The sequence below is a fragment of the Sporosarcina sp. SAFN-015 genome (genome assembly GCF_051966875.1).
In the GTDB taxonomy this organism is placed as follows: Bacteria; Bacillota; Bacilli; order Bacillales_A; family Planococcaceae; genus Sporosarcina.
Genome location: NZ_JBQCKP010000001.1, coordinates 1 through 57671, shown reverse-complemented (window position 1 = coordinate 57671; position 57671 = coordinate 1). Strand labels below are relative to the sequence as shown.

Sequence of the window (57671 nt, the reverse complement as noted above, 5' to 3'; positions counted from 1 at the left end):
AGAATCCAAATAAGAACGCATACGAGGGGGATAACAATGGACTTCCCTAAAGAAGTACGGATCAATGAAATGGTTTTACGTGATGGTTTACAGCTCGAGAAAAAAATATTGACGGTTGAAGAAAAGAAGCTCCTCTTCTCATCCTTAAAGGACGCAGGAGTGAAGTCATTCGAGTTCGGCTCATTCGTTCACCCGAAGTTGGTGCCGCAAATGGCTACGAGTGGTGAATTGTTCGAAGAGATTGCAGGTGAGGCTGTAAACTTAGTAGCCCTTGTCCCAAATTTGAAGGGAGCAGAAAGAGCGAAGGAATTCGGAGTGGAACAGATCAACTTCGTTTTTTCGGCAAGTGACACGCACAATATGCAGAACGTCCATAAAACTACAGAACAATCGATCGCGGAACTGAAAGAAATAAATGACTTTTGTAATCAAAATCATATAGTTCTCAATACAACAATTGCTACTACATTCGGCTGTCCATTCGAGGGAGAGATCCCTGAAGAGCGTATTCTAGCTATTATTAATCAATTGCTAGATTTTACAATTCATCAGCTCTCTTTGGCTGATACGACAGGTATGGCGAATCCGAAGCAAGTCTATGAATTATTAACAGAAGTGAAGGCAGCATTTCCGGAGCAAAATCTCAATTTACATTTCCATAATACGAGAGGAATGGGGTTAGCAAACATACTCGCAGGGTTACAAGCTGGGGTGACAAGCTTCGATGCTGCTTTGGGCGGCTTAGGGGGATGTCCTTTTGCTCCGGGGGCGACAGGAAACGTTTGTACAGAGGATGTTGTTCATATGTTGCAATGTATGGGAATCCGGACGGATATCCGACTGGATGGACTGCTAGAAGCATCAGCTTTGCTGGAGACAATTATCGGACATCCGAATAACAGCTATCTCCTTAAAGCGGGACCGTATGATCGGAAATACGCTGTACCCATTTCACAATAGACGAGACCAATAATCAGGAGGGTGACTATGCAGTTGACAACGAGCAAATGGGAAACACTCAAACTGGATGAATCGTATGCAGAAGGCAATGTATACGTCCTGCAGCTTAATCGTCCCGAAGCTATGAATTCCTTAAATACATTGATGGCGGTTGAGCTTATTGAATGCTTATCAATCTTGAAAGATAAAAAGGATTTGAGAGTACTAGTTCTAACCGGCGCCGGAGAAAAAAGCTTTTGTGCAGGGGCGGATTTGAGAGAACGAAAAACAATGGATAATGAGCAGTGGAAAAAACAACATGATATTTTTGAAGATGCGTATCATGCCTTGCGAAATTTTCCGTTCCCGGTTATTGCGGCTATTAATGGATATGCCCTTGGGGGTGGCATGGAGATGGCCTTAAGTTGCGACCTCCGCTATATGGCCGAACATGCAAAAATGGGCTTGCCGGAAGTGACATTGGGAATCATCCCGGGGGTCGGGGGGACTCAGCTTCTTCCTAGAGCCATCCCTGTCGCGTTAGCAAAAGAATTTTTATTCAAAGGAAATCACATTACAGCAAAAAGAGCAGCCGAAACCGGTCTTGTGAACGATGTGTATTCCGGTGATGAATTATTCGAGAGGACAATCGAGTCGGCTCGTGAAATAGCTAAAAATGCTCCTTTGTCCCTTCAGTCGATTAAAAAGTCAATTGACAGGGGCCTTCAAACCGATTTACATACGGCCCTGTCAATCGAGTTGGACCAATATTACAAATGCGCTAACTCAGAAGATCGAAAAGAGGGCGTATTGGCCTTCAATGAAAAACGAAAACCAAACTGGCGAGGAATTTAACAAATAGGAATAGGAGAGTGTGTCACATGGTCACTACGAAAAGTTCTGCAGACGAAATTGAATTAATCCGAAAAAGCATACGTGCGTTATGCAGCAAGTTCCCGGAGGATTACTGGGCGAAACTAGATAAAAATAAAGAATACCCAGAGGAATTCATTAAAGCGTTAACGGATGAAGGATGGCTCTCCGTGTTGATTCCCGAAGAATATGGCGGAGCCGGGCTCGGCATGCTGGAAGCGAGCGTGATTTTGGAGGAGATTAACCGATCAGGCGGAAATGCTGGAGCGGGCCATGCGCAAATGTATACGATGGGTGCGCTGCTGAATCATGGTAGCGAAGAGCAAAAGAACCGGTTCCTGCCTAAGATTGCGACTGGTGAATTACGTTTGCAGGCATTCGGAATTACGGAGCCTACGGCGGGCAGTGATACGACGAGCATCAGTACGACAGCAGTCCGTAAAGGTGACAAATATATTGTAAATGGTCAAAAGATCTGGATTTCCCGGACGATGTATTCGGACTTGATGTTGCTGCTCGCAAGAACAACGCCAAAAGAGGATGTAGAGAAAAAGACAGATGGACTGAGCCTATTCATCTTGGATATGAACGATCAAAAAGATAATATTACAATCCGTGAAATCGATACGATGATCAACCATGCGACGACTGAAGTGTTCTTGGAAAACGTAGAAATCCCGGTTGAGAATTTAATTGGCGAAGAAGGAAAAGGTTTCCGATACGTATTAAGCGGCATGAATGCTGAGCGCATTTTGATCGCATCAGAAAGTATTGGCGATGGATATTATTTCGTGGATAAAGCCGTTCAATATTCCAACGAACGTGTTGTCTTCGATCGTCCTATCGGCCAAAACCAAGGGGTGCAGTTCCCGATCGCGAAAGCATATATGGATATTGAAGCTGCGAAATTGATGAGGGATAAAGCCGCGGCCATGTTCGATGCAAATGAGAAAGGCGGCGCAGAAGCGAATATGTCTAAATACTTGGCATCCGAAGCCGCTTGGAAGGCCGCCAATGCCGCAATGGATGCTTATGGCGGATACGGTTTTGCAACAGAGTACCATATTGAGAGGAAATTCAGGGAAGCGCGCTTATTCATGATAGCACCAATTTCTAATAACTTGGTTGTCAGTTTTGTAGGACAGCATGTTTTAGGAATGCCAAGATCATTTTAACGGAATGAGGGAGGGCAAATGAATTTGAGTGAAGAGTTGGCAAAGTATTATGCAGAACTAACATATGAAGATTTGCCGGAAGACGTAATTTCATTTACAAAGCTCTGTATATTGGACTACTTCGGTTCCGCGCTTGCAGGTATATCAAAAGCTCCAATCCAAATGATCAGCGAAGCAGTCGGGGAATTTGGAGGCAACCCTCAAGCTACTCTCTTAACAGGCGGCAAATCATCTGTCTTGAACGCTGCCCTCGTGAACGGTGCTTCCAGTCATATCGTTGAATTGGATGATATTCACAAGTCCTCCATCATCCATGCTGCAACAGTCGTCATACCGGCAGCGTTAGCTGTGGCGGAATGGAAAAAGCTGAGTGGCAAAGATCTTATTTTGGCTGTCGTTCTAGGTTACGAAATTTGCTTTAGAATCGGTGAAGCCGTTTCGCCTTCGCATTATCATTATTGGCATAATACAGCGACATGCGGAACGTTTGGCTCGGCGGTTGCTGCAGCGAAATTACTTCATTTAAATGAAGAAGCATTCATCAATTCCCTTGGAAATGCAGGATCCCAGGCGGCTGGACTATGGGAATTCATTGAAGATGGAGCTATGACGAAGCAGCTTCATACCGGGAAAGCCGCAATGAATGGCTTATTGGCAAGTTTATTGGCACAAAAAGGGTTTACCGGCGCCAAGAAGATTCTAGAGGGCGACAGAGGCTTTTTCAACGCTATGAGCGATGTTCATGATGGGAGCAAAATCACTAGGAATCTTGGAAATGAATATAAAATTTTGGAGAACTCATTCAAAGTGCACGCCTCATGCCGACATACGCATGCAGTCATCGATCTGGCAATAGAAATTGCAAACGAGAACAATTTTGAACTAGAAGATATCGATCATATCGACATCGGAGCATACAAAGCAACCTTGGAAATAACGGATAACAATGATCCAAGAACTGAATATGCATCCAAGTTCAGCGTTCAATATTGCACTGCTTTGGCATTGGTCAAGAAAAGCGCAGGATTGGATGACTTTGGCGGGGGAAATCTTTGGGATGCGACCATCCGCGGAGTAATGGACAAGGTGAATGTAGCATTGGATCCAAATATAAATGCTAACTATCCGAAAGAATGGGGAGCTAAAGTAACCGTCGTTCTGAAGAGCGGGGAAGCGTTTCGTAAACAGACTGATTTCCCTAAAGGCGACCCGGAAAATCCGGTTTCGACAGAGGATTTACGTAATAAATTCGTCAAGCTTGCAACAAGTTTGCCAGAAGAGAGCCGTCACCTTTTTGCGGACCGCGTGCTAGCGATTGAATCAATGGATAATATCGCTGATCTGATGGCCGAGCTGAATACGAATGTCCAATATATATAGAAAGAGAGTTTTCCATGATAACTCCTGATCATAACGACAAAGAGCTGCTAGAAACAATCGCAAGTAAACTGGATGGATTGTCAATCAAGCAATTAGAGGAAGTGGACTACTTACTATCCGCATATATGGATTTGTCCGAGCCGCAAGAAGGAAATAAAGCCTCTATGCATTTATACGGAAGGTTGACAGGTCTCAAGCAATTGGAAGAGGATCAAGTCGAAATGAGCTTGGGACCGCATAATGTCAATACGTATGGCGTAGCCCAAGGAGGCTCCCTATACACATTAGCCGATGTGGCAATCGGTTTTATGATATTGAGAAGACTTTCAGAAAATCAAAAAGTATTCACATTGGAAATGAAAATGAATTTTATTAAAAAAGGGTCAGGATCACAGTTACTAGCGCTCCCATCGATAGTAAGATGGGGGAAAACGACAATTGTCGCCGAATGTACAATTGAGGATTCCGAAGGGGATATCGTCGCTAAAGCTTTAGGTACGTTTTACGTCGTCAATTGATGGAAGGCGTGGGACAGAGGGGGGAAACGAATGAAGGAAATAACGTATGAAGATATCGTCCATCATGTCAAATTGATGTGTCAAAAGGTCAATTATGATTTAGGCGAAGATGTATACTCGGCATTCAAAAGAGCTTTACAGACGGAGAAATCCGATACAGGCAAAGAAATTCTCTCCCAATTGGTTGAAAACGCCGATATCGCAAAACGCGACCAAGTGCCAATGTGCCAAGATACAGGAACGGCAGTCTTCATCGTCGAACTGGGCCAAGATTGTAGAATAGCAGGCGGAAGTCTAATCGATGCAATTAATGAAGGGGTTGCAAAAGGCTACAGCGAGGGATACCTACGAAATTCAATGATTTACGATCCTCTTAACCGCAAGAATACAGGCAATAACACCCCAGCGATCATCCATATTGAGTTAGTGGAAGGGAGTCAATTGACTCTTCATATGACAGCAAAAGGTGGCGGAGCTGAAAATATGAGCAGCTTGAAAATGCTAAAACCTTCGGATGGCTTACAAGGAATTAAAGATTATGTATTGGACGTTGTGAAAGTAGCCGGACCAAATGCATGCCCACCACTAGTTGTCGGTGTTGGCATAGGTGGGAATTTTGAGAGGTGTGCCTATTTAGCAAAGAAGTCTTTATTCAGACCGATTGGCGTCCGCCATTCAAGTAAAGAGATTGCTGAGCTGGAAGAGGAACTCATTCAACAGATTAACCGCTTAGGGATCGGACCACAAGGAATGGGCGGAAGTACGACGGCGTTGGATGTGAAAATAGAATCGGAGGCATGTCATATCGCTGCGCTTCCGGTAGCAGTGAACTTAAATTGCCATGCTAGCCGGCATGAAACGGTTCAATTGGGGTAGGAGGCGTCATGATGCCGATAAAAATACAGCTTCCATTAACGGAAGAGAGTGTAAAGACATTAAAGGCCGGCGACCGCGTATTGTTATCCGGTACTGTATATACCGCGAGAGATGCGGCGCATAAACGGATGGTGGAGTTCATCGGGGAAGGGAAGCCATTGCCCATACAGTTGAGCGGCCAAGTCATCTATTATGTGGGCCCGACTCCTGCCAAGCCTGGAGAAGTAATCGGTTCGGCAGGTCCGACAACGAGTGAACGAATGGACTTGTATACGCCGGTTTTATTGGAAAAAGGTTTAAAAGGAATGATCGGAAAAGGGCATCGAAGTGAAGCGGTTAAGCAAGCAATGATAAATCATAGGGCAGTCTATTTTGGTGCTGTTGGAGGGGCGGCAGCTCTCATTTCCCGCTCCATCAAGTCATCGGAAATGATTGCTTATGAAGATTTAGGAACTGAAGCGATCCGTAAATTGGAAATCGAAAACTTTCCTGTCGTCGTCATTAACGATATATACGGTGGAGATGTATATAGGGATAGCGTATTAGAATTTAGACAAGACGGCTAGCGATTCCAAGCAAGGGGTGATGTAGATGAGAGTAGGAATTATTGGGCTAGGAAATATGGGGAGCAGGATCACGCAAAGACTTCTCGAAGTTGGAGTTTCTGTTGGAGTATACGACATCAATCAAGCCGCAGTAGATGAAATGGTTGCATTAGGAGCTGTTGCTGAACGCTCGCCTGCACATTTAGCAAGTAATTATCCATATGTTATTACCCTTTTACCGAATGCATTGATCGTTAAGGAGATCGTCCTCGGGGCGGAAGGTCTAGTACATGGGATGGGACCGGAAAGTCTGTTGATTGAGATGACGACTTCTGATCCTTCTTCAACAAAGGAATTGAATGAAACTTTAAAAAGCAAAGGTTTGAGGATGATCGATGCTCCTGTCAGCGGAGGTGTAGCGAAAGCGAGGAATGGCACTCTTTCCGTAATGGCAGGCGGTGAAGAAAGAGATTTTAAAGAGGTTGAATCACTTTTATGTAAGATCGGCAAAAATGTTATTCATGTAGGAGCAATCGGTGCGGGACATACAATTAAAGCGTTGAACAATATGGTATCTGCAACGACCCTTGCTGTTACAGGAGAAGCAATCGCGCTTGGCGTAAAGTTAGGCTTAGATCCCGATAAAATGCTCGCTGTCATTAATACGAGTACGGGAAGAAGTGTTTCAAGTGAGTTGAAGTTTCCTAGTCAAATAGTCAATCGGAAATTTGATTCGGGATTCACTCTCGATTTAATGGTAAAAGATTTAACGATTGCCAATCTCATAGCTGAAACTGAAAACGTCTCGTTGGATGTTGCTACTACGAATCTTCAATTATGGAAACAAGCTTCGGATCAGTTGGGAAAAGGTGCGGATCATACAATGATCGTTAAGCATATTGAAGAAAAATACAAAGTTGAAATCAAAAGCGTTCATGATTCGATGAACGTTATATCTTCATGAAAACGACGTCAGATTCTTATGAATTACTTTTGACTATTGGATAACAGCATATAAAATGGAAGGGAGCGTCTTTCGTATTACATAAGTAGTTTGTAAATGGAAGGCGCCTTTTATCTAGAAGTCAAATAGAAGCGAGGAAGAACATGAATAACTACAAACTGCCTGATTATGATCGAATGACGCTGCAATTCAAAGTAACAACTAGATTACGCGAACTCATTTTAAAAGGTGAATTTAAAATGGGGGAACGACTGATGCAAGAGGAATGGGCCAAAAAACTAGGTGTAAGCAGGATGCCTCTCAGGGAAGCGTTGCGCCAACTGGAAACGGAAGGCCTCGTTCATATTGAGCCGAGGAGAGGCGCAATCGTAACACCAATTTCAATTGAGGATATTGAGGAAATATATCGGTTGCGAGCATTATTAGAAGGAGAAGCTGTAGCGCAATCTTATAAATTTTTAACAGATGAAGACTTTGAAGAGTTAGAAGAATTATATATGAAAATGTCTAGCTTACTTGGAGATGACGAAGACATTGAAGAATATATGGTTCTCAATGAAAAATTCCATACAGTATTAATGGGAGGCTGTTCGTGGAGAAGGATTAAAGGATTTATCGATACGCTTTGGAAAGGAATTCCGTCTTATACGCCGAGTCTGCTCGCAAATACGATAGATGAAGGACGTAAAGAACATCTTCAAATGTTGGAATATGCTAGGCAAGGAAATGGCGAGGAACTAAGAAAAGTTACTGAAAAACATATATTAAGAACGAGAGATAACTTAATTAATATGATGAAAAACAACCAAAATTAAAGAGTCATACGATAGTAGATGGGGGGTGCTATAGTGCCTGAAAAGATGGAGTTCGATTCAAAGATTGCAGTTGAATATGACAGAGGGGTACGGCGGACACTTCCGACGTACGATCCTATGATGCGACTGTCCCAAACATTTTTACGTGCGAATCTTAAAAAAGACTCTTCTCTCCTTATTGTTGGGGGAGGAGGGGGCAATGAACTGAAAGCGTTTGGAACGACAAATCCAGGCTGGACCTTTACAGCTGTCGATCCGGCAAAATCGATGCTTGAGTTGGCGAAATTCAAGTCGCATGAACTAGGAATCGATAGTCGTGTGGAATTTATCAACGGAACGGTTGCGGATGTGCCGGAAGGATATTCTTTCGATGCCGCAACATGTATTTTAGTTCTTCATTTCATTGCAGACGTAGATGAAAAACTAGCGTTATTGAAAAAGGTAAAATCACATTTGAAGCCTGGTGCTCCGTTCGTACTTGTGAGCAAATGCGGCGATCCGGATGACCCTGAGTTTCAAATGCTCGTTTCCCTTTGGAAAGATTATTGGCTGGATACGACAAGCATGCCGGAAGAAAAAGTTGAAGAGCTCATGAAAGGTACGTTGACCGAATCTTCTATCCCCGAGCGAGACATTCGTAGATTGCTCGGCGAAGCTGGTTTCCACAAAATAGCAAATTTTTTTAGAACGAATCATTTTGCGGGCTGGGTCTGTTTCGCCGAATAAAGAAGTCTTTTGTCATAAAAACACAACCAGAGAATACATCTTTTTCGTTTATGACAAGAGTCAAGGGGTGTTGAACAGGAAAGGTTGTGGGCTTTATAAATGCGTAAGACGCAGGAAGCAACTCCGATGTTGTATATTGCTTTAGCGATTTTATGTTTCCTTGGCATGTTCTTCTTATTGCCTGATACATTTTCTACTACGGGGAAACTGATGATGAGCATTATCATCTTTGGCATTATTTTATGGTCATTGGAACCGATACCTATTGGTCTTACTGCGTTGATTTTGCTGTTGTTCATGCTAATCTTTAATGTGGCCGATTCATCGATCATCTTTAGCGGCTTTGCCTCCCCTGCCACATTTCTAATTGTTGCAGGGATGATGTTGGCGGCAGCCGTAAATGAAACGACTCTCATTAAGAGAATGACATATGAAGTATTAAAAAGATGGGGCAACAGTTCAAAAGGATTGGTAGGAAGCATAATTATTGTCCAACAGATCCAAGCTTTTTTCATTCCGTCGACAGCGGTCCGTTCAGCATTGATGTTACCGGTTTCGTCGATGATCATCGACACGATTGACGCTAAACCTGGCAGCAATCTGCGGAAGATGATCATGTTAGGCGTTGCTTTTGGCGGCGTTATTAGCGGTACGGCAGTTATGACCGCGGCGATTGGGAACATTTTGACTGTAGAGCTTTTAAATCGTTTTGCCGGCATTAACATAACGTATTTACAATGGTTCTACTATACATTTCCATTATGGCTCATCTTGATTCCTTCAATATGGTACTTATTGCTGAAAATATTTCCGTTACCTAAGGAACAACAATACTACCCTTTAATTCGAAAAGAGATGGAAGCAAGATTGAATGAAATAGGGCCGGTAAATAAACGAGAGATCCGCTGTTTGCTCATATTGTTTTTCATTGTCGGGCTTTGGTTGACAGAACCATTACATGGAATGCATCCGAGCATCCCAGCTCTAATAGGAGTTGTTCTGATGACGCTGCCTAAAATTGGCATTGCTGCATGGGAACCAATCGTGAAAATTGATTATAATACGGTCCTGTTGTTAAGTGTTACGTTGTCAATCGGCTATACATTTGTCGATTCTGGCGCAACGCATACAATCAGTCATTATTTAAGTGTGGACTGGTTTGTGACACTGCTGCAAAATCCTTTCATAACGATAATTGTTGTTATTCTTACAGCGCAGTTGTTCCATAAATTGATATCGAATGTTTCAACAGCCGTCGTCACGTTGGTGCCGATCATGATAAGTGTGGCGACAAATGCAGGGCTAGATCCGTTAATTGTCGGGTTTACGACTGGACTCACATGTCTCTTTGGATTCATTTTAATTGTGGAGTCAATGCCAAATGTATTGGCGCACAGCACGGGAATGATATCGCAAAATGACTTCTTGAAACCAGGTTTATATGCGACACTCATAACGATTATAGCTACCGTTTTTATTGCCTCCACATGGTGGAGATGGATAGGATTGATTTGAATTTGTTGTTCTATCATTATCTCGTAAATTGTTTGAATAGTTAGTAATATAATTGATTTATATAAAAAGGGAGGATTTTTGATGAAGAAATACAAAATCGCTTCGATACCAGGAGATGGAATTGGACGGGAAGTCGTACCAGCGGCAATTGATGTACTTCATACAATCGCGGATGTACATGGCGGATTAAAATTTCAATTTGAAGAGTTTCCTTATAGCTGCAACTATTACTTAGAGCATGGAAAGATGATGGATGACGATGGTCTTGAAAAATTGAAGAACTTCGATTCCATCTTTTTAGGGGCAGTGGGAGACGCCACACTTGTGTCCGATCATATTTCCCTTTGGGGACTTCTAATAAAAATCAGGCGTGAATTTGAGCAAGTCATTAATCTCCGCCCTGCAAAACTAGTTAAAGGCGTCCGTTCTCCATTAGTTAATCCGAAAGACTTCGACATTATGGTAGTCCGTGAAAATAGTGAAGGGGAATATAGCTCTGTTGGCGGGAGAATCTATCAAGGCGAAGACGAAATTGCAATCCAAAATGCTATCTTCTCAAGAAAAGGTACTGAGAGGGCAATGCGATTTGCATTTGAGCTGGCGGCCAAACGGAAAAAGCATGTAACGAGTGCTACAAAATCGAATGGAATCTTCCATTCCATGCCGTTTTGGGATGAGATATTTAAAGAAGTTGCCGCAGAGTATCCTGATATTAAAAGTGATTCGCAACATATCGATGCGCTCTCGGCATTTTTCATTACTCATCCGGATAAATTCGATGTCGTTGTTGCGAGCAACCTGTTTGGAGATATTTTAACAGACTTGGGCGCTGCCATTATGGGAAGCATCGGCATAGCACCAGCGGCAAACATCAATGTGAACGGAAAATATCCTTCTATGTTCGAACCTGTGCATGGTTCTGCTCCTGACATCGTTGGAAAAGGGATTTCGAATCCGATTGGACAAATTTGGACTGCTAAAATGATGTTGGATCATTTCGGAGAAGAGGAGCTCGGTCAGGAATTGTTGAATACGATTGAAGCTGTCACGAACGATGGATTCTTAACACCAGACATTGGTGGCAAGCATACTACAGCTGAAGTTACAGAACAAATTATCGGTAGATTGAAATCGGGTAAAGTGGCGATTGGAAATTAATCGTTAAGTGTGGTGAATGTAAATACGCAATAGGAGTGATTGTAATTGAGCGAAAAAGTGTTGATCTACAGTCCGCTTCCTGAAGATAGAATAAGAGAACTGGAAGAACAGTTTGCAGTTGTCATTGCCAAACCGGGGACTTCGGAATTCGAGGATGAGCTTCCTACAATAACAGGATTGATTGGTAGAGGATTAGAAGTGGACTCTCGACTTCTTGACCAAGCACCTTTATTGAAAGTTGTTTCAAATATTTCGGTAGGATATGACAATCTGGACATTGAGGAACTGACGAGACGGGGAATTTTAGCGACGAACACACCAGACGTTTTAACCGAAACAACTGCCGATGCCATTTTTGGCCTGTTAATCGCTACAGCGAGAAGAATTCCCGAACTCGACAAGTATGTGAAAGAAGGACAATGGCATGCAAGGTTAAGTCCGTCTCTCTTCGGTGTAGATGTACATGGGAAAACGCTTGGCATCATAGGGATGGGGAAGATAGGACAAGCGATAGCAAGGCGGGCGCACTTCGGGTTTCAAATGGACATCCTCTATCACAATCGGTCAAGGAATCTTGAGGCTGAAAAACAGTATGGTGCAACGTACTTGGAAATGGACGATCTACTGCGACAAGCGGACTTCGTTTGCCTGATGGCGCCACAAACGCCGGAAACTATTAACCTGATGAGCCGTCGTGAGTTTGAACTTATGAAAAATAGCGCAATTTTCATTAACGGATCAAGAGGTGGCTTAGTAAATGAGGATGATTTGGCGGCTGCTTTGAAGGAAGGCGAAATCCTTGCTGCAGGATTGGATGTCTATGTACAGGAGCCCATTGCAAAGGATCATCCATTCCTAGACTTACCCAATTTAGTGACCCTCCCACATATCGGATCGGCGACCGCTGAAACCCGTGCGAATATGGAGAAGATGGCTTGTCGGGACTTCATTGCCGCGCTGACTGGTAAGAGGCCGGGAGCGTTAATCAATAAAAATGTTATAGCAGATAGGGTTTAAGGAAAGGGAGATATAAGAAGGTGTAAAATATCAAAAGATTATTTATTGATATCAATGGAATAACATTAATTTTTCAAGAGGACAGCCTACTTATGGTTGTCCTCTAGTGATGCTGACCTTCAAAAAAAACAAAAAACTATCTTGACATGATTAAGACTACTCTCTATAATTCTCATTATACTAATGTTCAGAAATCAATTCTGGCATTTTTTATTTAGAGTAACTTGTACCAACAACCTAATGACGTGTTGTAGTGAATGACCAAATGATGTTGCATACATCCAATGAATTTTTTACGATGAGTTGAAAACGTTTCCATGATTTTATTTTATAAAAGGAAAGGATGGGGCCATTTTGAAAAAGGTGAGGATTGGGGTAATTGGTGCTGGTTTACGGGGAGGTTTGGCGCAGTACTGGCATAAGCCGGATGGCGAGTCTGAGATTGTAGCGCTTGCGGATATTTCTGAAGCGAGGCAACAGAAGTTTCAGGAAATGATTGGTTCTCCGTTGTTTTTAACGAAGGATTATCGGGATCTTTTGAACAAGGACGATATTGATGCGATTGCTGTCCTGTCACCGGATTATTTACATGAGGAGCATGTGATTGCCGCTTTGCAAGCAGGGAAGCATGTCTATTCCGAAAAGCCGCTAGCGATTACGGTCGAAGGTTGTGATCGGATTTTGGAGGCTTGGAAAGCATCGGGCAAGCATTTGATGGTCGGTTTCAATATGCGATATATGAGTATGTATCAGACGATGAAGGGTCTTATCGATTCAGGAGCGATTGGTGAGTTGAAAGCGGTTTGGGTCCGTCATTTTGTCGGTTTCGGCGGATACTTCTACTATCATGACTGGCACGGTCAATCGAAAAATACAACGTCGCTTCTCTTGCAGAAAGGGTCGCATGATCTCGATGTCATCCATTGGATTTCAGGGAGATACACGACGAGAGTGTCGGCGTTCGGCAGTTTGGATTACTATGGCGGCAATATGCCGAACAATTTGACATGTCCTGAGTGCAGTTTGAAGAAAACTTGTCCTGAGTATGTTCCACATACTTTCACGGAATGTGCATTCCGGGAAGAAATCGATGTGGAAGATAACAACATGCTTATTATGGAGCTTGAAGGCGGAGTGAAAGCATCGTATTTGCAATGCCATTTCACGCCGGACTATTCGCGCAATTACACGTTCATTGGAACGGAAGGCCGGATTGAAAACGATGATGTAAATGGAAAGGTTTATCTGAAAACACGGAAGACGAATACGTGGAAAGAATTCAGTGATGTCACGTATGACATGAAAGCTGAGAAGGGTAGCCATGGCGGGGCTGATCCGAAAATTGCACAAGACTTCGTTGAGCTCGTACTGTATGACAAAGAACCGCTAACGTCGCCTTTCGCAGGCAGGATGAGTGTTGCAGTCGGTTGCGCGGCTACTGAGTCTATTCGTTCAGGAGGCAAGGTGGTAGAGGTTTCACAAACATCTAGCATTGTACATAACTGATGATGTTTGAATGAAAGGGGTGTGTGTATGACCAATGTAAGTGAAAACGTCCAGTCGGTGAAAAAGTTGGAAGCGGATGAACGGAAAAAAGCAAAACGGAAAGCAAGGGCGAAGTGGTGGAAATCGATCTGGCAAAATTGGGAGCTCTACCTCCTTATTTCACCGGTCATCATCTATTTTATCGTGTTCCACTATTTCCCGCTTTATGGGCTGCAAATTGCGTTCAAGGATTTCATCGCATCAAAGGGAATCCTAGGTAGCCCGTGGGTAGGATTTAAGCATTTCGAACGGTTCTTCGACAGTTACTATTTTTGGAGATTAATTAAAAATACGGTAGGCATTGGAGTATTCACATTAGCCGTGTCATTCCCGATTCCAATCATTATCGCGTTGATGTTGAATGAAGTGAAAAGTTTGCGGTACAAGAAATTCGTCCAGACGGTTATTTATGCGCCGCACTTTCTATCAACCGTTGTAGTCGTCGGTATGCTCTTGCTTTTCTTGAAAACGGACGGGTTGATTAACCAAGTAATCCGCCTTTTCGGTGGATCTCCAATCGATTTCATTTCGGAGCCGGGATGGTTTAAAAGTTTGTATGTGTTTTCCGATGTATGGCAGACGATGGGATGGAGCTCAATCATTTACATTGCGGCACTAGCAGCGGTCGACCCGGCCCAGCATGAAGCGGCCATGATTGACGGGGCTTCCAGGTTCCAGCGTATTATCCATATTAATATACCCGCAATTATGCCGACCATCGTCATTCTATTCATCTTGAATGCGGGTTCTGTAATGGCGGTCGGGTTTGAAAAAGTGTACCTGATGCAAAATGAGCTAAACATGTCGGCATCCGATGTCATATCCACCTTCGTCTACCGAAGTGGAATATTGGAGGCGCAATATAGCTTCTCGGCAGCGGTCGGGCTTTTCAACTCCATTATCAATTTCATCATGCTCATCATGGTGAATCAGATTGCGAAGAAAGTGAATGAGACAAGCTTATGGTAAGGGGTGGGGCAATTGAGAGAGTCTAAGACTGATAGAACCTTTATATTTTTTAACTATTTCTTCCTTACGATAATCGCATTGCTCGTCATCTATCCGTTGATTTTTGTCGTAAGCGCCTCTTTGAGTAATCCGCAATACGTCATTTCGGGTGAGATGTGGCTTTGGCCGAAGGAATTCACGTTGGATGCATATGAGAAAGTCTTTAAAAACAAAGATATCATTACTGGGTTCATGAACACGGTGAAGTATACGGTTGCAGGTACAGTATTGAACGTCATTATGACGATTTTGGCTGCGTATCCACTATCCCGGAGAGATTTCAAAGGTAAGGGACTCATTATGGCGTTCATCGTCTTCACGATCTTTTTCAGCGGTGGATTGATTCCCACTTACTTATTAATAAAGGATTTGGGAATGCTGAACACGTTTTGGGTCATGATCATTCCGAACGCCGTAGCTGTTTGGAACATCATCATTATGAGGACTTTCTTCCAGTCGATTCCACATGAATTGCAAGAATCAGCGATGATCGACGGGTGCAGCAACTTCAGGATTTTGTGGAACATCGTATTGCCGCTGTCCTTTCCTGTCATTGCAGTTATGGTCCTTTTCTATGCAGTCGGCCATTGGAATTCATATTTCCAAGCTCTCATCTATTTGCAAGATCAAGATAAATTCCCTTTGCAGCTCATTTTGAGGCAAATTTTGATCCAAGGGCAGACAGACGACATGATCCAGACAACGAGCGAAAGTTTCCTGGCGCAGCAACTTAGTGTGGAAGGCTTGAAATATGCAGTACTCATTGTTGCAAATCTACCGATGCTTATGCTGTATCCATTCTTGCAAAGGTATTTTGTAAAAGGTGTCATGATTGGTTCACTAAAAGGATAATAGGGGGAGTTTGGTGTGAGGAGAAAATATTTTGCGGGTATGGCAGCAAGCCTATTGTTGTCAGCTGGAATTTTAGGAGCCTGTTCGAAAACGGACGGTGCTTCCGAAAAAGGGGACTTGGATAATGTAAACGAGACGGGTATGCCGATCGTGAAGGAGAAAATCCAAGTAGATGGCTTTGCAGCGAAGTTCTTCGCTTCGCAAGATTGGAACAATCTTATGCTTTGGGACGAATATGAGAAAATGACGAACGTTGAAGTCGATTGGACGACTGTCCAAACGGAAGCGTTGGCGGAAAAGAGAAACTTGTCGTTGACGAGTGGAGATTATCCAGAAATCTACTTTGCTTCGGCTTTCTCGAAAACGGATTTGTTAAAGTACGGGCAACAAGGAATTTTCCTACCACTGAATGACTATATCGACAAATATGCCCCGAATTTCAAGAAGCTTCTCGATGAAAATCCATCGGTGAAGCAAGGGGTTACGATGGCAGACGGAAATATTTATGGATTCCCGACGATTTATGACCCGCAATTCGAAGCACTTCGTGCAGGGGCACCTTGGGTCAAAAAAGAGTGGCTCGATAAATTAGGCATGAAGGAACCGGAAACGACGGAAGAGTTCTACCAAATGTTGAAAGCATTCAAGGAGAACGATTTGAATGGCAACGGGCAGGCGGACGAGCAAGGATGGGGAAGTGTTTATGGCATCAATCCTATGCTCTCCTATCTTCGTGGAAGCTTCGGATTGAACAAACAAGGCTCCATGAACATTAATCTGGACTTTAAGGAAGGGACGAATGAATTCCGATTTGTTCCTGCTACTGATGAATATAAGGAAATGCTCATGTATATGAATAAATTATATTCGGAAGGGTTAATTAACCAAGACGTATTTACAGTCGCTCCGCAAGACTTCACCGCTGAAATTTCGAAAGGGAATTATGGAGTGTTAGACGCCATCGACCCTGCAGAATTGGTGAAGCTTGATGGATATGTCGGATTGCCAGTCCTCGAAGGACCGAATGGAGAGCGTGCTTACAATACGGTTTCGAACGGTCTCGGAAATTTGGGAATGTTCGTCATAACGGATAAAGCGAAGAATCCGGAAGCGATGGTTCGTTGGATGGACTACTTCTATGGAGAAGAAGGGACGAAAATGTTCTTCATGGGCTTTGAAGGCATCACATATGAAGAAGATGACCAAGGGAATTTCAAATACCTTGAAACCATTACGAATAACCCGGACGGCTTGAATATGGACCAGGCGATCAGCGAATATTTGACATGGCCGGGCGGTTACTATCCAGGAATTGTTAGACAGAAATTTTTCCAAGGTGCCGAGTCGAAGGAAAATTCGACGTTGAATGCCGAGAAGGTGAAGCCTTACCGTATTAAAGACGAAGACATTTTACCTGGGCTGAACTATACAGTTGAAGAAAATGATAAAGTGAGCGCCATCATGACGGATATCCAAACATATGTGAATGAATCGACGGCAGCATTCATTACAGGAAAGATGGATTTCGGCAAATGGGGAGAGTACACAAAGAATCTTGAAAAAATGGGAATGCAAGATTACTTGGACGTTTCCCAGCAAGCATACGAGCGCATGGAAAAAGAAAAGTGATTGGAAGCTTATACGGAGGCCATCCTCCGTATGAGCTTTAGCATTTATGGGAGATGGTTTCAGTGGGGTTGACAGGGTGGAGAGGAAAATTATATTGGTTTGCGGAATTGGTAATGATGTTGGCGGTCGTCCAGCTGCTATGGATTGGATTGACGTTGCTCGGAGCCATCGTTTTTGGAGTCACTCCAGCTACAGTCGGGATGTTTCATGTCATGCGGAAAAGACTCCAAGGCGAGGATGATCTGAAAACGTTAGTTCGAAACTATTGGCAGACGTATAAGAAAGAATTTGTTACGTCGAATAAAATAGGCATCGTCTTAATTATTCTCGGTTATTTTCTAGTGCTGAATTTTCGGATCGTGTCAACAATCGGTGGGATGCATGGATTGGTTATGCTTGCATTGCTCAGTATGGTCCTGTTGTTATATGCGGTACTGGTAATGAATATCTTTCCTGTTTTCGCCCATTATGAGCTTCCCTTCACCCGATATTTTTCGACTTCCATTTTGCTAAGCATATCGTTTCCGCTTCAAGCGCTTATGTCGGTCATTGGTCTTTATGGACTGTATCGTCTTTTTTTATTCATTCCTGGACTGCTGCCTTTTTTCGGAATCAGTATAACCGTTCTGTTCCTGTCGTGGATGTCCTCTGGCATATTCCGTTTAAAAGGGAAGATGGACGGCACATTGCAGGCGGAAGACTAGTAGACTTGGAAAGGACGTTATGATCATGAAACCAATTTGGCTGCTGAATGCAACAATCGTATTGGAACGATCGATATTAGAAGACGGATACTTATGTTTGAAAGATGGTACAGTTTGTTCTCTCGGACATATGATAGAATGCCCGCCCATTCCTGATTGTGATCTGCAGTTTGATTGCCGATCAAGGAAACGGATCATCCCCGGTATGATTGATATTCATGTTCATGGTGCGGGCGGTTTTGATGTGATGGATGCTTCGGTTGAGGCGTTAGAAGGCATTGCAAAAAAACTTGCACAGGAAGGGACAACTTCCTTTCTTGCCACGACGATGACAAACCCGGTCAATCGGATCGATGAAGCGATGTCTGCTATAAAAACGTACCGTGAGCAAAATATGCAAGGCGTTCCTGAAATGATTGGCATCCATTTGGAAGGGCCTTTTATTCATCCGGCACAAAAAGGGGCTCAGCCGGAGCAGCATATTTTACGCCCCGATATTGAATTGTTTAACGAGTGGCAACGGTTATCGGGAGGGGCAATCAAAATTGTCACCTTTGCTCCTGAGATGGGCGATCGTTCCTTTGTTGAAAGGGTCGTTGAAGAAGGGGTCATCGCTTCGATTGGACATTCAAATGCGACATATGCAGAAACGTTGCAAAATGTGCGAAGTGGTGTAACACATGCGACCCATTTATTCAATGGAATGAGAGGGCTTCATCATCGCGAACCTGGAGTGGTAGGAGCAACACTGCTCGCTGACGACGTTTTTGTCGAAGTAATTCCGGACGGACATCATTTTCATCCTGATTTGCTGAAACTTCTATTGAGGCAGAAGGGAATCGAACGGACGCTTGTCATAACAGATGGCATCCGGGCAAAAGGAATGCCTGATGGGGTTTATGATTTAGGAGGGAACAATGTTATCGTGCAAGATGGAAAATGTACGTTAGAACAAGGGGCTTCCTTAGCAGGCAGCATCGTGACGATGAATGAAGCGAGGAAAAACATGGCGAAGTGGGGCGGCCTGTCATTGCTTGAGCAGACATACGTTACTTCATCGAATCAGGCAAAACGGTTAGGCATCGATTCCCGGAAGGGGTCCATTGCAGTAGGAAAAGATGCCGATATCGTCATTCTAGACGAAACGGACCAAATCGAAATGACAATCTGTAATGGGACGATTGCCTATGCATCCGCCAACTCCGATTTCAAGAGATTATATGATTTTATGTGAAATTTGCTGAAGTGATGATATATTGGAACTTGAAGAACAATTTAAAAGGATGAATTTGGATGAAACCATTAGATCAAGCAAGCATTATTCCATTATATTATCAAGTGAAGCAACGTTTAGAGGAGCGCATCAAATCTGGTGAATGGAATCCTGGCGATAAAATAGATTCGGAAAACCAGTTGATGGCTGCATTTAACGTTAGTCGAAATACAGTGAAAAAGGCCATTGAAGAAATGGTGCAAGAAGACATGCTTTACCGGATTCAAGGAAAAGGGACTTTCGTTGCGCACCCGAAGTTTGAACAATCGCTCGGAGGATTTTATAGTTTTAGCCAAGTGCTGCGCGATAAAGGCTTCAAACCTTCGGATATCGTTCTGGAAGTTGAAGAAGTGAGTCCTTCCTCGGCTGTGCGAAAAGGGTTGCAGCTTGAGCGCGAGGAAAAAGTGATCAAAATGAAACGTATCCGTTGTGCAGATGGGGAACCGATCATATTGGAATCCTCCTACATGCCCAAGTCAATCGTACGAAATAAGGATGATTTGTTTGATGTTGCAACGTCATCGCTGTACGACTTGCTGGCGAATCGTTATGGCGTTTCCGTCATCCGTGCGAAAGAGGCATTTGAGCCTGTTTTGATCCGGGAAGAAGAAAGCGTCCATTTGAAGACGGAAGTAGGAAAGCCTGCTTTGCTATTGGAACGTACAGCTTTTGATACGAACAATCGTCCGGTGGAATTTTGCATATCAATCGTACGTGGCGATCGCTGCCGGTTTTATACCGATTTAGTGTAAGTACATAGTTTATCTATGTGCTTCTCTCACTATTATTGTCCAGCTACAGGCGGCAGCCCCTCGAGTCGCTTCGGATTTGAAAGAAAAGGCAAAGTGCGCCTTTTTTTCAAATCCTCCAGCGCTTGTCGGGGCTAAACGCCGCCTTCCGCTTTTCGTTAGTTGTACCAACAACCCTATAATAGAGGAGGTTATGTAAATGCCATTAGTTACTACAAAAGAGATGCTAAAGGATGCTCGAGACAACCATTACGCAATTGGGGCATTTGGTGCACATAATTTGGAAATTATCAAGTCAATCATTGCAGGAGCTGAATCGGTCGGGGCTCCGGTCATTTTACAAACTACATCTAGTACATATAAATATGTCGGAATGCCTTATATGATTGCGATGGCAAAGGCGGCGGCTGAACAAGCGAAAGTGCCGGTCGCATTGCATTTGGATCATGGGGAATCTTTCAATGTCGTGATGGAATGTTTGCGGGCAGGTTATACGTCTGTCATGATAGACGGTTCGACTCTTCCGTATGAGGAAAATGTGATGCTCGTCAAACGCGTTGTGGAGGCTGCGAAGCCGATCGGGATACCGGTGGAAGCTGAACTTGGAACGATTGGCGGTGTGGAGGATGACCTCGTTATCGATGAAAGCATGGCGGTATTCACCGATCCGCAACTTGCTGGTGAGTTCGTACGGGAAACGGGTATCGACTCATTAGCCCCTGCTTTCGGAACTGCCCACGGAAACTACAAGCAAGAACCGGATTTACAATTCGATCTGCTTAGGAAGATCCAAGAAGAGACATCGATTCCATTAGTGATGCACGGTGCATCGGGCGTCAGCGAGGAAAGTGTGCGCAAGGCTTTGAATCTTGGTGTGGCGAAAGTGAATTTCTCGACAGAATTAAAGGACTTATTTGCCGATGAATTGCGTTCCTATTTCATTGAAAATCCAAATGAAAATGATCCAAGGAAATATTTCCTGCCGGCAAGAGAAGCGCTCATCGACTTAGTGAAAAAGAAAATTGAGATGCTGCAACGATGATAACAACGATCACATTGAACGCTGCAATCGATCAGGTTTACCGGATTGGTAGTTTGGATGTTGGCGGAGTCAATCGGATCTCGAATATGCACCAAGACGCTGGTGGAAAAGGCCTGAACGTCGCTAAAGTTCTTACTTCATTAGGCGCTGAGGTAGATGTCGGCGGTTTTTTAGGCGGCAGCAATGGTGAAAAAATCCGTCGCCTCGTGAAAGAAAAAGGGATTTCTGAACAGTTCATACCGATAGCTGGTGAAAGCAGAGTATGCTTGACTGTTATGGAAACTTCAACAGGGAAGGGCACAGAGCTGCTGGAAAGCGGCCCAGTCATTTCCGAGGATGAATGGAAGTCGATGCTAGACTGGTTGCGCGAGAAATCGAAGAAGACCAAATGGTTTGCATTGAGCGGCAGCTTGCCGAAAGGGTTGCCTGATGATGCTTACGCGCAAATGATCGATATCATTAATGCGAATGGCGCTAAGTCGGTGCTCGATACGAGTGGAATGGCATTGCGGTATGGCATAGAAGCGAAACCGTTTGCAATCAAGCCGAACGAGCAGGAATTTGCTGATATGGTCGGAGCAGAGTCCTTGTCCACGGAGAGGATGCGTAGAGAAGGATGCCGCCTTGTAGAACAAGGAATCGGGCATGTTTGTCTTACATTGGGAGGAAAGGGAGCGCTGTTTTGCAATCAATCAGGTTCCTTCCAGGCGGAAGCACCCATTATTGACCTCAAAAACCCTGTAGGGAGCGGAGATGCATTCATCGGCGGATTGCTGTACGGGTTTTCCTCTTCTGAAGATGATGTGGAAGCGTATAAGAGGGCGATTGCGTGCGGTTCTGTCAATGCGGCACACCCGGAGATCGGATACAGTGATTGGAATGAAGTCGTGGATGTAATGAAATCGATTGAGATTAACGAATTGAATTGAGGAGGAGATTACGATGATGCATACGTATAACGAAATTAAAAACCAGGCAGAACAGCTGCATAAGACTTATGAACTTTTGGAGAAGAAAGCTTTCAATTCGAGCGAAGTCGACCAAGTCCTCTTCACGGGATGCGGCACGTCATTTTACTTGGCTTCTTCGGCAGCGAGATACTATCAAAGCATAACGGGTGTGCTCGCCGCGGCTGTGCCGGCTTCCGAGCTGTTTCTTCATGCTTCTTCGTGGATCATACCAGGGAAGAATTATTTAGTAGTCGCTATTTCACGATCTGGGACGACATCGGAAATCATTATGGCATTGGACAACTTGAAGGAGAATGAGCAAATCCGTACATTGGCGATCACTTGCAATGGCGATACGGCAATGGCTGAGATGGCTGATGAAGTAATTGCTCTTGACCATATTTCGGAGAGAAGTGTTGTCATGACGCAATCTTTCTCAAATATGATGTATGCTTTGCAATTGTACGCAGTGAAGTGGGCTGGCTCTCAGCAAGACTTGAAGGAGCTTGCACTCATCCCGAATCTTGTGAATGGATTGATTTCGTCAGAGAACCAGACGAAGAAGATTGCGGAAGACTTGACGAAAAAACGATTCATTTATCTTGGATCTGGTCAATATAACGGATTGGCGAAAGAAGCTACATTGAAATTGAAAGAAATGACGCAAACAGAATGCGAAAGCTATTCCAGTCTTGAATTCAGGCACGGTCCCATTTCAATTGTAGACGAATCGACTGTTGTCATTCTACTTGCACAAAAGGAGACGGCCGCTTTTGATCAAAGTCTTGTGAAAGATATACAGCGTCTTGGCGGATATGTGCTTGTCATCGGACCAACAAATGAAGATTTTGAAGCGAATCAACTTATTCGACTGACTGGTGAAATTACCGACCGCAATCGTTACTCACTATACGTTCCGCTCCTTCAATTCCTGGCATATGAGCGTGCTGTCCGTCTCGGATACAATCCTGACCAACCGCGAAATCTTACACAGGTCGTCAAATTGGCGTAAGTGGATCGAATGGAATATATACTCGCGGCGGACATCGGAGGAACGAAGTTGGCGGTGGCGCTTTTCAGTATGGATGGGGTAATGGTCAGCTCCACTGTGAAGAAGAGTGAAACGGAAGACGGAGAATTGCTTTATCGCTTGTTTACGAACGCGTGTGATGAATTGTGCACGGAAGCCGGATTAGAACGAACGGCTATAAAGGGCATCTCAATTGGACTACCTGGTATCGTGGATGTGGATAAAGGGGTCGCGGTATTCCAAAACAATCTACCGTGGCGGGACTTTCCGATAAAGGAACGGTTGTCGGAGCTTTACTCTTCGGCAGATATCAAAGTGGATAACGATGTGTATATGGCTGCATGGGGAGAGTATAAACAGAGGGACTTTGCCGAAGAGTCTCTCGTTTACATCACGTTGAGCACAGGCATTTCCTGCTGCAGCATAATTGGCGGTCAATTCGTGCGAGGAGCGGGAATGGCTGGTGAAATAGGGTTCGGCATCGTGGATGATCGTATGTCGAGCTTGGAGACGCAAGTGTCGGGACCTGCAATGCAGATGAAAGCGAAAGCAGCTTATGCCAATCCGGAAATGTCGCTGCACGATGTAATGGACCGCTATTACGCAAATGACGATCAAGCGGTCTTCATTCTCAGCGAAGCCGTTAGGGCATTGGCAAGGGAAGTACACCATACACTTCTCCTGCTCGATCCACATGCAATCGTATTAGGCGGCGGTGTGTTCAACAACCATCCGCGACTCGTCGAAGCCGTGAAAAAAGAACTGGCCGATTATGTACAGCATCCTTTATTCAAAGGGAAAGAACGGCGGATTGAGCCGAGCCTTTTGAAAGGGGATGCGGGATTATGGGGCGCCTTTTTCCGCTTCGGAACAACAAGGAAGGATCCTGTGGAACAGGGTAATCCAATATACTATTTAACGAATGAGGTGTAGGATATGTTAATATCCTGCACCTTTTTTATGTTCGCGGTTATAGCAATGAAAAAGCCTTTGCTCGTCTGAAGAGCAAAGGCTTGTATATTATACCTCTTCTGTTATGCGCATTTCCGTCGTTTTATCAAAGAAATGGGCTTTTTCCAAGTCGAAGACTAACTGTAATTGTTGTCGAGGCTGAACATCCGCATCCGCATTCAATCGAGCGATGAATGATTGTCCTTCAATAGAGGAATATACCATCATTTCAGCTCCGGTCAATTCGGCAACATCGACCTGTACTTGCACAACGGAGTCAGACGAATGCTCAGTACCATCGCTCATATAATGGATATGCTCTGGTCTGACGCCAAGTATTACTTCTTCTCCAACGAGTCCCCGCTTTTCCAACAGTCGATATGCCTTTTCTGGAATCTTGAATGAAACAGGTCCGATGGCAAATTGTCCATCCTGTATGGTACCTGTAAAGAAGTTCATGGCCGGGGACCCGATGAATCCACCTACAAAGACGTTTTGTGGATTTTCGTATACTTCTTTTGGCGTCCCGATCTGTTGAATCAATCCATCTTTCATAACGACAAGACGCGTTGCCATCGTCATTGCTTCCGTCTGATCATGTGTTACGTAAACGGTTGTTGTACCCAAACGCTGATGCAATTTCGAAATCTCCGCTCGCATTTGAACCCGCAACTTAGCGTCAAGGTTTGAAAGAGGCTCGTCCATCAAAAACAATTTAGCATCCCGTACGATTGCCCGGCCGAGTGCAACCCGCTGTCTTTGTCCCCCAGACAAAGCTTTCGGTTTACGTGTCAAATATTCATCTAGCCCGAGAATGTCTGCTGCTTTTCTAACCCGTTCGTCAATCTCAGCTTTTGAGAATTTACGAAGCTTCAATCCGAATGCCATATTATCGTAAACGCTCATATGTGGATATAGCGCGTAATTTTGAAACACCATGGCGATATCGCGATCTTTTGGAGCAACATCGTTCATCAGTTTGCCTTCAATCCGCAGCTCTCCATCAGTTATCTCCTCAAGTCCTGCAATCATCCGTAACGTAGTGGATTTACCGCAGCCGGAAGGACCGACGAGGACAATGAATTCCTTTTCCTCGACGCGCAAATTAAAATCCGATACAGCAACGGCGTCATCCCCGTACTTTTTATAAATACGATCCAATACTAACTCTTCCATTGAAGCCACCCCTTTAATTAGTTCATACAGTAAGGATAGCAATGCAGCCGAAAGGGAGGTATGGACACGTTGCACAAAAAAGATTCGCAATGAATTGTGCACACTGTCTTCTTACCGAGAAGTGAGATTCTCAGCATCTTTGCCCCTTCCTGCCATCACTTACCACTCGGCAATCGATCCGTCTGCATGACGCCAAATTGGATTCTTCCATTGATGGCCGATTTTACTCATTTCTCTGACGTATTCTTCGTTAATCTCTATGCCCAATCCTGGCAGCTTTGGTATGTGCAAAAATCCATTTTCATACGTAAATGATTGGTCTTCTATTACATAATCAAGCATGTCGTTTCGTTCGTTATAGTGGATCCCTAAACTTTGCTCTTGAATAAAAGCATTATAGGACGTGGCGTCAACTTGTAAACAAGCAGCGAGTGCAATGGGACCTAATGGGCAGTGAGGGGCAAGTGCTACGTCGTAGGCTTCTGCCATCGAAGCAATCTTTTTCACTTCTGTTATTCCGCCAGCGTGCGACAGATCGGGCTGAATGATGTCCACATAACCGTCTGCCAAAGCCGTCTTAAAATCCCAGCGAGAAAACATTCTTTCACCGATGGCAATCGGTGTAGAGCTTAGCTGGCTTAGTACCTTTAACGCATCGTTCTGTTCAGGTAAAATAGGCTCTTCAATGAATAAGGGCCTGAATTGCTCGAGTTCTTTTATTAACACCTTTGCCATCGGCTTATGTACTCGGCCGTGGAAGTCGATTCCGAAGTCGATCGTATCGCCAAAATGATCACGCAGAGCGCCGATGCGTTCGATGACTTGATCGACTTTTTTATAGGAATCAATTATTTGCAGCTCCTCGGATGCATTCATCTTTACGGTATCAAAGCCGGTATTGACGACCGCTTGAGTCGAGGCGATTAAATCAGAAGGACGATCGCCTCCTACCCACGCATAAGTTTTGATTTTATCGCGACATGCACCGCCCATCAATTCATAGATCGGTGCATTGTAAAACTTGCCTTTAATATCCCATAGAGCTTGGTCAATTCCGGCAATTGCGCTCATTAAAATAGGTCCGCCCCGGTAAAATCCGCTTCGGTACATCATATTCCAGTGATCTTCGATATGAAATGGGTTTTTTCCAATAAGCTGTTCCATCATTTCGATGACTGCCGCTTTTACAGTATCCGCTTTTCCTTCGATGACAGGTTCGCCCCATCCAATTATTCCGTCAGATGTCGTGATTTTGAGAAATAACCAGCGAGGGGGAACTTTAAAAAGTTCATAGCTAACGATTTTCACACCGAAACATTCCTTTCTTCGGGTAGGTATGGGTACAACGGGAGGCCGGCAACCGGGATGTCCACGGAAAAGACACTTCCCGATAGCGGGAATTGGTGAAGCTCCTCAGAGCTTAGGCCGTCTCTCGCTGTTGTAATAAATAGTGTTCTGAAGTCTCGGCCACCAAATGTTACGGACGTGACATGGGGGGCGGGAATACTTATTTCATCCATAATTTCACATGTGGCAGGATTGAAATAGATGACTTTTGAGCCGCCCCACATTGCGATGTATAGACAATCATTGGAATCAATTGCTATACCGTCAGGTGTTCCATCGCTTTCCTCAAACGTATAGAGCGGTTTCCGGTCTTGGATTGCACCTGATTCCAACTCGAATTTGTATTCATAGATGGTGTTTCGTCCACTGTCCACATGATACATTTTCGTATTGTCCTGATTCCAAGCAAGGCCGTTTGAAATGATAATAGTAGATGCTGCCTTTGTGATTTGTTGATTGCCATCCAATCGGTACAGGTTTCCGTTAGGGGAGGAAGGTGCAAATTCCATAGTGCCAGCCCAAAAACGTCCTTTTGCATCACATTTGCCGTCATTGAAACGGTTGCCGGGCAACTCCGATTCAGGATCTGCGATGAACCGAAACGATTCTTGCCTTATATCAAAGAAAGAAAATCCATTTTCCGCAGCAACGAGTAATGTCTGTTCATCAACGAAGGAGAAGGCCCCGATATGCCGATCGGTTTGAATTGTTTTTACTTCGTTATCGTCCAAAGAATAGAAATGTAATTGCTTCTTCAGAATATCTGTCCAAAGTAAAGTATTCGTTTCAGCGTGGAACACAGGACCTTCTCCTAGCTCTGCTTCCATTTGGTAAAAAAGGTTCGCTTCACGCATTCCGTTTCACTCCTTGAACTTGTCTTACTAGTTTTTGTGCGGTATCCGTAATGGTCTGCAAATGGACGGTGTCAGGGTTTGTACAATTTGTATGAAGGCCGCTGCTCACTCCGAAGCCGGCACAGTCCATTTTCAAATACTGTTCGATCGTTGTTTCGTCAATTCCTCCGGTAGGGAGGAGCGGAATATGGGGAAGCGGACCTTGTAAATCCTTTATATAAGCTGGTCCAAATCTGTTTGCAGGAAATAATTTCACGATATCCGCACCATAGTCATACGCGTTTACAATCTCGGAAGGCGTAAGTGCTCCGGGAATGGAAACCGCACCTACCTCTTTCGTCCGCCTGATAACGGATTCGTTCAGATTAGGGGATAATATGAAACTTGCCCCAGCTTGGATATAGGAAGCAATCTGATCCGGATGTAATACTGTTCCTACACCAATCGTCAATAATCCACCGTATTTCTTTTTAAGATTTTCAATGATCGACAGGATATTTTCTGTATCCGCCGTTATTTCAATCAATCGGATATTCCCTTTCACAAGTGCCTCTACAATCGGATATATATCTTCTTCATGTAATCGCCTAAGAATCGCAATTATTTTATGTTCATATATGCTTGTTAGCGTCTGTTGCATGGCTCCTCCTTATCTACTTACATTGTCCGCTCGACTACCATTCATGAATTGTTCAAGTTCACGAGGGGTTGGAAGATTTGTAATGTCGCCGACTGCCGTTATTGCCAAAGCGCCCATCGCATTGGCAGTCCGGACGGTCTTCTCCAATGGAAGTCCATCCAGCAAGCCAGAAATGATTCCGGCGGCAAAGGCATCACCAGCACCTACAGAATCAACGATAGTCACGTCGAAGTGGGGAACGAAGCCTTCCTCCTCGGAAGTGAAATAGTAAGCACCTGTTTTTCCGTCTTTGATGACGATTGTCTTTATTCCCAATGAAAGAGCCGATTTGGCCAGTTCCTGTATCGTCTGCATGCCAAGCAATTGAGAGGCTTCCTGCACATTCGGCAAAAACACGTCCGCATACGATAAGATCTGCTTCAGCTTTTGCAAATACATAGGCTGTTTTAAAAACTTTGCACGGATATTCGGATCGAATACGACGGTCACTCCGTATTTTTTACACCAGTCCAATGCTTGCATGATTAGTTCATAGGCTGATTCGCTAATTCCTGGAGTGATGCCGGTCACATGAAAGATTTTTAATCCGATAAATTGTTCTTCCGACAAGATACCAGGGTGCATGTAAGAGGCGGCAGAACCGTCCCGATAATATTGAATGCGAATATCATCAAAATGCCTGATTTCCTTAAATAGCAACCCGGTCGGTCCTGCATCGCTCACTTTTACACATGATGTATCCACACCTTCTCCACGGACGAAGGATAATAGTGCTGTGCCAAATTCGTCGTCTCCGACTTGGCTGACCCAGCTGACAGAATGACCGAGGCGGGTGAGTGCAATGGCTACGTTTGACTCTGCACCGGCAAAAAAACGGGTGAATTCTGTACAGTAACGCATTGCACCTGGAGTTTTGGGCGAAAGGACTACCATGCTTTCCCCGATTGTCAACACATCCATTACCATCAGTCCTTTTTAGGCATATTTCGAATGATACAGTCTCGTACTTAGCCCGCCATCCAACGTTATACATGAACCTGTCATTTGGTTCACTAGACCGGAAGACAGAAAAACGCAAACGTTAGCCACTTCTTGCGGATTGCCCATCTTATTCGTCGCATGCAATCCATCCACTTCTTTTTGGATGAATTCCTGATCCTCAAATGTAGATAGCCAATTTTGGTGGTGATGCGTGTCCATAAATCCGGGACATACAGCATTTACACGGATACCATATTTACCAAGGCTCAATGCCAAACTCTTTGTAAATCCGACTACACCGGACTTAGCCGCAGCGTACATCTCCGTATCTGGCAGCGTTGCATGCACATGGTTGGAAGCGATGTTAATGATAGATCCGCCGCCATTTTCCTTCATGACACCCGTTATATATTTACTCGTTAAGAAAATGCTTCTTAGATCAGTATTCATGACGAGTTCCCAATCTTGCATTGTGCAGTCTTCAATCGATTTGAAAATTGTGATGCCTGCGTTATTGACAATGGTATCGACGGTTCCAAATTTATTCACAGCCGTCTCAATCATTTGTTTAATGCTGCTTTCATCAGTAACATCCGTTTGGATGAACAATGCTTGGCCACCATTTTCAGTAATTGTTTGTTCGGCGTCTTGACCTGCCTTTTCATCCACCTCTGCCACAATGACGATAGCTTTTCTTCTTCCATATTCTTCAGCAATTGCTCTTCCAATTCCTTTGCCTGATCCTGTGACAATTACGACTTTATCTGTCACATCCATTTCATCACCTACTTTATAATTTAAGAGAGAATATACTTACTTAATTAAATTAATTATCTAACTAGCGATAATACAACTGAAAAAAAGAATTCGAATACCAAAATTGTACAATAACTATCCAAATGTTGCAATCATTAAAATATTTATTAAAATATGTACCTGTGTATAATGGAAAAGAAACGATGCTCACTTGAAAAGATACAAGGAAGGATGAAGACATTGAGACATGGTACTTTTAAATGGATGAAGTCTATAAACCGGACGATCGTATTGAATAAAATTCGAAAAAACGCACCTATATCTAGAGCACAGATTGCTAGTGAAACAGGGCTTACACCGCCGACTGTCGGCAATATTGTCAAAGGATTGCTGGAAAAGGGGCTAATCAGGGAGACGCAATTGGGAGAGTCACAGGGAGGACGCAAACCAACTCTCTTAATGTTGAATAGCAATTATCTTTTTGTCATAGGAGTGGACGCTGGACCAGCTCATATTAGATGCATCCTTACCAATTTGGAGGGACAAACAATAAAAGAGTATACTAGTCCATCCATAAAGGGCATTTCTGAAGAGCGATTCTTGCAAGAAATGATCATCGGCATTCAAAATTTGCTCCATGCGGACATTCCGAAAGAGAAAGTGATCGGCATAGGGGTTGCTATGCATGGGGCTGTAGATGCAGTGACTGGGACAGGTTTATTCGCTCCTAACTTAGGATTTAAAAACGTACCGATTAAGCAGCGTCTTGAGGAAGAATTCGACATGGATGTCACAGTCGATAATGACGCCAGAGCGATGGCAATGGGTGAATATTGGTTTGATGAGCATGGAGGTCTGGAGACGCTCGTGGCGCTTAATATTGGCAGCGGTGTCGGATCAGGAATCATTTTAAACGGGAAGCTTTTTTACGGCGCGCAAAGCGTGGCAGGGGAAATTGGACATATGACGATCGATTTGTATGGAGAGCTCTGCGAGTGCGGAAATGTTGGATGTTTGCAAACCCTTGCAACAGGCGATGCCATTGCGAGACAGGCCAAAAAAGAAATGACGCTTGAGATGATTAATCAATTGGAGGAACCTTTGTCTGGTGAAACGGTCTATAAATTGGCCAAGGAAGGCAATGAAATAGCAATTCGAGTGCTGGAGAGAACCGGAACAGTCATCGGCATCGGGATTATCAATCTGATCCATTTGCTCAACCCGGAGCGAATTGTCATTGGAGGAGGCGTATCCATGGCAAGTGAATTTATTATGCCGAGCATAAAAAGAGCAATCCAAGATAGGGGATTGACGCAACAAGTAAAGGATACGGAAGTCGTGTTAGCTAAGCTTGGATCAGATAGTACCGTCAAAGGAGCCATAGCAATTGTTTTAGACACGTTATTCCATCCGAAGAATAGTTAATGATAATTCTAGTTAAAACATTCCGAAAACTATTGACAGCGAAAAAACGAAATGCTAGAATCCTAATTAATTAATTTAATTAACTAAGCGATTTGCTCTACGAATTCGAATGTCTTATACGGTTTAGCAAATAGAAAGATATTCTTAGTTAGGGGCGAAAGGGGAAAGCAATGGCAAACTATAAAGTTTGGGAAGATTACACAATGACCGGCATCCAAGTATTGAAAAGTCGGGCATACTTCCATGCGTTCAGTACGAAAAGAAACGCAGAGAAAAATGATTTCTCTTCTGAAACAACTTATAAGTTGTTGAATGGAGAATGGAAATTCTTATTTTTGAAGGCGCCGGAATACTCGCCGGAAGGATTTGAAAATGCGGATTTTGATACCGAAGCATGGGATTCGATAGAAGTCCCGAGCAATTGGCAGATGAAAGGATACGGCAACATGCACTATTCAGATCTGTGGTACAACTTTCCGATCAATCCTCCCTATGTGCCTACCGAAAATCCAACCGGCATTTACAAAAGGAGCTTTTACATCCCAGCTGATTGGCTGAAGGAACAAACCATACTTCGCTTCAATGGCGTAGATTCCGCTTTTCATCTTTGGATCAACGGCGAGGAAGCCGGCTATGGAAAAGGTTCTCGTTTGACTACCGAATTCGACGTGTCATCTTACGTCCAGGAAGGTTGGAATGACATTACCGTCAGAGTATACCAATGGTCTGATGGAACCTATTTGGAAGATCAAGATATGTGGTGGTTAAGCGGCATATTTCGGGATGTGGAGCTTTTTACGCAAAAAGTGACCGGAATCCAGGATTTCAAAATAGAAACCGAATTGGATGAGAAATATGAAAGCGCTCTACTGCGAGTGACAGGACAATTCCGCCATGTGAAAACGGGCTGTTCCATACACTATGAACTATTCGATGAAGACGGAAAGAGCGTGTTCCAAGAAGAAGTCGACATTACTGAAGAGACGAATGTCTTTGAAAAGAAGGTAGAAGCTCCGAAACTATGGAGTGCAGAATGTCCATCGTTGTATCAGTTACTTATAACTTTTATGTGTAACGGTGAAATCCAGGAAGTTGTGAAGCAAAACGTTGGTTTCAGAATGATAGAACTGAAAGGCAAAACGTTCACGGTGAATGGTGCCGCCATTAAGTTGAAAGGTGTAAACCGACACGATTACAACCCGCGAACGGGAAGGGTCGTATCGAAAGAAGATATGATCAAAGACATTACATTAATGAAACAACATAATATCAATGCGATCCGGACGGCACATTATCCGAACTCTCCGTATTTCTACGAGTTATGTGACAAATATGGCATGTATGTCATTGATGAGGCCGACGTTGAAACACATGGATTTGAATTGACCGCCAACTACAACCGGATTGCTGATGGAGCTGACTGGGAGAAAGTGATGGTTGACCGGATGATACGCATGGTCCAGCGTGACAAAAACCATCCTTCCATCATTATGTGGTCATTAGGAAATGAATCGGGATTTGGTCATTGTTTTAAGAAGATGGCAGAAGCGGCAAGAGAAATCGATTCAACTCGTTTGATCCATTATGAAGGTGATTCGAAGGCAGAGGTCACTGACGTATATTCGACGATGTATACATGGATTGAGAATCAGCCAAAAGGCCGTAAGACAATGAACGATATTATCGAGTTGAGTGAAAAACCGCATGTTCATTGCGAATACGGCCATGCGATGGGGAACGGGCCAGGTGGATTGAAGGAATATCAGGAACTGATTTATGCACATGATCATCTACAAGGCGGCTTCATTTGGGAATGGTTTGATCATGGAATTGAGACAGTCGGAGAGAATGGCGAAGTGTATTATCGCTATGGCGGTGATTTTGGAGATGACCCGACAAATGGAAACTTCTGCATTGACGGACTCCTGATGCCCGATCGTACTCCATCGCCGGCATTACTAGAGTACAAGAAGGTTATCGAACCTGTTCATACTCATGTGATCGACTTGGAAAAAGGACACCTGAAAATTGAGAATAAGTACGATTTCATCTCACTAGACCATTTGACGCTGAACTATGAAATTACGATGGATGACACCGTCCTTTCAAGCGGGGAGTTCCCGTTGCCATGTATACCGGCGCGGTCGGGGAAAGAAATTACGCTTCCTTTCGATTTTGATTTCCAAAAGGTGTATGCGGGTGATGTGTTAATAACCATCTATTACTCAACAAATCGATTTACTGACTGGTGTCAGGCTGGACATGTACTTGCGACAGCCCAGTTCGAGCTGCAAGTGAAGAAAGAGGAAATAGAATTGGCTCCTTCCGGAGAGATCTTTGTCGAAGAATCACAATGGCAACTGACTGTCTATTCGGAGCGATTCAAATGGGTCTTTGACAAAATTGCAGGCAAATTATTGGCGGGGACAAAAGACAATGTCGAGTTGATTGAAGCGGGACCAAGATTACAATTTTGGCGGGCGCCGATCGACAATGATATGTATCTGTTAAAAGACTATAAAGAGAAGTATTTTATGCATTTATGGCATGAAAGGGTGGAGCGTTTCCATTTTACAAAGGAAGACAACAAGGTTGTTATTTCCATCGATACTGTAAACGGGACGACGAATGCCTCTTGGTTTTACCGTTGCAGCCAGCAATATGTAATCTACCCGAACGGAGATATCCAGTATGAAGTAAGTGGCAAGCCATCAGGGGAATTGGACCAAGCTCCGTTGATGATTCCGAGGATTGGTGTCGAAATGAAGCTCAACAAAACAATGGACCATATTAAGTGGCTTGGGAAAGGGCCAGGGGAGTCCTATTCCGACTCAAAACAATCGCAGCTAATCGGAGTTTACGATAATAACGTGGATGGACTATTTACCAACTATGTACATCCACAAGCAAACGGAAACCGAACAGAGACGAGATGGATGAGTGCCACCAATTATAATGGTGCAGGACTTATGGTAACAAAGCAAAACATGGATTTTGACTTTAGTGCATCGTATTACGAAGAGGCCGATTTGGAACAGGCAAAGCACACCATTGAGCTAACGAAGAGAGATTATATCGTCCTCCATATCGATTATAAGCAAAACGGACTTGGCTCTAATTCATGTGGCCAGAACCAATTGGAAACGTATCGCTGTAAATTTGAAGAGTTTCAATTACAAGTGAAAATTTCCTTGTTCTCGAAGAAGGAGAGAGACGAGAAATTGATTTATCTGGAAAAATTATAAAAGGGAAGCTGAGGGGTGTAAAGATGAGAAAAGCATTCTTGTTTTTAACAATGGGAGTTTTACTGTTGCTGGCAGCTTGTTCAAACAAAGAAAACGGCGAAGCAAGCTCTGATTTTGCAGACGGGGAGATTGGCGGTGAAATTACTGTATGGGGATGGGATGTAGCGGCTGAAACATTTAAAGCTTCCATCGAAAAATTCAATGAAAAGTATCCAGACGTTACCGTGAAGGTTGAAGATTTTAGCAGCGGTGATTTATACGAGAAGCTGACTGTCGGATTGGTGTCAAAGGGGGCTGGATTACCTGACGTTATCTTAATGGAAGATGAAAGGATTCCAGGCTATTTAAAGCAATTCCCGAATGGCTTTGTGGATTTGTCGAAGATGGGATATGACAAGCATAAGGAATTGTTCAGCGAATCAAAGCTGGAAAGTGTCACTGTAGATGGAAAGCTGGGCGCGGCGCCTTGGGATATCGGTCCGGCAGGCATCTTTTACCGTGTAGATCTTTTCGAGGAAGCAGGCATAAATGCTGATGATATTAAGACGTGGGATGACTTTTTAGAAGCAGGCATCCAGATGAAAGAAAAAACCGGCGTGAAAATGCTTCCGATTGATATCGCCAATTACGCCGGCGTCTTTGAGATGATGATGCAGCAGCAGGGCAAGTCCTATTTTGATGAAGATGGGAACATCGACATCGATTCCGAAGAAGCGATCCGTGCTATGGAGATGGTGAAGAAATTTTATGATGAAGGAATCGTTTTAAATAACAGCGGATGGAATGGCATTGTAACGGCAACAGTCAACGGAGATGTGGCAACGATTCCTTATGGCGCTTGGTATTCGGGGACGATTATGGACCAAGCTCCGGATTTGGCTGGTAAATGGGACATGTTCTATTTGCCGGAGTTCAAAGAAGGCAGCTCACGATATGCAAACGTGGGCGGTTCAGCGATTACGATTTCAGAGTACTCAAAAAACAAAGCGACCGCCTATGCTTTTGTAGAATACTTTACTACCGATAAAGAGATTCAATTATTAGGGTTTGAAAAATATGGTTTATTTCCGTCTTTGAAAACTACTTATGATTCACCTATTTTCACCGAAGAAAGTGAGTTTTTTAACAACAGTCCAATTTTTAAAAAGTTCGCGGATATCGTTGGGGAAATTCCTAAAGTTACAGCGACAGAATATAATGCCCAGGCTGGAAAAATCATGGCGAATACGCAGGCAACCATTCTATTGGATAATAAGCCGGTCAAAGAGTCATTGGAAAATGCAAAAAAACAGTTAGAAAATGAAATTAACTAAGGTTGGAGATTAAGTCTGCGAAGAGGAATGCCCCCGTTCCTCTTCGGACATTTGGGGTGAAAGGTATGAATGTAAACAAGAAGAAAGAGAGATTATTTCAGATTTCACCAAAGACAGCACCCTATTATTTCTTAGCACCTGCTGTCATTTTCCTACTTGCCTTTACGGTTTATCCTGTCATTTCGTCATTGGTATTAAGCTTTCAAAGTACCAAAGGCGGAATTACCGAGTTCGTCGGATTGGCCAATTACTCCAAATTGTTTCGGGACCCGGTTTTTTACAAGTCGTTAGGCAATACGTTCCAGCTGCTTATCATCCAAGTTCCTATCATGATCACGTTATCGGTGATCCTTGCCACTTTGCTGAATTCAACCGCTTTAAAATTTAAAGGTTTGTTTCGTACGGCATTTTTCTTGCCTGCTATCACAGCTTTAGTAGCCGCATCTTTAGTATTCATGATTATTTTGGATGAGCACTATGGATTGGCAAACTATTTTTTAAGCATGTTCGGAGTGGAGCCGATCAGTTGGCTAAGCCACCCGTTTTGGTCCAAGGTTGCGGTTGTGACAGTGATGACGTGGCGGTGGGTCGGATACAATATGGTCATCTTTTTAGCAGGCTTGCAAACTATCCCGGATGAACTGTATGAGGCGGCAGAAATAGATGGCGCGAGTACGTTAAAAAAGTTTTTTAAAATTACATTGCCTCTGCTTAAACCGGTTTTCATTTTTACCATTGTCATCTCGACAATTGGCACGCTCCAGTTATTTGATGAAGTGTATATCCTGACAGGGGGCGGTCCGAATAATGCGACGATGACGATCACTCTATATTTATATGAAACTGGATTCAAGTATTTCAATTTCGGATATGCATCGGCAATGGCGTATGTGTTGGTAATTATCATCGCTGCTATTTCTTGGTTGCAGATCAAACTGATCGGAGATGAAAACTAATGAAACAATCAGCTGTACGTACAAAAATAGCCATGTATGCTTTTCTGTTGATTGGTGTCATTATTTCATTGTTTCCATTTTACTGGATGATTATCGGCTCTACTAAAACGTCAGGACAGATTTTAAGTATCCCTCCCTCATTAATGCCGGGAACTCATTTGTTTGAAAACATGAAGTCATTGAACGAGTCGATGCAAATTGGAAGGGTCATTTGGAACTCCATTTTCATTTCATTTACTTCAACATTTTTAAGTGTTCTCATCGCATCAATGGCAGGTTACGCCTTCTCGAAATATAACTTTAAGGGGAAAACGGTAAGTTTTTTCATTATTTTATGTACGTTGATGATTCCTTTTCAAGTCACTTTAATTCCACTTTTTGAAATTATGGTGAATCTAAATTGGTTGAATACATACCAAGCGATTATCCTGCCTTCTTTAGCTTCTCCATTTGCAATCTTTTTGATGAAGCAAAATTTAGGGACTGTTCCGGACTCCATGATTGAAGCTGCAAGAATTGACGGGGCGGGGGAGTTTAAAATTTTCTTCAAAATAATCTTGCCGACAATGCGTCCAGCAATTGCGGCCGTATCGATATTTCTTTTCATGTCTCAATGGAATAGCTTGCTTTGGCCGCTCATTACGTTGAAGACAACTGAAATGTCGACATTGCCTGTCGCTCTTTCCGGTTTGATCGGATTGGCTCGTATCGATTATGGACAGGTCATGTTAGGAACAACATTATCCATTATTCCCATACTCATTTTTTTCCTAGTATTCCAGAAGAACTTTGTGTCAGGAATTATGGGTGGTTCCATCAAAGAGTGACATTCGGAATTCGAAACGTACGAGAAAAGAAAAGGAGACTTGTTTCAAATGAAAAACATTGCAGAAGAGCTTTTGAATGTTGAAGGGAAAGTTGCCGTCGTAACAGGTGGAGCATCCGGGATCGGTTTTGCAACGGCTAAGTTATTTACAAAAGTGGGCATGAAAGTCGCCCTTCTGGATATTAATGAATCTCTCGTTCATGAAAAGGCAAAAGAGCTAAGTGCTGATGCGAGTTCGGCTGTCGGATATAAATGTGACGTAACGAGTGAAGAGGATTGTAAAAAAGTGACGGAGGATATCGCTCGAAAGTTTGGACGGATCGATGTTTTATTTAACAATGCCGGAATTATCACACGGAAAACGGTCGTCGACCACACGTCTGAAGAATGGGATCGGGTTGTGAACGTTTCGCTAAAAGGTGTTTTCCTATTATCCAAGTATGTGATCCCTGTTATGGAAAGAAGCGGAGGCGGAAGCATTATCAATACAGGCTCCGGCTGGGGTCTTAAAGGTGGGGATAATTCAGCGAGTTATTGTGCTGCCAAAGCGGGGGTCGTCAACTTGACGCGTGCGATGGCGATTGACCACGGTCCTTCCAAGATCCGTGTAAATAGCATTAATCCAGGGGATACTGACACGCCTTTATTGCGCGGGGAAGCAAAGCAATTGAATGTTGACGAAGAGGCATTTTTGAAGTCTTCAGGAGCTGACCGGCCGCTTGAACGTATCGGAACACCTGATGATATTGCAAAGTCTGTCCTATTTCTAGCTAGTGATCTAGCTGGGTGGGTCACAGGAAGTGCACTAGTAGTAGATGGCGGAGGATTGGCGTAAAACTATTTTTATTAGGAGGAGTTAATATTGACTGAATTTGCACATCCGTATATACCGAATTCGGAGCCGAAGATCAAGGAGCAAATGCTGAAGGAAATTGGAGTTGAAAAGGTAGAGGATCTATTTGACGCTATTCCGGACGAACTTCTTTTCAAAGGGAGCATGAATATACCGGAATCGTTATCAGAAATGGAATTGCGAAAAACTGTCCAAGGGACGATGAATAAAAATACGAGCACCCAAGAAGTCATCAGCTTTTTGGGCGGCGGATGCTGGGAGCATTACATTCCCGCAGTCTGTGATGAAATAAACTCCCGAGCTGAATTTTTAACCGCTTACGCAGGAGATGAATTCGAAGACCATGGCCGCTATCAAGCACTCTTTGAATATCAAAGTTTGCTGGGAGAGTTGCTTGAAATGGATGTAGTGAACATCCCGACGTTCGACTGGGCTCAAGCTATCGCAACTTCCATCCGAATGGCAGCCCGAAAGACTGGAAGAAAAGTTGCCCTCGTTTCCGGAACGATATCGCCTGAACGGCTCCAAGTCGTCAAAAATTATTGCTCACCTGACATAAAGATCGAACTAGTCAGCTACAGCGAAGAGAACGGCAGAATGAGCATAGATGACTTGAAAAGCAAACTCGATGAATCGGTTGCGGCTGTCTATTTCGAAAACCCGAGCTATTTAGGTTTTATTGAAACTGAAGGAAAAATGATCACTCGTCTTGCACGGAGTGCTGGAGCAGAGTCGATTGTCGGAGTAGATCCGATTTCGTTAGGGGTGCTCGAAACGCCAAGTAAATATGGGGCGGATATTATTTGCGGCGAACTTCAATCATTAGGGGTCCATATGAGCTACGGCGGCGGATTATCAGGTTTCATTTCAACCCGCGATGAAATTGAATATGTCCAAGAGTTCCCTTCCCGCTTATTCGGAATTGCTCCTACGATTGTAGACGGGGAATATGGATTTGGGGATATTCTCTATGATCGTACTTCATTTGCAAAGCGGGAAAAGGGGAAGGAATCGGTGGGCACACAAACTTCCATGTGGGCTTTAACGGCTGGGGTTTACTTGGCTTTGATGGGACCGCATGGAATGAAAGAAGTGGGCGAGCTCATCATGCATAATTCACGATACGCCATCGAGAAGTTGAAAGAAGTGAAAGGGATTACTCCTTCAAAATTCGGAAGCTTGAATTTCAAAGAATTCGTAGTCGACTTCAGCGGGACAGGGAAAACAGTAGCAGAAATTTCAAAGGCGCTAAAAGCGAAAGGGATTTTTGCAGGAATCGATTTATCGAAAGAATTCGAGGAGCTTGGGCAAAGTGCATTATTTTGTGTAACGGAAGTCCATTCCAAAGAAGATATCGATACATTAGTGGAAGCGTTGAAGGAAATTATCGAATAAGAAAGCGAGGAATGAAAAGTGAAAGTACAAAAATTAGAACAACATGATGTGCGGGCATTTCAGCAAGCCAAATGGGATGAACCACTTATATTTGAACTTCACACGCCTGGTCAAAGAGGCGTTCAGTTACCAAATGTGAATCCTGACATCCAAGAGGTGACAGGAGACGTGCTATCTGAATTGCCTGCGGAACTGCGCCGTGGAAAAATTGAAGGGTTGCCGGAAATTACACAAAATCGTGTCCTCCGACATTATTTACGTTTATCACAGGAAGTCATTGGCGCGGCAATGAATGTAGAAATGGGCCAAGGAACATGTACGATGAAATATTCGCCTATCGTCAATGAGGAATTTGCGGCAAGCCCTAAAATTGCGGCACTGCATCCGAAGCAAGATATGGATACGGTCCAAGGGATACTAGAGATTACGTATAATTTGGATCTGTATATGAGAGAGATTTCAGGGATGGACAAGTTCTCCTTTCAATCAGGTTCCGGAACGCAAGCTCTCTTTGCGATGGCATCCATCGTCCGCGCGTATCATGAATCTCGAGGAGAAGGGGAACAACGTGACGAAATCATTACGACAATCTTCTCCCATCCATCGCAGGCTTCAACAGCTGCCGTAAAAGGTTATAAAGTGATTACATTGTATCCGGATAAGGACGGTTATCCTGATATTGAGGAATTGAAAAAGGTCGTTTCCGACAGAACAGCCGGGTTTGTCGTAGCGAATCCGGAAGATACAGGTATTTATAATGATAAGATCAAAGAGTTTACAAAAATTGTCCATGAAGCTGGCGGAATTTGTTATTACGACCAAGCGAACGCGAACGGCCTATTAGGCATTACCCGTGCAAAAGAAGCAGGATTTGACATGTGCTTCTTCAACTTGCACAAAACGTTCTCCACTCCGCATGCATCAGGCGGTCCTGCTGCGGGAGCTTTAGGAGTGACGAAAGAATTAGCAAGCTTTCTCCCGGCGCCATTGGTCGAAAAAGAGGGAGGCCGCTACATGTTGAATGACCAGCTCGAGCATTCGATAGGCAAAGTGCGCTCCTATCATGGTGTTCCACAAAATATTCTACGAGCGTATGCATGGATCCGTGCCCTTGGAGCGGATGGTTTAAAAGCGGTTGCAGAGATTGCTGTTCTCAATAATAACTATTTATATACAAAAGTATTGGAAATCCAAGGCGCCAGTGCCCCGTATATTAAAGGGAAACGACTTGAGCAAGTGCGTTACAGCTGGGAAAAACTGACGGAGGAAACGGGTGTCACGACAGACGACATCTCAAGACGTATGGCAGACTTCGGCCACCAATATTGGACAAGTCACCATCCTTATGTCGTTCCAGAACCATTCACTCTTGAGCCGACAGAATCGTATTCCAAAGCTGATTTGGATGAATATATTAATTCATTGAGCCATATTGCCAAGGAAGCATACGAAAATCCGGAGAAAGTAAAGAACGCTCCTTATCACACTTCGATTCATCGAATTAAGGATGACGATTTCTTCGAAAACCCAGACAAATGGGCAAACACTTGGAGAGCCCTTCAAAAGAAACATGGCGGGTTAAAAGTGTTTTATGAAGGCGAATGAGGAAAAGAAATAAGTAGTGGACAGATTCATCCTTTTGGTGGACAGGCAAAAGCCTTTCTCGCCATTAGGATGGGATCTGTCTTTTTATTATCTATTGGAATAGTGTACAGGGCGGCAACCTTCCAAAGCCGGTAACGTATTGTGCACACTGTCTTCTTACCGAGAAGCGAGCAAGCTGGCGCAATACGCTACGAGTGCACCGTCGAAATTACGGACAGATATACCTGTCGTTTCTTGAAATTTGGCAAGTCGATAGTTCAACGTATTACGATGAATATGCAATTTTTCGGAAGTGACGGAGGCGTTGAATCCATTTTCAAAAAACGCTCTCACTGTATCCAGCATGCTGTCGTCGTACCCGATCGGTTCAAGAATTTCTCTTTGCAACATCTCGTACATTTCTTGTGATGCTTGACGGATAAAGAAAGAAGGGAAGAGGAGTTCCATTGTAAAAATACGTTCTTTTGGCAGTAAAGTTATGCCTTGCAAGAACCACTCTGCCTCCTTGGCAAATTTCGTATGATAACAATTATCAGCCGTATGAAATTTCCCGATGTATAGTTTAGTTTTCATAAAGAAATCGGCTTCTAGCGCACTTACAAACGAAGCCAAATCTTCGGTGGTTTGTATATAAGTCGATTTCTGTTCGATCAAAACCGCTTGGTCAGCTGATATGTATACAAATTGCATGCTGTCATCAAAAAATGCATTTACTGCATCCTCCAGCTCCTCAACATCGACATTTCGAAGCATCAGATGAATGGCCCGGATTTCTGTTTTATTGCCGATAGGCGAATTGCCTGTCCCCTCCAAAAAACGAATCCATCTTTCCATTGTCGGAGTAGATGGGGAAGGAGTATATGGCACTTCCGTGAAAAAGGAAGCTAGCATCGTATAGTCACGCGTCGAAACATCCGATTTCAAAACCCGTATCCAGCAGTTTTCATGTGGATGATGAAAAAGGTATTCATGCTGTCGAGTTAAAGAAGGCCGGGACGATAAGATTTCAAGAGATGGAAATAAAGATGTCATTTCAGATAACATTAAAATTCGCTCCCTCCATCGGTGATTCTTATTACTAGTATACAATGGTCGAGTTATTAATTGATGAAAAGAATATATCTATTGAATATGAGAAGTTATCTATCGAATACGTGAAGTTATCTATTGAATAATGAAAGTTATCACCAAAACGGGGCTTTTTGACTAACCATAATGCTGTTCTTTCCGATATTTCTTTCTAAAATGAAAAGCTCCTTGGAAGCTGCCACTGCCAAGGAGCATACAATTATTCTACTTCTCTCCCACAAACACCCGCAAATTCACAATGAAATACTCCCAAAACTGAATGCCTTCACTCTGGCCGAAGAGCGTCACTTTAATATTATTCGCCACCAAGTCTCCGTTTGTTTTGTCTTTCGGTGCCTTCAGCATATCTGTCATTAATTCTTGGAGCTGCTGTTTGGCAGCTGTACGATTGTCGACGACATTGATGAGCGGGCCGTCCGCGATGCGTATGTGAGAAACGCCGAGGGCCAGGAGCTTGTCAGAGAAGAAGCCAAGGCCTTGGATTGCTTTTAATCCTTCGTCGCGATTAAAGGCAGTCATCGTTAGTGTATCGGTTTTTTGATCGTACGAGGCTTGCGATACTTTTTTTCCGTCTTTTTCGATGGCGCTGTTTTCAAGGACGATGGCTCGAATTTTTGTTTTCGTTTCTTCGGCGATGTTAGCGGCTCTTACTAAGTCTTCCGAGCGTACGACAAATGATGCCATTTGTGCGCGTGTGACGTTTGCATTCGGTTCGAATGTGATTGACGTTTTTCCTTTCGTCACTTTGTTTTCAACGAGCGTTCGGACATGTTTTGCGTACCATGCGGAATTGCTGACGTCCTTGAAAGGGTTTTCCGAATTCGCTTCGAGCGGAAGTTTATAGCTCAAGTCAATGATCTTCGAGGCGTGTGCACGTGTCATCGGTGCATTCGGCCGGAATGTGCCGTCTTCGAAACCTGAGATGTATCCTGCATTCGCAAGTGCAGCGACATATCCGTAGTACCATTGGTTTTTATTCAAATCTTTGAAGCCTGGATCTTTCACGTTTCTCGTATCAAGTTTGAGAGATAACGCTAAGATTTTCGATGCATGCGCACGCGTCAATGTCGCATCCGGCTGGAATGTGCCATCTTCATAGCCTTGGATGATGCCCCTTTCGGCCAAGTTCAATATTGCAGCATGGTGGTCTGAGCTTTTCGGCACATCTTTGAATGAAGTGACGGCTGCATGAGCGGAAACTGATGCTGCAATGGACAATCCAGCAGCCAACGATATGATGAATGTATATAGAAAAGTATTTCTCATTGTCTTTTTCATAGTATTTCCCCCGAGTGAATCTAAATTTTGATAAAAAAGAATATTTGTATCAACTATATCATAGTAGATTCACAGACAGTAGCGAAGGTGTACATACTTCCTTTTCAATCTTGTTACAAATTCGCAAAAGTGATGATAGAATTGATGAAAAGAGTGGGAATTATTTCACGAAGGGGGACGATGCAATTGAGTCGATGGGGAAAATTTGAAGTGTTCATCGAAGAAATGATGAAAGCTGAGCACATACCTGGAGTTGCAGTAGCGATTTCCGAGAACGGGAAAACGATATACCAAAAAGGTTTTGGAACGAAGGATTTGGAAGCGAATGAGGCCGTCACTCCTGACACTATTTTTGGTATCGCCTCCGTCACGAAATCATTTATCGCGCTTGCGATCATGAAGCTAGCAGAGGAAGGGAAGTTGCAAATTGACGATCCAGTTACGAAGTATCTTCCTCGTTTCCGATTAATCGGGTATGACAATATCGACGAAATCAAGATCCGTCATCTTCTATCCCATACGAGCGGAATCGCTACAATGGAGAGAAAGGAAGAATTGAGCGGATTTGAAGAACATCTTCGCTACATAAATGAAACCGAGCGAACGATCTTGGGGAAGCCTGGGGACTATATTTGTTATAACAATGATTTGTTTCTATTATTGGGCGCTATTATTGAACAAGTGACCGGGGAAAACTATAAGGATTACATACATAAATTGATAATAGCGCCACTGGGGATGAGCCGAACGACTTATCATCTGCATGAATTACATAGCTTTGATAATGTGACGAAACCTTATGTGCTAGAAAACGGTACACCAACAATTTGTGAATGGCCATCATTAGGGAACTATGCTGTTGGCGGCGGCATTCGGTCGTCCGTATCGGATTTGCTGAAGTATGGCAATGTATTTCTCGATACACGTGAAGAGGAAATTATCGGTCGTGCATCAATTGAAAAAATGACTGAAGCCGTCCATTATATTGGCGGAAATAGCTATTACGGGTATGGTCTTCAAACGACGCCTAACTATGCTGGTGTTACATTGGTCGAGCATGGTGGGGGACAACCGGGTGTATCGTCAAATTTTGGCTTTGTTCCAGAACGAGGAATTGTTGCAGCCGTTTTAACGAATATGAGTGACGTAAGTGCAAATGCCATTTGGCTTGCAGCAATCAATACCGTTCTTGGTCTGCCAATTGACGAAAAGAGGAGCACAGAACCGCAATTTGATATGAAACCAGAACAGCTCCAGCGCATAGTCGGAACGTATCGATCTGGAGAGGGAGCGGAAGTGGAAATCACGCTTGAAGATGGAACGATTATGGCGACAGTATCAGGGAAGACTTACAAACTTCGAGCGAGTGATGAAAGAACTTTCGTTATGATGCCGATTGAAAAGCCTTTACGATTCTTTTTTGATGAGAAAGATGATGCGTGGGCGTTATTTTTAGGGTTGAGGATGCTTGTGAAAAATTAGAAGTTCGCTTTTATGCGTGTTTTAAGAGATTTCTGCGGGATTGTGGCATGGGGACGGGTGGACGCGATTGAAAGAGAAAAGGTTTTAAAAAAGAGCTGTCCTGGAAACTGGGACAGCTCTTGCTGCTATATTCTATTTCGCATTCTCATCGGGTTGATGGATGCCGAAAACATTGCCTTCCGTGTCGAGATAATAGCCTTGCCACGCCATGCCGGGAAGGGCGTGTTTAGGCAATGCGACTGTGCCGCCGTTCGCCATGATCTTGTCGTGTGTGTCATCGTAATTCTCCACACCCATTGTACAAGCAAATCCGTTCATTGCTTGTCCTGGTTCTGGCCGCGCACCTTGCCGTTGCATTAATGCACCGTTAATTCCCATTTCGCTATCATCGCCCGTCACTGCTCCGAAGTAAGGCATTCCCGCGTAATCAGTCCAGTCTTGGAATGACCATCCGAATACTTCCCCGTAAAACTTTGTAGCCCGCTCCATGTCATCCACATGAATTTCGAAATGAATTAATCTCCCCATGGTTTCCTCCTGTAATTTTACTTTCGAATATTTAGACTTGTTCGATTAATAATATCACCTTACGAATAATTGTGTAAATGATTATCTATTGAATATGCGTAGTTATCTATTGAATTTGGGGAGTTATCTATTGAATTAGATGAGTTATCTATTGAATTTGAGAAGTTATCACCGAAATGGGAATTTCCGACCGGCAAATGAAGGATAAAAAGAGCTGTCACTTCATATGATGTTGGCTTATGCGAAGAGGTTTCGTCTGTTTTATGACGGAATAAACGGTGCCCGTTCGGCAAGCAATTCAGTTTATTTAATGCAATTGTATGAAAGCGAAAAAGAAAGCTGGTCAGGATTGAATCTGACTGGCTTTCCATTGCGTATTCATGTCATTAAGTGAATTGTCATAAATGTGCCTTGCAAAGACACCAATTTAATTAGCATCTTACATATTTGCGTTTGAAGCCGATTTTGCCTCTGTCGATTTCCTTTTGGATGTTTTCGTATGCGTTTAGGATGGTGGCTTTTTTATTGTCCCGTTTCATTTCGACCGGGCCGACTGCTTTGGCAGTTTCGACTGCCACTTCATGAAGCGGCAAATAGGAGAAGCCGACGGTGAAGATGAAATTGTTCATGGCGGATTTTGTTCGTTCCGGAGCGTCAAGGATTGTGTTTTTCACAGTATCAATCATATTGGCAAGCTTGTCCTTGGAAAATTCGACGTCAGGCCGATTCCCTAGAAGCCAGCAATAGCAGCTCCAGCCCGCTGACATCCGTAACTCATCGCCGCTAGCGATCCATTTATCGGCAACCTCCTGTGCGATATCCGCTTCCGCTAACGTAACAGCCACGACATAATCGGACAGCATATAAAAATAGGCTGAATCGATCCAGCGGTCATAATCCGCCACTGTCATTCCGTTCGGATCTGCGATGATGCCGGCAAAGTACATCGCGTCGTAGTTTCCTGTCGCATACAGCTCCTCCGCTAAAGCTTGGTCGATTCCGATCTTCTTAGCGATCGGTTTCATTGCGCCTGTCGCAACGCCGAAAAGCGGTTCGTGCGCGCCATTGGACATATACACTTTTTTCGTCCGTTCTTTACCGAGCGCCTCGAGTTCTTGCATGACTGTTTCTAAATTCATTGTATGGGCACTTCCTTCATGGGTTTATCTTATCTATTTATTCATTATACTATTCGCAATACAACGATCCAACTTCTCAACACAATCAACTACCTAGGAAGGATGCATTAGTAACAAATAAATAATATAGAACCGTGATGTTTCTAAAACGTTCTTTTATAATAGGTGGGGCGTATAATTAGAGAAATGAGGAATGATTTTATGAAAACACCGATTATTATCGATACAGATCCGGGAATCGATGACGTCATTGCCATTACGGCAGCATTGTTTGCAGAAGAACTTGATGTGAAATTGATTACAACAGTCGGTGGCAATGTTGGCATTGAAAATACAACGACTAATGCAGTAAACTTGGTGAATTTCTTAGGGAAAGATATACCGGTAGCAAAAGGCGCGGATCAACCGTTGCTGAATAAATTAGTTTCCGCTGCCAAAGTTCATGGAGAAGGTGGAGTTGGCGGCTATCAATTTGAAACGGAAGAGAATAGTACACTGCTTTCTAATAAACATGCGGTTGAGGAATTAAGGGATGCCATTCTTCATTCAAACGAGCCGATTACGCTTGTGCCGATTGGACCTCTTACGAATATCGCATTGCTTTTGAAAATGTACCCCGAAGTAAAAACGAATATTAAAGAGATTGTCCTTATGGGCGGAGCGGTTAAAGGTGGCAACAGGACGCCGGTAGCTGAATTTAATATGTTTGTGGATCCGCATGCGGCTAAGATTGTTTTTGATGAGAATGTCAAAATCGTCATGTGCGGATTGGATGTGACGTTGCAGACTCGGATTTCAACCGATGATGTAAAGGAAATCAAAGGCTACGGCAAAGTGGGAGAGATGGTTAGCCAAATGCTCAGTTACTATGACAGCCCTTCCTCCACCGAAACAGAGATGTCAATTCACGATCTGTGTACGATAATTTATTTGACGAGACCGGAATTATTCGGACTTAGAAGGGCAACTGTTAATGTCGTCACGGAAGGTGAAGCATCAGGATGTACGCTCACGAATTATAATGAAGAAGGACATGTGCACGTAGTCTTGGATGTCGATGTTGAGGAATTCAGACGCGAATTTATTGCGACGTTCAAAAAAGTGCATGACCAGTTAGGGTATTAATGAATCCGGAAAGAAGTGATAAAAATGATAACGGTCATTGGCAGTATGAACATGGATTTAGTGGTCGACACAAATAGGGTGCCGGAAAATGGGGAGACGATCTTAGGGAAGGATTTCTATACGTTTCCGGGCGGCAAAGGCGCAAATCAAGCGGTTGCGGCTGCACGGCTAGGCGGAAATGTCCATATGGTCGCGTGTGTCGGGAATGACGTGTTCGGAACGGAATTGACCAGGAATTTACAAGAACAAGGAGTGGACACTGCAAATGTATCGTACTCCTCGGAAAAATCTACAGGAATCGCTAACATTATTTTATCGGAAAATGATAACCGGATTATCGTAGTGCCCGGCGCGAATTACGAATTAAGACCGTCAATGATTGAAGGCTTGCGGGACATGATCAAAATGAGCAATGTCGTCGTCATGCAACTGGAAATTCTGCCGGAAACAGTTAAAGCGGTATTGAAAATTTGCGATGAGTTGAATATTCCAGTCGTTATGGATCCGGCGCCAGCGGAATTCTTCGACCGAGACATGATTTCTGGCATCCAATACATAACGCCAAATCAGTATGAATGTGAGCAGCTTTTTGGCGTCCAGATGGATGAAGCGCTGGAGATGTATCCGAATCAATTGATCGTAACGCTAGGCAAGGACGGCGTTCGCTATTTTGACGGGGAGAAGCATATTCATATTGAAGCTATTCGGACAAATGCAATAGACACGACAGGCGCGGGAGATACGTTTAATGGCGCGTTTGCATATGCAATCAGCCATCAATATGCGTTATACGATGCGGTAAGGTTTGCCAATGCGGCATCTTCTTTATCTGTTGAGAAGTTAGGTGCCCAGACGGGAATGCCGACGAAGGCAGAGGTAGAGGCGCGTTTAGCTCTCTGAGGTGCCTGTGTAGCACACAATTCTGTTTATTCACTACAATTGTATTTTAGTTGAAATGAAAAGTCGGCCATGAATGTTAATGGCCGACTTTTTGGTGTGTTTATATGCTTAAAGTTGAATTGTCATAAATGCTTCTTGCACAGGCACCGACACAATTAGGATTTGTTAGTTGTGGAATTAAACTGGATTGTGTCATCAACGCGGATTTTCTGTGTTTTAACTGTGCCGAGAGGGAGGACTAGTGTTGCGTATGCGTTTTTTACAGGGGATACGGCCCGCCACGGTTTACGATAAGACATTGTTTTAATAACACGGTTTGTTTTATTAAGAAATATGATGTCAATTGGATGACTTATAAAGAACATACGCAAAGAATTGCATGGTGTAAGTAGAATACCTTTATCAACTAGTGGACCTTTGTAACCTAAACGGCTTTTGAATCTGGTCCAAATAGTATCAGCACGTTTGATTTGAAATGGTAGAAGAACGGTTTTAGAAATGACCATCAAGCCTCCTTTTTAACTAGCTTATTCATTAGTATTCGTAAAGATTCATTGGGAAAATTCCCGGCGATGTTTATTGTGATGCTTGGACCATTGGTGATTTATTTGTTGCAGTTTGTTTTTTGAATTGTTCGGATGCTCACGTAGCGCACAATTCAGTTTATTCGATACAATTGTATATTGTTGAAAGGGGAAGCCAGTCATTTCGGGAGATGACTGGCTTTTTGGTATGTTTTTAGCTTTGGCATGAATTGTCATAAACGTTTGGTGCACAGGTACCGAAACATATTTTACTTTATATAAGCAAACATTAGACAACCTTATACCTGAATAAGATATAAGGGGAGGGGAAGGAATGTCAGTAAAGTCTCACCTAATTGTTAGGAATGTAGAAAATATGATATCAAAGGATTTAGGAGAGGATGTTCAAAAAGTATTTAATGAGATTGCAGAAACAACGAATGCACAATCATTCGATGCATTAATGTTTAATGGTACAGTCATTATTCTAGGTAATAAAAAGGTAACAGCACAATCAAAAATTAACATAACGAATCCTCGAATACTTACGGATCATGCATTAAAAGTAGAAAAAGAATTACAGCACAAGATAAGACAGTTGAAGGTGGATTATGAACTAAATCAAGCCCAAACAGAAAAACTTGTTGATAGTTATAATGCTGAAAAAAAGCGGTTGAAGAATAATGAGATAGAACTTCTAACTAAGAAAGAAATGCTGGAAAGGTTAGCAGTGGAAATTAAGGAGAAATCGGTTGAAGAAAAGCTATTGGACTTATTATCAGTTAAACATGATGAGTTATATAAAGTTTTAGATAAATTCGAAGTAAATTTTGTTCATATTTCCGAAGAAGTGAAAAAGGATACAGTCGGGATGAATGATAATCTCTGTATTCGTCTTCAGGAATTTTCAAAAGAAATAATGGAGGATCAAGAACATCTAGTTTAGCTACTAGTCGCGATAAAAAAGCCCCGTGCGAACAAGAGCACGGGGCTTTTGGCAATCCCATTTGTAGCGTCTTCTTATTTTCAATGGAGTTGCTTACTTTGGAAACATCCTGGACGAGTATAGCAGTTGATATTAAAACATTCGGAAAATGTAAAATAGTTTACATCATTTTAGCAGATTATCTTTTATACTCGGTTTATGAAAGGTTTATTCATTAGGAAGAATATTGTTTACCGAGGGGATGATATAGTACCTGCCATCTTTTATTATATAGCCCTGCTGGATTAAGTCATTAACCAAATTTGCGACAGTGACTCTGCTTGTCCCTATTAGATCTGCGAGCTCTTGCTGTGTAAATTGCATATAGATCCTTTTGTAGTCACTGTCCAAAGGAATGCCGAATTGATTTGCAAGATGGAAGAGAGCGTAACGGACTCGTGTTTCAGAATCATAACACGCTACTAATAAATTGGATAATGCAATGGTTTGAGCTTTCCTGTCAAGTGTATTTGCGTATTGCGCCATAAGTATTGGGTTATTCCGAAGCAGCAATAAGAATTGTTTTCGTTCAAACTCTACAACAACTGTAGGAGATGCTGTAATTGCACTTTCAAAGTGATAGTCGTTTAGGGTTGAATCGCCTATGAAGGTGCCATCACACATGATGATTAGTGCTTTTTCCTTTCCTTCATGAGAAGTGTGAAACAGACGCACTCGGCCTCCTTTGATTAGATAAATGAACGCTGCTTTTTCATTCAATGTATATATAACTTCTCCGGACTCGATCATTTTGGTCGTGCCTTGATGAATGATGGATGTCCAGTCGTTGTTTGGGAGTTGGCACCATGGAGAGAGCTCTTTGAACAAAATACTCACATCCTTTACACACAGATTAGATTTATTCACATACGAAAGGATTGAAGAAAATAATGATTACGATGATAACTCCTCAACAATTTAGAAGTGAATTTACGATTTTAAAAGAAAAGATCCAACTTTCCAGTTGCTCGCAAAGTGCGCTTCACCAGTCCGTGAAATCATCGATTGTAGATTACGTTCAATCATGGGAGCACGATGGGATGAACTGGAACAGGTGGATGGAAAAATGTGAAGAAGCTCGTGCCCTTTTTGCAAAGCAGATCAACGCGAAACCTGCCGAAGTGGCTATCGTATCAAGTGTTTCACATGCCGCCGCCGCAGTTTCCACTAGTTTAAAGCCAATAGGTGGCCGAAATAAGATTGTTATTACAGACTTTGACTTTCCTACGATCGGTCATGTGTGGCAGTCGGCTGAATCTCCATTTGCAATTGAATATGTGGAACAGAATAAGAATGCTACAAACAGTATTGAAGACTATGAGCCATATTTAACAGATGACTTATTGCTTTTTTCAACATCTCATGTCAATTATTATAACGGATATAAGCAAAACCTTCAGGAAATTTCACAAAGGGTACACGAAAAAGGGGGATATGTTTTTGTTGATGCCTATCAATCCTTCGGACAAACACCAATTGATGTTAAAAGAATGAATGTCGATTTCCTTGCAACAGGCATGCAAAAATATGCTTTTGGAGTTCCGGGAATTGCTTTTCTCTACGTTAATGAAGAAGTTGCGGAAACTTTGACGCCAAAGATCACAGGTTGGTTTGGTCAAATGAATCCCTTTGCTTTTGACATTCGTGGAAAGGACTATGCATCTGCCGCGAGGCGTTTTGATTCTGGTACTTTTCCGATGATCAACGGCTATGCGGCAAGTGCTGCTTTGGCCTTGTTGGACAAATTGGATATAAGTTTAGTTGAAAAGCATTTAGCTCACTTATCGCAAGTAGCTGCAGCCGAGATTGCGAAGATGGGGTTAGTGAATCGAAGTTTATTTCCAGTAGACGAAAAGGGTTCAACAACTGCAGTATTTGTAGAAAACGCTTCCAACATTGAAAGGATATTAGCAGGCGAGGGGATCATTGTGTCTGCGCGGGGGGATGTACTCAGAATCGCTCCTCATTATTACAATACGGAGGAGGATGTCAAACAAGCTATTCAAGCTTTAGCAACAGTTATATCCGACTAACAAAGGGGGAAGTGGAATGGGGAATCAACATAGTACGCTCGAACAAAAGGAATCGTTGAAGTTTTACGGTGGGGTGCCGGTATTACTTATTCCTTTTGCAGTGATGTTTATAGGGATTTTATGGTTGGGTATTAGTGGAGCAGCTTTACCTGAAGCATTTTGGCCGATGATTTTACTAGGTATCTTTGTTGGTCTTCTTCTTGCGAAAAATAAAAAAGTATATGTAGAAGCACTGATTGAGGGCATTACATCAAAAATGTTGGCAATCATGTTACTTGCTTGGTTTATGGCAGGTATCATGGCGAAGTTACTGTCTGAAGCTGAACTGGTCCAGGGACTAGTTTGGGTGTTTCTTGAGATGGGGGTATCTGTTGCATGGTTTCCGCTAATTGTATTTCTGATAACTTCATTAATTTCCATGTCTACTGGAACAGCTGTAGGAACACTTGTAGCGGTCAGCCCGATTCTGTTTCCTGTTGGCTACTTGCTAGGCGCTGATCCAGTATTGATTATAGGTGCAATTATTGGTGGTTCATTTGTCGGAGACAATCTTGCTCCGATTTCTGATACTACTATTGTGTCCGCCTATTCTCAAGGAACTACAATTGATAAAGTAGTAAAGAGTCGATTGAAATATGCTGCTGTTGCTGGGATGTTAACATTAATAGCCTATGTATATTTTGCGATAACGGCTGAGTCTGGAGGAACGGTAACACCTCCTGATGAACTTAACCCGTTAGGTCTCGTCATGATTGCTGTTCCATTACTTCTCCTATTTTTAATGTGGAGAGGGAAAGATCTTGTAGAAGCTCTGCTATATGCTAATGTAATTGGGATTCTGCTAGCTTTGTCGCTCGGTTTGATAAATGTTGGGAGCATACTTATGATTAACCGAGAGGAGTTCACCGCGGGTGGAATCATAATCGACGGGGTTATGGGGATGGTTGGTGTTGCCGTATTCACTATTTTTTTAATGGGTATGATTGGGACGCTGAACAGAGGGCATTTCCTTGATTGGCTTATGGAGAAAGCGAGTAAAGTAGCAACGACTCCAAGAAGAGCAGAGCTCACCATTGTAATTGTAGCGTTATTCGTCAATGCTTTAACGACAGCAGGGACACCAACAATGGTGATGCTCGGTGATTTTGTGAGAAGGTTAGGGCACAAATTTAAAATAACTCCTTGGAGACGTGGAAATCTATTGGATGCATGTTCAACGTCAATTATAGGATTTTTACCATATTCCGTTGCTGTATTAATTCCATTCGCCTTTGTCGGTGGAATGGTAGATATGTCGGCACACCCTAATTTTACCCCAGTAGGAGTTGCTCCTTTTGTATTTTATTGTATAGCGATGGTTTTTGTTATGCTCATGTCAGCATTTACTGGGTTCGGTCGTGATTACATGACGGATGCCGAATATGACGAGGAAACAATTGAATTATATGGAACCGAGAAAGAAGAAACAATGATAGTAAAAGAACAAGAGAAACGACCAACCCCTTCTGCAGAGCTACAATTAGAAACCTCAGGAGTGGAATAAAATAATCCGAAGCATGTGTATCATCCAATTTTAGTTATTCATTACAACTGCATCTTGCAGGAGTGGAAGCCAGTCATTTGGGGAAATGGCTGGCTTCTTTTATTTTTTGAAATAACAAATTTCGTATCTATCGATAGTCCCAAGCATTCATGCCGAAAGATTCGTTTTGTCCTTAATTGTACTAGAAGCTGAAACTCTATAGCACTGTCTTCGTAGTAGAAGGAAGTGGTTATTGATAGTGGAAAGGAGCGATTTAAAGGATGAGACAGCGAATATTAATGGTGTTTTCGGCTTTATTCATAATTATGTTGTTGGTCGGTTGTACGAAGAATGAGGATGATAGTGTAACGGAAGCAGCTGATACTCCTGAGAAAGTTGAAGGGGAAGAGGCGGATGGTGAGGAAGAAGTTCCTGAAGAGAGTGAAGTTGAAATTGTTAAACCAGCTGAACATCTTGGGGAAATGGAAATTGAGTTTGCCGGAACCGCTTCTATTGAAGGATCGGAAGTGAAAGTTGTTGGACAGACGAATTTGCTTGAAGGGTCAATACTATTCATTGACATGGATTGGGTGGAAGGAACGCTGTTCGGTGGCAACAATACTGCCATTGTTGAGCATGACGGGAGTTTTACGTATGAAACTAAGCTGCCGGATAAGGTGGATGGGATGATTACGTTGGAGCTGAAATTTGAACCAGCGCAGCAGAATGACGAGATTAGAGAGCATTACGGGGAATCCGGCGAGAATCTCGAAGGGCCTTTTATTCGCCAGTATGATTATAAAATGAAGGAAATTGTGTACAAGAAGGCATCTGCAATCGTGGTGCTGCCTCGTGAAGAAGGGGCGGTAGAGGTTGAGATTACACCGCCGACTTGGAACAAGCCTGATGATTACGGTTCTACGTGGATTCGGATCGAGCCGACAAAAGTCGTGAAGGATGAGAGCTATATTTATGTTGATGGGACTAGTAATTTGCTTGAGGGAACAAGTTTACGTGGACGCGCCATTCTGCCAGGTTATATTACCTCAGGTTTTATCGGTCATACGACAGTAAATCCGGATGGATCGTTTAGTATTATTTTTGAAAATCCGGAAAGCAATACGCGGATTAAAAATCTTGAAGAATACGAAATAACGGTAGAAACCGATTTGTATAATACATTATTCGCAACAGCGATTGAGGCATATGGCGAGAATGGTGAGAAAATGACAGGTGACCTGATTGAGGAGGAAGGTGATGGTAAGAAAGCTATAGTAAGGATAAAGGAGAGGAAGGAATAATTTTTTGGGGTGACTGTGCAGCACATAATTCAGTTTATTAACTACAATTGCATATTTTAAAACTAGAAAGCCGATCAAATTGACCTTTGGTCGGTTTTATTTGCATTTAAATACAAATAATTAAGTAGTCATAATCGCACCTTGCACAGGCACCGATAAAAATGTATTTTCATAATCTTCTATTGCATATTAACGAATACTTATGTATTATTATGCAATAATATAAATATATATTGAAAGGAATTGAGTTTATGGAACATATGGGTCTCTTATCTTTAATTCCCCCGCTGATTGCGGTAATTTTAGCGATTGTTACGAAAAACGTTATTATATCTTTATTTTCAGGTGTTTTCGTTGGTGTAATTATTCTTGTCGGCGGTAATCCGCTAACTGCTACGACAGGAGTGATTGGAGATTATTTATTCCCGCAGCTGACTGATAGTTATAATGCGGCTGTGCTCGTTCTATTATTTTTCATCGGCGGCTTTGTCGCGCTTATGGAAAAGTCAGGTGGTGGAGCGGCGCTTGCGGCTGCTTCAGTCAAGTACATAAAAACTAGGGCAAGTGCCCAAGTGTCAGCTTGGTTTGGGGGCATCGTCATTTTCTTCTCTGACCTTGGAACGCCGCTTATTGTTGGTCCCGTTTTTGAAAAGATTTTTGATAAAGTGAAAATATCTCGGGAGAAGCTCGCTTGGATTATTGACTCCACTGCTTCACCAGTAGCTGTTCTTGTCCCGTTCATCGGGTGGGGCGTTTATATTATGGGACTGATTCGTGCGGAGTTCGATAAGGTAGGGATTGCCGACTCCGAATTTAGTACGCTAATTCAAGTCATTCCATTTCAGTTTTATGCAATTCTAACAGTGTTGCTCGTGCCGTTGATTGCATTTACGAAATTTGATTTTGGACCGATGGCAAAAGCTGAAAATCGCGTGCGTCAAACGGGTCAACTTTATTGGCCTGAGTCAAAACCGCTCCGAAAGGCGGAGGAAATGAAGGAATATACGAAAGGCAGCCGTACGATTCTCATTTGGCTTCCGCTTCTCGTTTTATTCGTTACGTTGTTCGGTTTGCTCATCTCCAAAGGGTTTCCTGTCACACCAGTTCCAGGCGGCGATTTCCGTGTAGCGCTTAGCACGGCGTATTTGTTTGCGGCCATTACGATTGTCATCCTGATGATCGTTTATAAAGTAAAGAAATTCAATGAGATCTTTGATATTTATACAACTGGTATGCAAAAGATGGTATACGTGGCTGTGACGCTTGTCCTCGCATGGTCGCTTGGGAAAGTGATCGGAGAAATGGGAACTGCAGCTTTCATCGTAGAAGTGACGAAAGGGAATGTGCCGGCGTTCATCATTCCTGCCATACTATTTGTCGTCGGTGCGGTCATGTCCCTCGCTTCCGGTACATCTTGGGGAACGTTCGCCATCATGCTGCCGATTGCGATTCCGATGGCCGTTTCACTAGATGCTCATATGCTTGTATGCATTGGAGCGGTATTGTCTGGAGGGATTTTCGGAGACCATTGTTCGCCGATTTCAGATACGACGATCCTTTCATCAACAGGAGCGGGTGCGGATCATCTCGATCACGTCAAAACCCAATTCCCATATGCAGCGTTGAATGCATCAGTCGCTCTCGTCGGCTTTGTCGTGGCGGGATTGACGGGAAGTGTGTATACACTCGCGCTAGTCGTCGCTCTTCTCCTTGCCGCCACTGTATTTTTATCTAAAAGGAATACAGCAAAAGTAGGAGCGGAAGTAAACGCTTCTTAATAGGGTGCCCACTTTAATAGAGTGCCTGTGCAGCGAACAATTCAGACTATGCACTACAATTGCATGTTAAAAATAGAGGAAGCCGATGATAATAATACGTCATTGGCTTCCTTTTGTATTTTTATACTTTGCAGCGAATTAACATAATTGTTTCTTACACAGGTACCGAAACAATTCAGTTTATTCACTACAATTGAATAGTGTGGAAATGGAAAGTCAGCCATTGAAGCTGATGGCTGACGTTTTGATGTGTATTTATGCTGTATATTGAATTATCATAATTGCACCATGCACAGGCACCGCTCATTAGCGTTGCACGGATACCGTAAAAAGTTATTACTTTCATTTTTTACCAGTCGACTTGCTGTAAATAAATTCAAA

53 protein-coding genes (1 of these 53 running past the window's edge) are annotated in these 57671 nt (G+C 43.2%); 41 read left to right on the top strand and 12 right to left on the bottom strand.

Annotated elements, in window-relative coordinates; all coding sequences use genetic code 11:
* From pcaC to ACTHPA_RS00145, 25 genes are all read left to right on the top strand, one after another.
* Positions 1-13 carry the end of a 4-carboxymuconolactone decarboxylase gene (gene pcaC, locus ACTHPA_RS00265; protein WP_440498054.1) on the top strand. Its footprint begins 368 nt before the window's first position, so 13 of the gene's 381 nt are visible here — the last part of the coding sequence; its start codon lies off the left edge, out of view; it ends in the stop codon at positions 11-13.
* Positions 14-36: 23 nt separating this feature from the next.
* Entirely contained in the window at positions 37-960 is a 924-nt protein-coding gene (locus ACTHPA_RS00260; RefSeq protein WP_440498053.1) for a hydroxymethylglutaryl-CoA lyase, read from the top strand.
* A gap of 27 nt (positions 961-987) precedes the next feature.
* A complete protein-coding gene (locus ACTHPA_RS00255; protein ID WP_440498052.1) occupies positions 988-1794 on the top strand; it encodes an enoyl-CoA hydratase/isomerase family protein in 807 nt (268 codons plus the stop codon).
* A gap of 26 nt (positions 1795-1820) precedes the next feature.
* On the top strand, positions 1821-2987 hold the full coding sequence (locus ACTHPA_RS00250; protein ID WP_440498051.1) for an acyl-CoA dehydrogenase family protein: 1167 nt from the start codon (positions 1821-1823) through the stop codon (positions 2985-2987).
* An 18-nt stretch (positions 2988-3005) separates the two neighbouring features.
* Positions 3006-4367, top strand: coding sequence for an MmgE/PrpD family protein (locus tag ACTHPA_RS00245; protein WP_440498050.1), 1362 nt, complete (start codon positions 3006-3008; stop codon positions 4365-4367).
* 14 nt (positions 4368-4381) lie between these two features.
* Positions 4382-4885 carry a PaaI family thioesterase gene (locus ACTHPA_RS00240; RefSeq protein ID WP_440498049.1) on the top strand — a complete coding sequence of 168 codons (504 nt, stop codon included), beginning with the start codon at positions 4382-4384 and terminating at the stop codon, positions 4883-4885.
* Between the two features lie 30 nt (positions 4886-4915).
* Entirely contained in the window at positions 4916-5761 is an 846-nt protein-coding gene (locus tag ACTHPA_RS00235) for a fumarate hydratase (protein WP_440498048.1), read from the top strand.
* A gap of 11 nt (positions 5762-5772) precedes the next feature.
* Entirely contained in the window at positions 5773-6327 is a 555-nt protein-coding gene (locus ACTHPA_RS00230; protein WP_440498047.1) for a Fe-S-containing hydro-lyase, read from the top strand.
* Between the two features lie 25 nt (positions 6328-6352).
* Positions 6353-7270, top strand: a complete 918-nt coding sequence (locus ACTHPA_RS00225) for an NAD(P)-dependent oxidoreductase (protein WP_440498046.1) — start codon at positions 6353-6355, stop codon at positions 7268-7270.
* A 143-nt stretch (positions 7271-7413) separates the two neighbouring features.
* Positions 7414-8085, top strand: coding sequence for a GntR family transcriptional regulator (locus ACTHPA_RS00220; protein WP_440498045.1), 672 nt, complete (start codon positions 7414-7416; stop codon positions 8083-8085).
* A gap of 33 nt (positions 8086-8118) precedes the next feature.
* Positions 8119-8811, top strand: a complete 693-nt coding sequence (locus ACTHPA_RS00215) for a class I SAM-dependent methyltransferase (protein WP_440498044.1) — start codon at positions 8119-8121, stop codon at positions 8809-8811.
* Between the two features lie 126 nt (positions 8812-8937).
* The gene (locus tag ACTHPA_RS00210) at positions 8938-10326 is read left to right on the top strand and encodes an SLC13 family permease (protein WP_440498043.1); all 1389 of its coding nucleotides are present in this window, start codon (positions 8938-8940) and stop codon (positions 10324-10326) included.
* Between the two features lie 81 nt (positions 10327-10407).
* Positions 10408-11484, top strand: a complete 1077-nt coding sequence (locus ACTHPA_RS00205) for a tartrate dehydrogenase (RefSeq protein WP_440498042.1) — start codon at positions 10408-10410, stop codon at positions 11482-11484.
* Positions 11485-11529: 45 nt separating this feature from the next.
* Positions 11530-12501: a 2-hydroxyacid dehydrogenase gene (locus ACTHPA_RS00200; protein ID WP_440498041.1), complete on the top strand. Its 972-nt coding sequence runs from the start codon at positions 11530-11532 to the stop codon at positions 12499-12501.
* Positions 12502-12855: 354 nt separating this feature from the next.
* A complete protein-coding gene (locus tag ACTHPA_RS00195; RefSeq protein WP_440498040.1) occupies positions 12856-14007 on the top strand; it encodes a Gfo/Idh/MocA family protein in 1152 nt (383 codons plus the stop codon).
* Positions 14008-14034: 27 nt separating this feature from the next.
* Positions 14035-15015, top strand: coding sequence for an ABC transporter permease (locus tag ACTHPA_RS00190; RefSeq protein ID WP_440498039.1), 981 nt, complete (start codon positions 14035-14037; stop codon positions 15013-15015).
* A gap of 12 nt (positions 15016-15027) precedes the next feature.
* On the top strand, positions 15028-15906 hold the full coding sequence (locus ACTHPA_RS00185) for a carbohydrate ABC transporter permease (RefSeq protein ID WP_440498038.1): 879 nt from the start codon (positions 15028-15030) through the stop codon (positions 15904-15906).
* 15 nt (positions 15907-15921) lie between these two features.
* On the top strand, positions 15922-17535 hold the full coding sequence (locus tag ACTHPA_RS00180; protein ID WP_440498037.1) for an extracellular solute-binding protein: 1614 nt from the start codon (positions 15922-15924) through the stop codon (positions 17533-17535).
* Between the two features lie 62 nt (positions 17536-17597).
* Complete coding sequence (locus tag ACTHPA_RS00175) at positions 17598-18239, top strand: YesL family protein (RefSeq protein WP_440498036.1); 642 nt, start codon at positions 17598-17600, stop codon at positions 18237-18239.
* 25 nt (positions 18240-18264) lie between these two features.
* Positions 18265-19473 (top strand): N-acetylglucosamine-6-phosphate deacetylase, encoded by a 1209-nt coding sequence (gene nagA, locus ACTHPA_RS00170; protein ID WP_440498035.1) that lies wholly within the window; start codon positions 18265-18267, stop codon positions 19471-19473.
* 59 nt (positions 19474-19532) lie between these two features.
* Positions 19533-20264, top strand: coding sequence for a GntR family transcriptional regulator (locus tag ACTHPA_RS00165; protein WP_440498034.1), 732 nt, complete (start codon positions 19533-19535; stop codon positions 20262-20264).
* A 196-nt stretch (positions 20265-20460) separates the two neighbouring features.
* Entirely contained in the window at positions 20461-21303 is an 843-nt protein-coding gene (locus ACTHPA_RS00160; RefSeq protein ID WP_440498033.1) for a class II fructose-bisphosphate aldolase, read from the top strand.
* On the top strand, positions 21300-22232 hold the full coding sequence (gene pfkB, locus ACTHPA_RS00155) for a 1-phosphofructokinase (protein ID WP_440498032.1): 933 nt from the start codon (positions 21300-21302) through the stop codon (positions 22230-22232). Before ACTHPA_RS00160 ends, pfkB begins: the two co-directional genes overlap by 4 nt.
* 13 nt (positions 22233-22245) lie before the next feature.
* Positions 22246-23265: an SIS domain-containing protein gene (locus tag ACTHPA_RS00150; RefSeq protein WP_440498031.1), complete on the top strand. Its 1020-nt coding sequence runs from the start codon at positions 22246-22248 to the stop codon at positions 23263-23265.
* A 9-nt stretch (positions 23266-23274) separates the two neighbouring features.
* The gene (locus tag ACTHPA_RS00145) at positions 23275-24216 is read left to right on the top strand and encodes an ROK family protein (protein ID WP_440498030.1); all 942 of its coding nucleotides are present in this window, start codon (positions 23275-23277) and stop codon (positions 24214-24216) included.
* Positions 24217-24303: 87 nt separating this feature from the next.
* On the opposite strand, the gene ACTHPA_RS00140 is transcribed toward ACTHPA_RS00145, so the two are convergent.
* From ACTHPA_RS00140 to ACTHPA_RS00115, 6 genes are all read right to left on the bottom strand, one after another.
* Complete coding sequence (locus tag ACTHPA_RS00140; RefSeq protein WP_440498029.1) at positions 24304-25410, bottom strand: ABC transporter ATP-binding protein; 1107 nt, start codon at positions 25408-25410, stop codon at positions 24304-24306.
* Positions 25411-25569: 159 nt separating this feature from the next.
* Positions 25570-26718, bottom strand: coding sequence for a galactonate dehydratase (gene dgoD / locus ACTHPA_RS00135; protein ID WP_440498028.1), 1149 nt, complete (start codon positions 26716-26718; stop codon positions 25570-25572).
* Positions 26715-27611, bottom strand: coding sequence for an SMP-30/gluconolactonase/LRE family protein (locus tag ACTHPA_RS00130; RefSeq protein ID WP_440498027.1), 897 nt, complete (start codon positions 27609-27611; stop codon positions 26715-26717). The genes dgoD and ACTHPA_RS00130 overlap by 4 nt, the downstream gene beginning before the upstream one ends.
* A complete protein-coding gene (locus ACTHPA_RS00125) occupies positions 27604-28251 on the bottom strand; it encodes a bifunctional 4-hydroxy-2-oxoglutarate aldolase/2-dehydro-3-deoxy-phosphogluconate aldolase (protein WP_440498026.1) in 648 nt (215 codons plus the stop codon). Before ACTHPA_RS00125 ends, ACTHPA_RS00130 begins: the two co-directional genes overlap by 8 nt.
* A gap of 9 nt (positions 28252-28260) precedes the next feature.
* Complete coding sequence (locus ACTHPA_RS00120) at positions 28261-29211, bottom strand: sugar kinase (RefSeq protein ID WP_440498025.1); 951 nt, start codon at positions 29209-29211, stop codon at positions 28261-28263.
* Between the two features lie 15 nt (positions 29212-29226).
* Positions 29227-30009, bottom strand: coding sequence for an SDR family NAD(P)-dependent oxidoreductase (locus ACTHPA_RS00115; RefSeq protein ID WP_440498024.1), 783 nt, complete (start codon positions 30007-30009; stop codon positions 29227-29229).
* A gap of 210 nt (positions 30010-30219) precedes the next feature.
* Between ACTHPA_RS00115 and ACTHPA_RS00110 the strand changes: the two genes are divergently transcribed.
* The 8 genes from ACTHPA_RS00110 (at position 30220) to gcvPB (ending at position 41606) form a co-directional block, all read left to right on the top strand.
* Positions 30220-31413 carry an ROK family protein gene (locus ACTHPA_RS00110; RefSeq protein ID WP_440498023.1) on the top strand — a complete coding sequence of 398 codons (1194 nt, stop codon included), beginning with the start codon at positions 30220-30222 and terminating at the stop codon, positions 31411-31413.
* A 170-nt stretch (positions 31414-31583) separates the two neighbouring features.
* Positions 31584-34658 carry a beta-galactosidase subunit alpha gene (gene ebgA, locus ACTHPA_RS00105; RefSeq protein ID WP_440498022.1) on the top strand — a complete coding sequence of 1025 codons (3075 nt, stop codon included), beginning with the start codon at positions 31584-31586 and terminating at the stop codon, positions 34656-34658.
* Between the two features lie 23 nt (positions 34659-34681).
* A complete protein-coding gene (locus ACTHPA_RS00100) occupies positions 34682-35971 on the top strand; it encodes an ABC transporter substrate-binding protein (RefSeq protein ID WP_440498021.1) in 1290 nt (429 codons plus the stop codon).
* Between the two features lie 65 nt (positions 35972-36036).
* Entirely contained in the window at positions 36037-36927 is an 891-nt protein-coding gene (locus ACTHPA_RS00095; protein WP_440498020.1) for a carbohydrate ABC transporter permease, read from the top strand.
* Positions 36927-37754 (top strand): carbohydrate ABC transporter permease, encoded by an 828-nt coding sequence (locus ACTHPA_RS00090; RefSeq protein ID WP_440498019.1) that lies wholly within the window; start codon positions 36927-36929, stop codon positions 37752-37754. Before ACTHPA_RS00095 ends, ACTHPA_RS00090 begins: the two co-directional genes overlap by 1 nt.
* Positions 37755-37802: 48 nt before the next feature.
* Complete coding sequence (locus ACTHPA_RS00085) at positions 37803-38588, top strand: SDR family NAD(P)-dependent oxidoreductase (RefSeq protein WP_440498018.1); 786 nt, start codon at positions 37803-37805, stop codon at positions 38586-38588.
* Between the two features lie 27 nt (positions 38589-38615).
* Positions 38616-40001 carry an aminomethyl-transferring glycine dehydrogenase subunit GcvPA gene (gene gcvPA, locus ACTHPA_RS00080; protein WP_440498017.1) on the top strand — a complete coding sequence of 462 codons (1386 nt, stop codon included), beginning with the start codon at positions 38616-38618 and terminating at the stop codon, positions 39999-40001.
* An 18-nt stretch (positions 40002-40019) separates the two neighbouring features.
* Complete coding sequence (gene gcvPB, locus ACTHPA_RS00075) at positions 40020-41606, top strand: aminomethyl-transferring glycine dehydrogenase subunit GcvPB (protein ID WP_440498016.1); 1587 nt, start codon at positions 40020-40022, stop codon at positions 41604-41606.
* Between the two features lie 156 nt (positions 41607-41762).
* On the opposite strand, the gene ACTHPA_RS00070 is transcribed toward gcvPB, so the two are convergent.
* Both ACTHPA_RS00070 and ACTHPA_RS00065 read right to left on the bottom strand, forming a co-directional pair.
* Complete coding sequence (locus ACTHPA_RS00070) at positions 41763-42650, bottom strand: PucR family transcriptional regulator (RefSeq protein WP_440498015.1); 888 nt, start codon at positions 42648-42650, stop codon at positions 41763-41765.
* Positions 42651-42899: 249 nt separating this feature from the next.
* Complete coding sequence (locus ACTHPA_RS00065; protein ID WP_440498014.1) at positions 42900-43973, bottom strand: S-layer homology domain-containing protein; 1074 nt, start codon at positions 43971-43973, stop codon at positions 42900-42902.
* Positions 43974-44159: 186 nt separating this feature from the next.
* On the opposite strand from ACTHPA_RS00065, the gene ACTHPA_RS00060 reads away from it, so the two are divergent.
* Positions 44160-45455 (top strand): serine hydrolase domain-containing protein, encoded by a 1296-nt coding sequence (locus tag ACTHPA_RS00060; RefSeq protein WP_440498013.1) that lies wholly within the window; start codon positions 44160-44162, stop codon positions 45453-45455.
* Between the two features lie 132 nt (positions 45456-45587).
* On the opposite strand, the gene ACTHPA_RS00055 is transcribed toward ACTHPA_RS00060, so the two are convergent.
* The gene (locus ACTHPA_RS00055; RefSeq protein ID WP_440498012.1) at positions 45588-45983 is read right to left on the bottom strand and encodes a VOC family protein; all 396 of its coding nucleotides are present in this window, start codon (positions 45981-45983) and stop codon (positions 45588-45590) included.
* A 431-nt stretch (positions 45984-46414) separates the two neighbouring features.
* Positions 46415-47122: a DNA alkylation repair protein gene (locus ACTHPA_RS00050; protein ID WP_440498011.1), complete on the bottom strand. Its 708-nt coding sequence runs from the start codon at positions 47120-47122 to the stop codon at positions 46415-46417.
* Between the two features lie 201 nt (positions 47123-47323).
* Between ACTHPA_RS00050 and rihC the strand changes: the two genes are divergently transcribed.
* Positions 47324-48247 carry a ribonucleoside hydrolase RihC gene (gene rihC / locus ACTHPA_RS00045; protein WP_440498010.1) on the top strand — a complete coding sequence of 308 codons (924 nt, stop codon included), beginning with the start codon at positions 47324-47326 and terminating at the stop codon, positions 48245-48247.
* Positions 48248-48271: 24 nt separating this feature from the next.
* Positions 48272-49147: a ribokinase gene (gene rbsK, locus ACTHPA_RS00040; RefSeq protein ID WP_440498009.1), complete on the top strand. Its 876-nt coding sequence runs from the start codon at positions 48272-48274 to the stop codon at positions 49145-49147.
* A gap of 155 nt (positions 49148-49302) precedes the next feature.
* Here rbsK and ACTHPA_RS00035 read toward each other — a convergent pair whose 3' ends face one another.
* The gene (locus ACTHPA_RS00035; protein WP_440498008.1) at positions 49303-49653 is read right to left on the bottom strand and encodes a DUF192 domain-containing protein; all 351 of its coding nucleotides are present in this window, start codon (positions 49651-49653) and stop codon (positions 49303-49305) included.
* A 352-nt stretch (positions 49654-50005) separates the two neighbouring features.
* On the opposite strand from ACTHPA_RS00035, the gene ACTHPA_RS00030 reads away from it, so the two are divergent.
* Entirely contained in the window at positions 50006-50617 is a 612-nt protein-coding gene (locus ACTHPA_RS00030) for a hypothetical protein (RefSeq protein ID WP_440498007.1), read from the top strand.
* Positions 50618-50824: 207 nt separating this feature from the next.
* Here the strand turns inward: ACTHPA_RS00030 and ACTHPA_RS00025 are convergent, their stop codons facing one another.
* Entirely contained in the window at positions 50825-51484 is a 660-nt protein-coding gene (locus tag ACTHPA_RS00025) for a Crp/Fnr family transcriptional regulator (RefSeq protein WP_440498006.1), read from the bottom strand.
* Between the two features lie 62 nt (positions 51485-51546).
* Between ACTHPA_RS00025 and ACTHPA_RS00020 the strand changes: the two genes are divergently transcribed.
* The 4 genes from ACTHPA_RS00020 to ACTHPA_RS00005 all read left to right on the top strand — a co-directional run bounded on the left by ACTHPA_RS00020 (position 51547) and on the right by ACTHPA_RS00005 (position 57290).
* Positions 51547-52689: an aminotransferase class V-fold PLP-dependent enzyme gene (locus ACTHPA_RS00020; protein ID WP_440498005.1), complete on the top strand. Its 1143-nt coding sequence runs from the start codon at positions 51547-51549 to the stop codon at positions 52687-52689.
* Between the two features lie 16 nt (positions 52690-52705).
* Positions 52706-54232 carry a Na+/H+ antiporter NhaC family protein gene (locus ACTHPA_RS00015; RefSeq protein ID WP_440498004.1) on the top strand — a complete coding sequence of 509 codons (1527 nt, stop codon included), beginning with the start codon at positions 52706-52708 and terminating at the stop codon, positions 54230-54232.
* A 260-nt stretch (positions 54233-54492) separates the two neighbouring features.
* Positions 54493-55512 (top strand): hypothetical protein, encoded by a 1020-nt coding sequence (locus ACTHPA_RS00010; RefSeq protein WP_440498003.1) that lies wholly within the window; start codon positions 54493-54495, stop codon positions 55510-55512.
* Between the two features lie 251 nt (positions 55513-55763).
* Positions 55764-57290, top strand: a complete 1527-nt coding sequence (locus ACTHPA_RS00005) for a Na+/H+ antiporter NhaC family protein (RefSeq protein ID WP_440498002.1) — start codon at positions 55764-55766, stop codon at positions 57288-57290.
* Positions 57291-57671: the final 381 nt, after the last annotated feature.

Bases quoted from the DNA above. Each gene is read 5' to 3' on its own strand.
- ACTHPA_RS00260 (WP_440498053.1), top strand. From the start codon at position 37: ATGGACTTCCCTAAAGAAGTACGGATCAATGAAATGGTTTTACGTGAT.
- ACTHPA_RS00255 (WP_440498052.1), top strand. From the start codon at position 988: ATGCAGTTGACAACGAGCAAATGGGAAACACTCAAACTGGATGAATCG.
- ACTHPA_RS00250 (WP_440498051.1), top strand. From the start codon at position 1,821: ATGGTCACTACGAAAAGTTCTGCAGACGAAATTGAATTAATCCGAAAA.
- ACTHPA_RS00245 (WP_440498050.1), top strand. From the start codon at position 3,006: ATGAATTTGAGTGAAGAGTTGGCAAAGTATTATGCAGAACTAACATAT.
- ACTHPA_RS00240 (WP_440498049.1), top strand. From the start codon at position 4,382: ATGATAACTCCTGATCATAACGACAAAGAGCTGCTAGAAACAATCGCA.
- ACTHPA_RS00235 (WP_440498048.1), top strand. From the start codon at position 4,916: ATGAAGGAAATAACGTATGAAGATATCGTCCATCATGTCAAATTGATG.
- ACTHPA_RS00230 (WP_440498047.1), top strand. From the start codon at position 5,773: ATGCCGATAAAAATACAGCTTCCATTAACGGAAGAGAGTGTAAAGACA.
- ACTHPA_RS00225 (WP_440498046.1), top strand. From the start codon at position 6,353: ATGAGAGTAGGAATTATTGGGCTAGGAAATATGGGGAGCAGGATCACG.
- ACTHPA_RS00220 (WP_440498045.1), top strand. From the start codon at position 7,414: ATGAATAACTACAAACTGCCTGATTATGATCGAATGACGCTGCAATTC.
- ACTHPA_RS00210 (WP_440498043.1), top strand. From the start codon at position 8,938: ATGTTGTATATTGCTTTAGCGATTTTATGTTTCCTTGGCATGTTCTTC.
- ACTHPA_RS00205 (WP_440498042.1), top strand. From the start codon at position 10,408: ATGAAGAAATACAAAATCGCTTCGATACCAGGAGATGGAATTGGACGG.
- ACTHPA_RS00190 (WP_440498039.1), top strand. From the start codon at position 14,035: ATGACCAATGTAAGTGAAAACGTCCAGTCGGTGAAAAAGTTGGAAGCG.
- nagA (WP_440498035.1), top strand. From the start codon at position 18,265: ATGAAACCAATTTGGCTGCTGAATGCAACAATCGTATTGGAACGATCG.
- ACTHPA_RS00165 (WP_440498034.1), top strand. From the start codon at position 19,533: ATGAAACCATTAGATCAAGCAAGCATTATTCCATTATATTATCAAGTG.
- ACTHPA_RS00160 (WP_440498033.1), top strand. From the start codon at position 20,461: ATGCCATTAGTTACTACAAAAGAGATGCTAAAGGATGCTCGAGACAAC.
- pfkB (WP_440498032.1), top strand. From the start codon at position 21,300: ATGATAACAACGATCACATTGAACGCTGCAATCGATCAGGTTTACCGG.
- ACTHPA_RS00150 (WP_440498031.1), top strand. From the start codon at position 22,246: ATGATGCATACGTATAACGAAATTAAAAACCAGGCAGAACAGCTGCAT.
- ACTHPA_RS00145 (WP_440498030.1), top strand. From the start codon at position 23,275: ATGGAATATATACTCGCGGCGGACATCGGAGGAACGAAGTTGGCGGTG.
- ACTHPA_RS00140 (WP_440498029.1), bottom strand. From the start codon at position 25,410: ATGGAAGAGTTAGTATTGGATCGTATTTATAAAAAGTACGGGGATGAC.
- ACTHPA_RS00130 (WP_440498027.1), bottom strand. From the start codon at position 27,611: ATGCGTGAAGCGAACCTTTTTTACCAAATGGAAGCAGAGCTAGGAGAA.
- ACTHPA_RS00125 (WP_440498026.1), bottom strand. From the start codon at position 28,251: ATGCAACAGACGCTAACAAGCATATATGAACATAAAATAATTGCGATT.
- ACTHPA_RS00120 (WP_440498025.1), bottom strand. From the start codon at position 29,211: ATGGATGTGTTGACAATCGGGGAAAGCATGGTAGTCCTTTCGCCCAAA.
- ACTHPA_RS00115 (WP_440498024.1), bottom strand. From the start codon at position 30,009: ATGGATGTGACAGATAAAGTCGTAATTGTCACAGGATCAGGCAAAGGA.
- ACTHPA_RS00110 (WP_440498023.1), top strand. From the start codon at position 30,220: ATGAAGACATTGAGACATGGTACTTTTAAATGGATGAAGTCTATAAAC.
- ebgA (WP_440498022.1), top strand. From the start codon at position 31,584: ATGGCAAACTATAAAGTTTGGGAAGATTACACAATGACCGGCATCCAA.
- ACTHPA_RS00100 (WP_440498021.1), top strand. From the start codon at position 34,682: ATGAGAAAAGCATTCTTGTTTTTAACAATGGGAGTTTTACTGTTGCTG.
- ACTHPA_RS00095 (WP_440498020.1), top strand. From the start codon at position 36,037: ATGAATGTAAACAAGAAGAAAGAGAGATTATTTCAGATTTCACCAAAG.
- ACTHPA_RS00090 (WP_440498019.1), top strand. From the start codon at position 36,927: ATGAAACAATCAGCTGTACGTACAAAAATAGCCATGTATGCTTTTCTG.
- ACTHPA_RS00085 (WP_440498018.1), top strand. From the start codon at position 37,803: ATGAAAAACATTGCAGAAGAGCTTTTGAATGTTGAAGGGAAAGTTGCC.
- ACTHPA_RS00070 (WP_440498015.1), bottom strand. From the start codon at position 42,650: ATGTTATCTGAAATGACATCTTTATTTCCATCTCTTGAAATCTTATCG.
- ACTHPA_RS00065 (WP_440498014.1), bottom strand. From the start codon at position 43,973: ATGAAAAAGACAATGAGAAATACTTTTCTATATACATTCATCATATCG.
- ACTHPA_RS00055 (WP_440498012.1), bottom strand. From the start codon at position 45,983: ATGGGGAGATTAATTCATTTCGAAATTCATGTGGATGACATGGAGCGG.
- ACTHPA_RS00050 (WP_440498011.1), bottom strand. From the start codon at position 47,122: ATGAATTTAGAAACAGTCATGCAAGAACTCGAGGCGCTCGGTAAAGAA.
- rihC (WP_440498010.1), top strand. From the start codon at position 47,324: ATGAAAACACCGATTATTATCGATACAGATCCGGGAATCGATGACGTC.
- rbsK (WP_440498009.1), top strand. From the start codon at position 48,272: ATGATAACGGTCATTGGCAGTATGAACATGGATTTAGTGGTCGACACA.
- ACTHPA_RS00035 (WP_440498008.1), bottom strand. From the start codon at position 49,653: ATGGTCATTTCTAAAACCGTTCTTCTACCATTTCAAATCAAACGTGCT.
- ACTHPA_RS00030 (WP_440498007.1), top strand. From the start codon at position 50,006: ATGTCAGTAAAGTCTCACCTAATTGTTAGGAATGTAGAAAATATGATA.
- ACTHPA_RS00020 (WP_440498005.1), top strand. From the start codon at position 51,547: ATGATTACGATGATAACTCCTCAACAATTTAGAAGTGAATTTACGATT.
- ACTHPA_RS00015 (WP_440498004.1), top strand. From the start codon at position 52,706: ATGGGGAATCAACATAGTACGCTCGAACAAAAGGAATCGTTGAAGTTT.
- ACTHPA_RS00010 (WP_440498003.1), top strand. From the start codon at position 54,493: ATGAGACAGCGAATATTAATGGTGTTTTCGGCTTTATTCATAATTATG.
- ACTHPA_RS00005 (WP_440498002.1), top strand. From the start codon at position 55,764: ATGGAACATATGGGTCTCTTATCTTTAATTCCCCCGCTGATTGCGGTA.